The 55,542-nt window shown below is 66.9% G+C and carries 53 protein-coding genes and 1 tRNA gene (1 of these 54 only partly in view); 25 read left to right on the top strand and 29 right to left on the bottom strand.

The genetic code is table 11. From position 1 onward, the window contains the following. Positions 1–146: 146 nt before the first annotated feature. The gene (locus FGS76_RS17570; RefSeq protein ID WP_138773964.1) at positions 147–641 is read left to right on the top strand and encodes a DinB family protein; all 495 of its coding nucleotides are present in this window, start codon (positions 147–149) and stop codon (positions 639–641) included. Between the two features lie 2 nt (positions 642–643). Next, complete coding sequence (locus tag FGS76_RS17575) at positions 644–2,602, top strand: monovalent cation:proton antiporter family protein (protein WP_138773965.1); 1,959 nt, start codon at positions 644–646, stop codon at positions 2,600–2,602. A gap of 51 nt (positions 2,603–2,653) precedes the next feature. Here FGS76_RS17575 and FGS76_RS17580 read toward each other — a convergent pair whose 3' ends face one another. Next, positions 2,654–3,724, bottom strand: coding sequence for an AraC family transcriptional regulator (locus FGS76_RS17580; RefSeq protein ID WP_240692590.1), 1,071 nt, complete (start codon positions 3,722–3,724; stop codon positions 2,654–2,656). Positions 3,725–3,813: 89 nt separating this feature from the next. On the opposite strand from FGS76_RS17580, the gene FGS76_RS17585 reads away from it, so the two are divergent. The 3 genes from FGS76_RS17585 (at position 3,814) to FGS76_RS17595 (ending at position 7,820) form a co-directional block, all read left to right on the top strand. Beyond that, complete coding sequence (locus tag FGS76_RS17585; RefSeq protein WP_138773966.1) at positions 3,814–4,740, top strand: sterol desaturase family protein; 927 nt, start codon at positions 3,814–3,816, stop codon at positions 4,738–4,740. A gap of 189 nt (positions 4,741–4,929) precedes the next feature. Beyond that, the gene (locus FGS76_RS17590) at positions 4,930–6,669 is read left to right on the top strand and encodes an alkaline phosphatase D family protein (protein ID WP_138773967.1); all 1,740 of its coding nucleotides are present in this window, start codon (positions 4,930–4,932) and stop codon (positions 6,667–6,669) included. Next, the gene (locus FGS76_RS17595) at positions 6,666–7,820 is read left to right on the top strand and encodes a metallophosphoesterase (RefSeq protein WP_138773968.1); all 1,155 of its coding nucleotides are present in this window, start codon (positions 6,666–6,668) and stop codon (positions 7,818–7,820) included. The genes FGS76_RS17590 and FGS76_RS17595 overlap by 4 nt, the downstream gene beginning before the upstream one ends. A gap of 18 nt (positions 7,821–7,838) precedes the next feature. Here the strand turns inward: FGS76_RS17595 and FGS76_RS17600 are convergent, their stop codons facing one another. Genes FGS76_RS17600 through FGS76_RS17615 form a run of 4 tightly spaced genes read right to left on the bottom strand, consistent with a single transcriptional unit; the run spans position 7,839 to position 11,263 of the window. Next, positions 7,839–8,579 (bottom strand): TerC family protein, encoded by a 741-nt coding sequence (locus FGS76_RS17600; RefSeq protein ID WP_138773969.1) that lies wholly within the window; start codon positions 8,577–8,579, stop codon positions 7,839–7,841. A gap of 3 nt (positions 8,580–8,582) precedes the next feature. Further along, positions 8,583–10,091: a PH domain-containing protein gene (locus FGS76_RS17605; RefSeq protein ID WP_138773970.1), complete on the bottom strand. Its 1,509-nt coding sequence runs from the start codon at positions 10,089–10,091 to the stop codon at positions 8,583–8,585. Continuing rightward, positions 10,081–10,554, bottom strand: coding sequence for a PH domain-containing protein (locus tag FGS76_RS17610; protein ID WP_138773971.1), 474 nt, complete (start codon positions 10,552–10,554; stop codon positions 10,081–10,083). Before FGS76_RS17610 ends, FGS76_RS17605 begins: the two co-directional genes overlap by 11 nt. Positions 10,555–10,597: 43 nt before the next feature. Then, positions 10,598–11,263 carry a hypothetical protein gene (locus FGS76_RS17615; RefSeq protein ID WP_138773972.1) on the bottom strand — a complete coding sequence of 222 codons (666 nt, stop codon included), beginning with the start codon at positions 11,261–11,263 and terminating at the stop codon, positions 10,598–10,600. 193 nt (positions 11,264–11,456) lie between these two features. On the opposite strand from FGS76_RS17615, the gene acnA reads away from it, so the two are divergent. Next, positions 11,457–14,204, top strand: coding sequence for an aconitate hydratase AcnA (gene acnA / locus FGS76_RS17620; protein WP_138773973.1), 2,748 nt, complete (start codon positions 11,457–11,459; stop codon positions 14,202–14,204). A 321-nt stretch (positions 14,205–14,525) separates the two neighbouring features. After that, positions 14,526–15,044: a hypothetical protein gene (locus FGS76_RS17625; RefSeq protein WP_170214510.1), complete on the top strand. Its 519-nt coding sequence runs from the start codon at positions 14,526–14,528 to the stop codon at positions 15,042–15,044. Here the strand turns inward: FGS76_RS17625 and FGS76_RS17630 are convergent. After that, a complete protein-coding gene (locus FGS76_RS17630; protein ID WP_138773975.1) occupies positions 15,041–15,901 on the bottom strand; it encodes a LysR substrate-binding domain-containing protein in 861 nt (286 codons plus the stop codon). The genes FGS76_RS17625 and FGS76_RS17630 overlap by 4 nt on opposite strands. Positions 15,902–15,994: 93 nt before the next feature. On the opposite strand from FGS76_RS17630, the gene FGS76_RS17635 reads away from it, so the two are divergent. Next, positions 15,995–17,029 (top strand): YeiH family protein, encoded by a 1,035-nt coding sequence (locus FGS76_RS17635; RefSeq protein ID WP_138773976.1) that lies wholly within the window; start codon positions 15,995–15,997, stop codon positions 17,027–17,029. Here the strand turns inward: FGS76_RS17635 and FGS76_RS17640 are convergent. Continuing rightward, positions 17,026–17,316 carry an addiction module antidote protein gene (locus FGS76_RS17640; protein ID WP_138773977.1) on the bottom strand — a complete coding sequence of 97 codons (291 nt, stop codon included), beginning with the start codon at positions 17,314–17,316 and terminating at the stop codon, positions 17,026–17,028. The genes FGS76_RS17635 and FGS76_RS17640 overlap by 4 nt on opposite strands. After that, positions 17,309–17,611, bottom strand: coding sequence for a type II toxin-antitoxin system RelE/ParE family toxin (locus FGS76_RS17645; protein WP_138773978.1), 303 nt, complete (start codon positions 17,609–17,611; stop codon positions 17,309–17,311). The genes FGS76_RS17640 and FGS76_RS17645 overlap by 8 nt, the downstream gene beginning before the upstream one ends. 184 nt (positions 17,612–17,795) lie before the next feature. Between FGS76_RS17645 and FGS76_RS17650 the strand changes: the two genes are divergently transcribed. After that, on the top strand, positions 17,796–18,095 hold the full coding sequence (locus FGS76_RS17650; RefSeq protein ID WP_138773979.1) for a hypothetical protein: 300 nt from the start codon (positions 17,796–17,798) through the stop codon (positions 18,093–18,095). Positions 18,096–18,333: 238 nt separating this feature from the next. On the opposite strand, the gene wrbA is transcribed toward FGS76_RS17650, so the two are convergent. Next, positions 18,334–18,933, bottom strand: coding sequence for an NAD(P)H:quinone oxidoreductase (gene wrbA / locus FGS76_RS17655; protein WP_138773980.1), 600 nt, complete (start codon positions 18,931–18,933; stop codon positions 18,334–18,336). Between the two features lie 100 nt (positions 18,934–19,033). Then, complete coding sequence (locus tag FGS76_RS17660; protein WP_138773981.1) at positions 19,034–20,275, bottom strand: oxygenase MpaB family protein; 1,242 nt, start codon at positions 20,273–20,275, stop codon at positions 19,034–19,036. Between the two features lie 108 nt (positions 20,276–20,383). On the opposite strand from FGS76_RS17660, the gene FGS76_RS17665 reads away from it, so the two are divergent. From FGS76_RS17665 to FGS76_RS17685, 5 genes are all read left to right on the top strand, one after another. Then, on the top strand, positions 20,384–20,998 hold the full coding sequence (locus FGS76_RS17665; RefSeq protein WP_170214511.1) for a TetR/AcrR family transcriptional regulator: 615 nt from the start codon (positions 20,384–20,386) through the stop codon (positions 20,996–20,998). Next, entirely contained in the window at positions 20,995–21,987 is a 993-nt protein-coding gene (locus tag FGS76_RS17670) for a helix-turn-helix transcriptional regulator (protein ID WP_138773982.1), read from the top strand. Before FGS76_RS17665 ends, FGS76_RS17670 begins: the two co-directional genes overlap by 4 nt. A gap of 103 nt (positions 21,988–22,090) precedes the next feature. Next, complete coding sequence (locus FGS76_RS17675) at positions 22,091–22,999, top strand: fatty acid desaturase (protein ID WP_138773983.1); 909 nt, start codon at positions 22,091–22,093, stop codon at positions 22,997–22,999. Then, on the top strand, positions 22,996–23,781 hold the full coding sequence (locus tag FGS76_RS17680; RefSeq protein WP_138773984.1) for an SDR family NAD(P)-dependent oxidoreductase: 786 nt from the start codon (positions 22,996–22,998) through the stop codon (positions 23,779–23,781). Before FGS76_RS17675 ends, FGS76_RS17680 begins: the two co-directional genes overlap by 4 nt. 123 nt (positions 23,782–23,904) lie before the next feature. Continuing rightward, a complete protein-coding gene (locus FGS76_RS17685) occupies positions 23,905–24,648 on the top strand; it encodes an NYN domain-containing protein (RefSeq protein WP_138773985.1) in 744 nt (247 codons plus the stop codon). A gap of 107 nt (positions 24,649–24,755) precedes the next feature. Here the strand turns inward: FGS76_RS17685 and FGS76_RS17690 are convergent, their stop codons facing one another. From FGS76_RS17690 to FGS76_RS17735, 10 genes are all read right to left on the bottom strand, one after another. Beyond that, entirely contained in the window at positions 24,756–26,018 is a 1,263-nt protein-coding gene (locus tag FGS76_RS17690; RefSeq protein WP_138773986.1) for a branched-chain amino acid ABC transporter substrate-binding protein, read from the bottom strand. Positions 26,019–26,177: 159 nt separating this feature from the next. Further along, the gene (locus tag FGS76_RS17695; RefSeq protein WP_138773987.1) at positions 26,178–27,485 is read right to left on the bottom strand and encodes a TRAP transporter large permease; all 1,308 of its coding nucleotides are present in this window, start codon (positions 27,483–27,485) and stop codon (positions 26,178–26,180) included. Continuing rightward, a complete protein-coding gene (locus FGS76_RS17700; RefSeq protein ID WP_138773988.1) occupies positions 27,482–27,976 on the bottom strand; it encodes a TRAP transporter small permease in 495 nt (164 codons plus the stop codon). The genes FGS76_RS17695 and FGS76_RS17700 overlap by 4 nt, the downstream gene beginning before the upstream one ends. After that, positions 27,976–28,965: a TRAP transporter substrate-binding protein gene (locus FGS76_RS17705; protein WP_138773989.1), complete on the bottom strand. Its 990-nt coding sequence runs from the start codon at positions 28,963–28,965 to the stop codon at positions 27,976–27,978. Before FGS76_RS17705 ends, FGS76_RS17700 begins: the two co-directional genes overlap by 1 nt. A 165-nt stretch (positions 28,966–29,130) precedes the next feature. Then, positions 29,131–29,973 carry a TRAP transporter TatT component family protein gene (locus FGS76_RS17710; protein WP_240692591.1) on the bottom strand — a complete coding sequence of 281 codons (843 nt, stop codon included), beginning with the start codon at positions 29,971–29,973 and terminating at the stop codon, positions 29,131–29,133. A 120-nt stretch (positions 29,974–30,093) separates the two neighbouring features. Next, positions 30,094–30,936 (bottom strand): rhomboid family intramembrane serine protease, encoded by an 843-nt coding sequence (locus FGS76_RS17715; RefSeq protein ID WP_138773990.1) that lies wholly within the window; start codon positions 30,934–30,936, stop codon positions 30,094–30,096. Positions 30,937–31,056: 120 nt separating this feature from the next. Then, on the bottom strand, positions 31,057–32,031 hold the full coding sequence (locus tag FGS76_RS17720; RefSeq protein ID WP_240692592.1) for an aminopeptidase: 975 nt from the start codon (positions 32,029–32,031) through the stop codon (positions 31,057–31,059). Positions 32,032–32,107: 76 nt separating this feature from the next. Further along, positions 32,108–32,674, bottom strand: a complete 567-nt coding sequence (gene efpL / locus FGS76_RS17725) for an elongation factor P-like protein EfpL (protein ID WP_138773991.1) — start codon at positions 32,672–32,674, stop codon at positions 32,108–32,110. A gap of 122 nt (positions 32,675–32,796) precedes the next feature. Beyond that, positions 32,797–33,564 carry a lysophospholipid acyltransferase family protein gene (locus FGS76_RS17730; RefSeq protein WP_138773992.1) on the bottom strand — a complete coding sequence of 256 codons (768 nt, stop codon included), beginning with the start codon at positions 33,562–33,564 and terminating at the stop codon, positions 32,797–32,799. Next, complete coding sequence (locus FGS76_RS17735; protein WP_138773993.1) at positions 33,561–34,379, bottom strand: GNAT family N-acetyltransferase; 819 nt, start codon at positions 34,377–34,379, stop codon at positions 33,561–33,563. Before FGS76_RS17735 ends, FGS76_RS17730 begins: the two co-directional genes overlap by 4 nt. Before the next feature lie 137 nt (positions 34,380–34,516). Between FGS76_RS17735 and FGS76_RS17740 the strand changes: the two genes are divergently transcribed. Next, positions 34,517–34,834 carry a CDGSH iron-sulfur domain-containing protein gene (locus tag FGS76_RS17740; protein WP_138773994.1) on the top strand — a complete coding sequence of 106 codons (318 nt, stop codon included), beginning with the start codon at positions 34,517–34,519 and terminating at the stop codon, positions 34,832–34,834. Between the two features lie 25 nt (positions 34,835–34,859). Here FGS76_RS17740 and FGS76_RS17745 read toward each other — a convergent pair whose 3' ends face one another. Continuing rightward, a complete protein-coding gene (locus tag FGS76_RS17745) occupies positions 34,860–35,606 on the bottom strand; it encodes a dienelactone hydrolase family protein (RefSeq protein ID WP_138773995.1) in 747 nt (248 codons plus the stop codon). Between the two features lie 192 nt (positions 35,607–35,798). Further along, entirely contained in the window at positions 35,799–38,462 is a 2,664-nt protein-coding gene (gene ppc, locus FGS76_RS17750) for a phosphoenolpyruvate carboxylase (RefSeq protein WP_138773996.1), read from the bottom strand. Positions 38,463–38,660: 198 nt separating this feature from the next. On the opposite strand from ppc, the gene FGS76_RS17755 reads away from it, so the two are divergent. Continuing rightward, positions 38,661–39,617 carry a GGDEF domain-containing protein gene (locus FGS76_RS17755; RefSeq protein ID WP_138773997.1) on the top strand — a complete coding sequence of 319 codons (957 nt, stop codon included), beginning with the start codon at positions 38,661–38,663 and terminating at the stop codon, positions 39,615–39,617. Positions 39,618–39,732: 115 nt separating this feature from the next. Further along, entirely contained in the window at positions 39,733–41,415 is a 1,683-nt protein-coding gene (locus tag FGS76_RS17760; RefSeq protein WP_138773998.1) for a trypsin-like serine protease, read from the top strand. Between the two features lie 66 nt (positions 41,416–41,481). Here FGS76_RS17760 and FGS76_RS17765 read toward each other — a convergent pair whose 3' ends face one another. Further along, positions 41,482–43,140 (bottom strand): FAD-dependent monooxygenase, encoded by a 1,659-nt coding sequence (locus tag FGS76_RS17765; protein ID WP_138773999.1) that lies wholly within the window; start codon positions 43,138–43,140, stop codon positions 41,482–41,484. 147 nt (positions 43,141–43,287) lie between these two features. On the opposite strand from FGS76_RS17765, the gene dinB reads away from it, so the two are divergent. Both dinB and ppnN read left to right on the top strand, forming a co-directional pair. Beyond that, a complete protein-coding gene (gene dinB, locus FGS76_RS17770) occupies positions 43,288–44,391 on the top strand; it encodes a DNA polymerase IV (RefSeq protein ID WP_138774000.1) in 1,104 nt (367 codons plus the stop codon). 403 nt (positions 44,392–44,794) lie between these two features. Further along, the gene (gene ppnN, locus FGS76_RS17780; protein ID WP_138774002.1) at positions 44,795–46,159 is read left to right on the top strand and encodes a nucleotide 5'-monophosphate nucleosidase PpnN; all 1,365 of its coding nucleotides are present in this window, start codon (positions 44,795–44,797) and stop codon (positions 46,157–46,159) included. A 79-nt stretch (positions 46,160–46,238) separates the two neighbouring features. On the opposite strand, the gene FGS76_RS17785 is transcribed toward ppnN, so the two are convergent. Beyond that, a complete protein-coding gene (locus FGS76_RS17785) occupies positions 46,239–47,009 on the bottom strand; it encodes a 3-hydroxyacyl-CoA dehydrogenase (protein ID WP_138774003.1) in 771 nt (256 codons plus the stop codon). Positions 47,010–47,241: 232 nt separating this feature from the next. On the opposite strand from FGS76_RS17785, the gene egtB reads away from it, so the two are divergent. The 3 genes from egtB (at position 47,242) to FGS76_RS17800 (ending at position 50,268) form a co-directional block, all read left to right on the top strand. Then, positions 47,242–48,546: an ergothioneine biosynthesis protein EgtB gene (gene egtB, locus FGS76_RS17790; protein WP_138774004.1), complete on the top strand. Its 1,305-nt coding sequence runs from the start codon at positions 47,242–47,244 to the stop codon at positions 48,544–48,546. After that, complete coding sequence (gene egtD, locus FGS76_RS17795) at positions 48,518–49,492, top strand: L-histidine N(alpha)-methyltransferase (RefSeq protein ID WP_240692593.1); 975 nt, start codon at positions 48,518–48,520, stop codon at positions 49,490–49,492. The genes egtB and egtD overlap by 29 nt, the downstream gene beginning before the upstream one ends. Before the next feature lie 242 nt (positions 49,493–49,734). Next, positions 49,735–50,268, top strand: a complete 534-nt coding sequence (locus FGS76_RS17800) for a thioesterase family protein (protein WP_138774005.1) — start codon at positions 49,735–49,737, stop codon at positions 50,266–50,268. A gap of 65 nt (positions 50,269–50,333) precedes the next feature. Here FGS76_RS17800 and FGS76_RS17805 read toward each other — a convergent pair whose 3' ends face one another. Both FGS76_RS17805 and FGS76_RS17810 read right to left on the bottom strand, forming a co-directional pair. After that, the gene (locus tag FGS76_RS17805) at positions 50,334–50,942 is read right to left on the bottom strand and encodes a LysE family translocator (RefSeq protein ID WP_138774006.1); all 609 of its coding nucleotides are present in this window, start codon (positions 50,940–50,942) and stop codon (positions 50,334–50,336) included. A gap of 69 nt (positions 50,943–51,011) precedes the next feature. Further along, a complete protein-coding gene (locus FGS76_RS17810) occupies positions 51,012–51,794 on the bottom strand; it encodes an AraC family transcriptional regulator (RefSeq protein ID WP_138774007.1) in 783 nt (260 codons plus the stop codon). Between the two features lie 98 nt (positions 51,795–51,892). Between FGS76_RS17810 and FGS76_RS17815 the strand changes: the two genes are divergently transcribed. Then, the gene (locus FGS76_RS17815; protein WP_138774008.1) at positions 51,893–52,393 is read left to right on the top strand and encodes a DUF1289 domain-containing protein; all 501 of its coding nucleotides are present in this window, start codon (positions 51,893–51,895) and stop codon (positions 52,391–52,393) included. Between the two features lie 26 nt (positions 52,394–52,419). Here the strand turns inward: FGS76_RS17815 and FGS76_RS17820 are convergent, their stop codons facing one another. Together FGS76_RS17820 and zigA are read right to left on the bottom strand one after the other, a co-directional pair. Continuing rightward, positions 52,420–52,875: a Fur family transcriptional regulator gene (locus FGS76_RS17820; protein ID WP_138774009.1), complete on the bottom strand. Its 456-nt coding sequence runs from the start codon at positions 52,873–52,875 to the stop codon at positions 52,420–52,422. Between the two features lie 112 nt (positions 52,876–52,987). After that, complete coding sequence (gene zigA / locus FGS76_RS17825) at positions 52,988–54,199, bottom strand: zinc metallochaperone GTPase ZigA (protein ID WP_138774010.1); 1,212 nt, start codon at positions 54,197–54,199, stop codon at positions 52,988–52,990. A 157-nt stretch (positions 54,200–54,356) separates the two neighbouring features. On the opposite strand from zigA, the gene FGS76_RS17830 reads away from it, so the two are divergent. Further along, positions 54,357–55,169: an SDR family NAD(P)-dependent oxidoreductase gene (locus FGS76_RS17830; RefSeq protein ID WP_138774011.1), complete on the top strand. Its 813-nt coding sequence runs from the start codon at positions 54,357–54,359 to the stop codon at positions 55,167–55,169. A gap of 6 nt (positions 55,170–55,175) precedes the next feature. On the opposite strand, the gene FGS76_RS17835 is transcribed toward FGS76_RS17830, so the two are convergent. Then, positions 55,176–55,260: transfer RNA gene (locus FGS76_RS17835), tRNA-Leu, on the bottom strand. A gap of 132 nt (positions 55,261–55,392) precedes the next feature. On the opposite strand from FGS76_RS17835, the gene FGS76_RS17840 reads away from it, so the two are divergent. Further along, positions 55,393–55,542 carry the 5' portion of a type II toxin-antitoxin system ParD family antitoxin gene (locus tag FGS76_RS17840; RefSeq protein WP_138774012.1) on the top strand. It continues 138 nt past the right edge of the window, so the window shows 150 of its 288 coding nt (coding positions 1–150); its start codon is at positions 55,393–55,395; its stop codon lies off the right edge, out of view.

A 55,542-nucleotide genomic window follows, 5' to 3' on the forward strand; every position in this document is an offset into this window, starting at 1 on the left:
TAGGAGAGACGGTATCTACAGCGATCCCGAAGGCACCCACGCAGATCCGCACCCCCGATGGAAAGACCGGCCTCTGTTGACCCGCAACATTCGTTTCGGGATGCCGTTGCATTACAGTAGACGCATCACGATAACGGGGACTTTCCATGTGGCGGGATCACTACGCGCATCTGGCGCGCTACAACCATTGGCAGAACGGCCAGATGCTGGCCGCCTGCGCCACCCTCGACGACGATGAGCGCAAGGCGGACCGGGGGCTGTTTTTCCATTCCATCCACGGCACCCTGAACCATCTGCTGCTCACCGACCGCCTGTGGCTGGGCCGCTTCACCGGCCAGCCGTTCCCGGTGCAAAGCCTGGCCCAGGAGTTGTACAGCGACTTCCCCATTCTGAGCCAGGAACGGCAGCGCACCGACCAGGATCTGGCCGACTACGTGGCCACCCTGTCGGAGCCGGCTCTGGACGGCGACCTGGCCTATCTGACCTCCACCGGGTCGCCGCGCACCCTGCCCCTGCGCCTGTGCCTGACCCATCTGTTCAATCATCAGACCCACCACCGTGGCCAGCTCACCGCCGCGCTCGGCCAGTTGGGCCGGGATTTCGGCACCACGGATCTGATTTTCATGCCCGCCGAAGCCTGACCATGCACGATTCCCTGACCCTGGTAGTGATCCTTCTGACCACGGCGGTGTGCGCCGTGGTGGTGTTCCGTCGCCTGCATCTGCCTCCCATCCTCGCCTACCTGGGCGCCGGCGTGCTGGCCGGCCCCGGCGGCTTCGGCTGGGTGGGCGATACCGCCGGCATGCAGCACCTGGCCGAGTTCGGCATCGTCTTTCTGTTGTTCTCGCTGGGTCTGGAGTTTTCCATTCCCCGGCTGCTGGCACTGCGCCGCGTGGTGTTCGGCGCCGGGCCGCTGCAGGTGCTGCTCACCGCCTTGCCGATCATCGGCCTGCTGTGGTGGCTGGCACCGACGCCGGCGGTGGCGCTGATCGGCGGCGCCGCCTTCGCGCTCTCCTCCACCGCCATGGTGATCCGCGACCTGATCACCCGGGGCGCGGTGAACACCGGCTACGGGCGCGCCGCCACCGGCGTGCTGCTGTTCCAGGACCTGGCGGCGGTGATCATGCTGGTGCTGCTGCCGGTGCTGGCCGACCCGGGCGCCGGCAATCCGCTGGCCACCGCCGCCGCCACCCTGGGCAAGGCGGTGGTGCTGTTCGCCGGCATCTATGTGATCGGCAAATGGGTGCTGCCCCGGGCCCTGGAGGAAACCGGCCGCGCCCGCTCCGACGAAGTGTTCGTGATGACCGCCCTGCTGCTGGCGCTGCTGGCCGCCTGGGTCACCCATGCCCTGGGCCTGTCCATGGCGCTGGGCGCCTTCCTGGCCGGCATGATGCTGGGGGAGAGCCATTTCCGGCATCAGATCGAAGCCGATATCCGGCCGTTCCGGGACCTGCTGCTGGGGCTGTTCTTCATGGGCGTGGGGATGCTGGTGTCGCCGGCCCTGTTCCTGGACTACTGGCCCTGGATCCTGGTCGGCGCCAGCCTGCTGCTGGTGCTGAAAATGGCGGTGGTCACCGGGGTGCTGCGGCTGCTCGGCGAGCGCCGGGAAACCGCCCTGCGCAGCGGCATCCTGCTGGCCCAGGGCGGCGAATTCGGCTTCGTGCTGGTGGCCCTGGCGGTCACCCATGGCCTGGTCAGCAATGAACAGGCCGGGGTGCTGGTGTCGATCACCGTGCTGACCATGGCGGTCACCCCGGCGCTGCTGGAACACAGCGGCGGCCTGACCCGCCGCCTGCTGCGGCAATGGGAGCAGGAACCGGACACCCCGGCGGTGGACGAGGCCACCACCGGCCATGTGCTGCTGTGTGGCTACGGCCGGGTGGGCCAGAACCTGATGCGCTATCTGCACCGCTTCCACCACCAGGCGGTGGCCATCGACACCGACCTGGTGCGCATCCAGGAAGCCAGCCAGGCCGGCGAGCATATTCTTTATGGCGACGCCACCCGCAAGGAGATTCTGGAGCGGGCCGGCATCCATCGCGCCAGCCTGCTGGTGGTGACCTTCGACGATCCGCGCCAGGCGGAACGCATTCTGCACACCGCCCACCAACTGTGCCCGGACCTGCGCGTGCTGGTGCGCACCCGGGACGATGCCCACCTGGACGAGCTGCTGGCCGCCGGCGCCGCCGAGGTGGTGCCGGAGGTGCTGGAGGCGTCACTTATGCTGGTGGCCCACGCCCTGATGATGCTGGAGACGCCGTTCGGCAAAGTGCTGGCGATGCTGCGCCAGAGCCGCCGGGAGCGCTACAAGCTGCTGCGCGGCTACTACCACGGCGAGTCGCTGCCCACCGCCGACCGGGCCGGCAACCCCTACCGCCTGTTGCACGCGGTCACCGTGCACGGCCAGGCCGCCGCCATCGGCAAACGCCTGGGTGACCTGGAACTGGCCGGCGGCAAGGTTGAGGTGCAGTCCCTGCGCCGCGAGGACCGCACCCTGCCGCACCCGGACGGCGATACGGTGTTGCTCGACGGCGACATTCTGATTCTCTACGGGGCGCTGGAAGCGGTGGAAGCGGCGGAGGAACAGCTGCTCGGGGGGTAACTTGCATCGCGACTGAAGTCGCTCCTACAGGGTAGCGATGTAGGAGCGACTTCAGTCGCGATAACGCCCCCCCATACCCGCCTCCGAAGCGGCCCTCCGCGCTCGCGCCGGGGTGCGCCCGGTCCACTGGCGGTACGCCCGGCTGAAGGCGCTGTGCTCCGAGTACCCCAACAGCAGGGCGATCTCCCCCAGGGTCAGGGACCGGTCCGCCAGGTACTGGCCGGCCAGCTGTTCCCGGGTGCGGTCCAGCAAGGTGCGCCAGTTGAGCCGCCGCTGTTGCAGCCGCCGTTGCAGGGTGCGCACCGACATATGCAGCCGCGCCGCCACCCGCTTCAGGCTCACCTGCCCGTCCGGCAACAGCGCCACCATGGCCTGCTGCAGGGCGCGGTCGAAGCCGTCGGACTCCGGCAGCGCCCTTAGCAGCGCCCGGGCCTGGCGGTCCAGCAGCGCCCGGGAGCCGGTATCGCTGCGCGGCAGGCTCAGCTCCAGGAAGGCGAGCGGAAACGACACACTGGTGTGCTCGGCGTCAAAGGTCACCGGGCAGCCAAAGAAATCCTGGTAGGCGCGCCGCCCGGCGGCCTCCGGCGCGGCGAACACGAAACTCACCCGGGCCGGCGCCAGCCGCTGTTGCAGCAGGTGGCGCAGAAAGGTGACCAGGGCGGCGATGGCGACACTGTCCGCCAGCGCCCCGGTGGACACCGAGGCCGGCCAGCGCACCGTCATGCGCTCCCGGTCGGCCACCACCTCCACCAGATCGCGGCCATAGAACAGGCTCTCGTAGCGCTGGTAGGCCAGCATCGCCTCGCCCAGGGTCTGGCAGGTCAGGGTCAGGTAGCCCAGCACCCCCACATGGCGGGGCCGCGCCAGGGCGCCGATCTCCAGGCCCGGCGCCGCCCGCCCCGGGCGCAACGCCACCGCCCGGGCCAGCAGTTCCCGCCACAGCGGCAGCGCCACGATGTCCGCCGGCCCACGGCTGTCGAGAATCTCGCGCAGCTCCGGCGCCGGCAGGTTTTCCTTGTCCAGCCAGTCGGTGAGCAACTGCACCCAGGCCCCGGTAACGCGCATGGCCGTGGCCATGGTCTTCCCCTGTTTGACGACGATGGCGTGAATTGTCAAAAACACGGCACCTTTCGTCAATACCGGCGGCGCCGGCCAGGGTCACAATGGTGGCCATCCTCACAGCTACCGCCTGCAACAGGGAGGCCCGGGTCATGGCCCTGATGGAAATGTTCCGCGATGTCTGGCGCGACAGTGGTCTGGACGGGCTCTGGCAGACGCTGGCGCCCTGGCTGGCCCTGGACGAACGGCAGTTGATCTTCGTCGTCGCCACGCCGGTGTTTATCGGCGTGTTCCTGTGGGAGTACCTGAGAATCCGCCATGACCCGGCGCGGGTGGACCCGCGGGAGTCACTGCGCAATTTCCTGCTCGGCGCCGGCTACCAGACCACCGAGCTGCTGTTCGCCGGGCTGTTGTCCTTTCCGGTGTTCGCCTTCGCCTATCACCACCGGCTGCTGGAGATTCCCCTGAACTGGGCCACCGGCGCCCTGCTCTGGGTGCTCACGGATTTCTGTTTCTACTGGTTCCACCGGGGCTCCCACCGGGTGCGCTGGTTGTGGGCCGCCCACGTCACCCACCACTCCTCGGAGCGGATGAACTTCTCCACCGCCATGCGCCAGAACGCCACCAATATCTTCAACGGCGGCTGGCTGGTGTATGTGCCGCTGGCGTGGATCGGCTTTAATCCGGTGTGGATCGGGGTTTGCTATGCCCTGTCCCTGGTCTACCAGTTCTTTATCCACACCACCCTGGTGGGCCGGCTGCACCCGTGGGTGGAATGGGTGTTCAACACCCCCAGCCACCACCGGGTCCATCATGCCCGCAACCCGGACTATATCGACCGCAACTACGGCGGCGTCTTTATCGTCTTCGACCGGCTGTTCGGCACCTTCACCGGCGAGCGGGACGACCAGCCGGTGGAGTACGGCATCACCCGGCCGGTGTACAGCCGCAGCCTGATCGTCAACTGGTGCCACGAGTACCGGGATATGTTCCGCGACATGGCCCGGGGCGGGCCGGCGGGTCAGCGGCTCAAGCATCTGTGGAAGCCGCCGGAGTGGCGCCGGGACCGGCGGCGCTGACCGGTTACAAAACAAAACCAAACAAAACATATACCCCCCACCGCCCCTGAAACGCCCGGCCCACGGGCGTTTGCCGCCGTTGCAAAACAACGCCGGCCATCGCCCGCCCGGGGCGCCACGGGAAACTGTCATATTCGAATCATCGCCGCACCGTAGCTTGCCGCCTGATTTTCCCTATCGAGGCAGGTCATGAAACGACGCGAATTCCTCAGCCGCTCCGCCACCACCGGGCTGTCCCTGGGGGTCCTGTCCGCCTGCGGAGGCGGCGGCTCCAGCAGCCCGGACGGAGGCAAGCCCGGCACCGACAATCCAGGCACCGGCAACCCGGGCCAGCCCGGGCCCACGCCGAACACCCCGGAGATGCCACCCTATGGCGGCCCGGACCCGTTCCAGCACGGCGTCGCCAGCGGCGACCCGCTGGCCAACCAGGTGATTCTCTGGACCCGCCTCACCGCCGCCGGCCTGGACGAAATCCCGGTGATCGTGGAGGTGGCCCGGGACGCGGACTTTGCCACCCTGGTCTATCAAGGGGTGGGCTACGCCCGTTCCCAGAACGATTTCACCGTCAAGCTGGACCCGCTGCTGCCGGACCCGGAAACCACCTATTTTTACCGCTTCCGCAGCCTGGGGTTCACCAGCCCGGTGGGGCGCACCCGCACCGCCCCGGCCCCCGGCGCCCAAGTCGACCATCTGCGCCTGGCGGTGGTGTCCTGCTCCAACCTGCCCTACGGCTGGTTCAACGCCTACGCCCGGGTGGCCCGCCGCGCCGATCTGGACGCGGTGCTGCACCTGGGCGACTACATCTACGAATACGCCCAGGGCGAGTACAACGACCCGGACCTGGCCGGCCCGCGGCCGGTGGACCCGCCCCACGAAATCATCACCCTGGACGACTACCGTCGCCGCTATGCCTGCTATCGCCGGGACCCGGACCTGCAAGAGTGCCACCGCCAGCATCCCTTTATCTGCGTGTGGGACGACCACGAGATCGCCAACGACGCCTGGATGGATGGCGCCGAAAACCATAACGAAGGCGAAGGGGATTTCGCCGACCGCAAGCGGGCGGCGGTGCGCGCCTATTACGAATGGATGCCGATCCGCATGGGCTTCCCGGACCGGGATATGCGCATCTACCGGCGCTTCGACTACGGCGACCTGCTCACCCTGGTGATGCTCGACACCCGCCTGATCGGCCGCGACCAGCAGGTGGACAGCCCCTCCGAGGCCCGCGACCGCAACCGCCAGCTGCTCGGCCAGGACCAGCGCCAATGGCTGTTCGAACAATTGGAATATTCCCGGGGCCGGGGCGCCCGCTGGCATGTGATCGGCCAGCAGGTGATGCTGTCGCCGCTGACCCTGGGCACCCTGCCGGACACGCCCAACTGGGACCTGGGCGGCGGCGCCCAGCTCAACTACGACCAGTGGGACGGCTACCAAACCAGTCGCCGCGCCCTGCTCGGCCGCATCGAAGCCATGGCCCTGGACAACACCGTGGTGCTCACCGGCGACATTCACAGTTCCTGGGCCATGGACGTGAGCGCCGACCCGGGCAACCCCCTGGTCTACAACCGCTTCACCGGCCAGGGTTCCCTGGCGGTGGAGTTCGTGACCCCGGCGGTGACCTCGCCGGCGGCGCCCAGCAAGGCACTCTCCGATCTGGCCCGCGCCGCCCTGGTGCCGCTTAACCCCCATCTGAAATGGGTGGATCTGTTCCACCGTGGCTATCTGGTGCTGGACCTGACCGCCGAGCACTGCAAGGCGGACTGGTTCCACCTCAACACCGTCAGCGAACCGGACGACAGTGAGTTCTTCGCCCGCTCCTACCTGACCCGCGATGGCCAGAACCATGTGGAGCGGGCTTCCCAGCCCAGCGCCCCGAAAACCGCCGCGCCGCCGTTGGCGCCCGCAACGCAAGGAATCAAGCCATGAGCCTGAAACGACGTGACTTCATTCGTAACCTGTTGATCGGCGGCGCCAGCGTACCGGTGCTGAGCGCCTGCGGGGGCGGCGGTGGCGGTGGCGGTGGCGACCAGGCCGCCACGCCCGGCCAGGGCGGCCAGGAAACCGGCAACACCCCGGACACCCCGGAGGCGCCCCGGACCCTGCGTTTTATCGCCGTCGGCGACACCGGCAGCGGCGGCCAGGGCCAGTACCAGGTGGCCGCCGCCATGGAAGCGGTGGTGGCCGAGCGCGGCTGCGACCTGGTGCTGATCACCGGCGACAACATCTATGAAGCCGGCGTCACCGCCGTGGACGACCCCCAGTTTCTGGAGAAATTCGAATACCCCTACCAGAACCTGGACCTGCCGTTCTTTCTCTGCCTGGGCAACCACGATTGCGCCAGCACCGTGTTCGGCGGCGGCTCGGACAACCAGCGCGGCGATTACCAGGTGATGTACCACTACAGCCGCGACCGCTATTCCAATAAGTGGCACATGCCGGCGCGGTTCTACAGCCAGGCCTTCGATACCTCCCGGGACACGCCTTTCCTGGAACTGTTCGTGGTGGATTCCAACCCGCTCACCAGCTTCTATCTGGACCGGGACGAGAACTTCAACTGGGCCAACTACGGCTACCCGCAACAGACCTGGATGAAGCGCGCCGTGGGCAAAAGCCAGGCCCACTGGAAAATCGCCATGACCCATGTGCCCTACCGCTCCAACGGCAAACACGGCAACGCCGGCGACCTGGACGCCCACCTGCGCTGGATGTTCAACAACCCGGACGCGGACGGCCTGCGCTACAAAGCGTTTCTGGAAGAATGCTTCGCCGACCGCGCCGACCTGCTGCTCACCGGCCACGACCATTCCCTGCAATGGCTGCAACCGGCCCAGGCCATGGGCCGCACCGAACTGATGGTGTCCGGCGCCGGCGCCAAGACCGACGACTTCAAGGACGCCAGCCGTAATCCGGTGCGCTACCAGAACGACAGCGAGTACGGTTTTGTCTGGGTGGAACTGAACGAGGACAGCATGACCACGGTGTTCTATCAGGTCTCCCCGGAGGACGGCAGCTTGCGCATCGGCCACCAGGAAACCCGCGCCAAGCCGGTCACCGCCCGGGTTTTGGAACCGGCCTGAGCGGCGGGCCGGTTCACACTACTTGCCAGGCGTGCTGGCGGCCTTGCGCTTGGCCCGCAGGCGCAGGTTGAGCATCTCCACGCCGAAGCTGAACGCCATGGCGAAATAGATGTAGCCCTTGGGAATGTGGAATTCCAGACCGTCGGCCACCAGCGCCGTGCCCACCAGCACCAGGAACGACAGCGCCAGCATCTTCAGGGTCGGGTGCTCGGTGATAAAGCGTCCGATGGCGTTGGCGAACACCATCATGAAGCCCACCGCGATCACCACCGCGATCACCATCACTTCCAGATGGTTGGCCATGCCCACGGCGGTGATCACCGAATCCAGCGAGAACACCACGTCGAGCAGCGCGATCTGAATCAGGATGCCCGCGAACGAAGCCCCGGCCTTGGGCTTGGCCAGTTGCGGCTCGTCATCGGCGTCCTCGATGGAATGGTGGATCTCCAGCACCGACTTGGCGAGCAGGAACAGGCCGCCCAGGATCAGCACCAGATCACGGCCGGAAATGCCCTGATTGAGCACGGTGAACAAATCGGCGGTGAGCTGTGTCAGCCAGGCCAGCGACGCCAGCAACAGCAGCCGCATCACCATGGCCATGGACAGACCGATAAAACGGGCCTTGGGTCGCTGCTTCTCCGGCAGCCGGTCCACCAGGATCGACATGAAAATAATGTTGTCGATGCCCAGCACGATCTCCAGGGCGGTCAGGGTGGCCAGGGCGATCCAGGCCTCCGGCGAGGTGATCCATTCCAGCATGACTTACTCCAATAATGACCCGGCCAGCCGGGCGGCCACGTCACGGTCCAGATAGGCCAGCCGCACCCGGCGCTTCGCCAGGCCACCGCCGGCGGTGTCGATTTCCAACTCGGTCATGCGATAGCGCCGGTCGAAGGGATTGCGGGCCAGGCGCACGGTTTGAATACGATTGCGCGGCACCACCGCCAGCCGGCGCCACAACCAGCCCCGGTGAAACAGCAGCAGGTCCGGGGTCAGGGCCCAGCGGGTATAACGGGCGTAAAGATGGCCATGCAGCAGCGCCACCGGCAGCCCGGCGGGCAGCACCGCCAGCCCCGGCCAGCCCCACCACCAGATTGCCGGCGGCAGGCTCAGCAGCGCCCAGCACCAGAGCCACAGGCGGGTCAGCCGGCGGCGGGTGCGCGCCGACAGGGGCCGCCAGTCCGGGGCGGCCCGGTCCATGCCGGGCAGCGCCCGGTCGATCAGGGCGTCCGCCCGGGCCGGCCGGCAGATCGGTGCCAGCGGTCGGGCGCCGCCGCTCTGGCCCGGTTCGGCGGCGCCGCCGGCCAGATCCACCTGCAGGGTGACGCGCCGGAACAGGCGGTGCATTGGCGTGGCCAGTTGGTGCACCACCTGGATACGGGGCACCCGCAGGGTCACCGTGCGGCGGGTGAACAGGCCATGGCGGGCGCGCAGGTCGTCGCCGTCCTGCTCCAGGGTGTAATCGTGATATTGCACCAGGGCGGTGATCACCGACAGCAGCTTGCCCACCAGCAGCACGCCGACCACGGTGGCCAGCACCAGAACGATCTTGAGCACCAGAGCCAGCTGGCTCACGTAGACCACCCCGGCGTCCAGCAGGGCCGGCCCCAGCAGCCGCTCCAGGGTTTCCACCCCGACCACCTGCAATACGGAGCCGACCACCGCACCCAGCCAGAACAGGTTACGGTTGTCGATCAGTCCCATCAGAATCAATTCGCTGGCCGGCAACCTGAGCAGGGGCGTCGCCCGGTGTTTCGCGTCCTCCACGCCGGCCGGCGGGTCCCCTTCGCTCCCCGGTGCATCGTCCGTATCGGCCACCAGCGCCCGGCGGCGGGCGAACACCGCCTCGCTCAGCGCCCGGGCGCCATCCACCGACAACACCCGGATGGTGGCTTCCGCGCCACCGCCGCTGGAGGTTTCCACCTTAACGTCGGCCACGCCCAGCAGGCGGTGCAGCAGGGTACGTTCGGTATCGATGTTCTCGATGCGCCGGTAGTCGATCTGGCGCAGGTTGCGAAACACCAGCCCTTCGCGGATCAGCAGACCCTCCGGACCGTAATCGTAGCGGTACACCCACTGGTGCCAGAGCCCGGCCAGGGGGCCGAGCAGCAGCAGCGGTATCAGCATCCACAGGGCACCGTCCCATTCCGCGCCCAGGGCGGCGGCGATGCCCAGGGGGATCAAGGCCCCCAGCCCGCCGACCAGATGGAATACCCAGCTCAGTGGATGCAGGCGCCGTTCCGGCACCGGGTGGCCGTTCTCATACCGCATCGCCGTCGCCCTCGCGCAGCAGCCGTTCGCGCAGCGCCAGGGCGGTGTCGTGCTCCAGGCCCGGCAGGGTGGTCACGGTGAAACGGCTGCCGGCGGTGTACAACCGCAGGGTGGCGACGCCGAAGGCACGCTGCAGCGGCCCCTGGCTCACATCGGAATGCTGCACCCGCACCCGGGGCACGGTGATACGGTGGCGCCACAGCAGGCCACGCTCCACGCTCAGGCCGCGCTCATCCAGACAGTAGCGCAGACGCCGGTACCAGACCGCCGGCAACCACCAGCCCAGGGCCGCCAGCACCAGCAACGCCACGACCCCGGCGAGCAACGCCGGCCTGGCCAGGGGACCGCCGGCCAGCAACGGCGCGAACACCGCCCCCAGGCCCAGCGACACCACCGCCACGCCAACCAGCGACTGCACCCGCCACACCGCCACGGTGCCCGGATGCACGGCTTCGAACCCCATGGTGTTCCCCCTGGTCCGCAAAAGGACCATTACAACGGATTCCTCAATCGTGGGACAACTGTTCCTTGCGCAGCTCTTCCATCAGGTCACGGAGGCGGCGGCGCTGACGGCGGCGGGTCAGCCGCTTGCTGTCCCAGGTGTCCGGCACCAGCATGCGGCCCCGGTCGGTATCGCGGACCACGAAGCGCCGTTCCACGCCGATCGGCATATCGTCGGACCCGTAGATCGCCACCACCTGGATGGTCAGCGCTTGCAGCCCCCGTGGATCGCCATCCTCGCCGGCGGGCAGGTCATGGCCCTTGAGCACCCGCTGGATCACCTCCCGGAACGCGCCGATATGCAGAAAGTCGCCGGAATTCAGCGGCCCCTGGCGGGTGCTCTCGCGCAGCGACGGGGCGCGGCGCTGGTCCTGCTCGTCGCCTTGCTGGTAGGCCTGCTCCAGCTCGGTCACGTCTTCCAGGAAAACCCCGTCCCGGGTTTCCAGGCGCGCCAGAATATGCTCCACGAACACCGCCTCGGCGCTCATGTTGCTGATAATGCAGAGCGCGTTCACGTCCCGGTGTTTGCCGCGATTGATAACGATACGCGGGCGTACCTGGCGGCGGTAACTGCTGTACAGCAACTGGGCATAAACCAGCCAGATCAGCAGCGTGCCGAAGCTGATCAGAACGCTGAGCACCTTGCTGTGCTCTTGAATCCATTCATACATGTCTTGTTCTCCTTTTTCAGGGCGGCGCAGCCTAACGCCCCGGGCCCCGGCCTTTTGCGAAATGGTGTAAAACTCGCCGGCCCGGAGCCGTCGTTTCATGTGCCCGCCACAAGGGCGTACTATCATGGGGTAATAGCCCCGAGCGAGCGACACTCGCCCAACGAAGATTTTCGCCTACGTAAGGAGGTGCGCAGTGACACGGATTGGCCAGGACACCCTGAACAGCGCCAAGACCCTGGACGTAAACGGCAAGACCTATCACTACTACGATCTCAATGCCGTCGCAGAACAGGGCTGGGGTGATCTCAGCAAGCTTCCCTTCACCCTCAAGGTGCTTCTCGAAAACCTGCTCCGCCATGAAGATGGCGACACCGTCACCACCGAGGACATCGAGGCCCTGGTGCGCTGGCCCGAGAAGCGCGCCTCCGACCGCGAAATCAACTACCGCCCGGCCCGGGTTCTGATGCAGGACTTCACCGGCGTGCCCGGTGTGGTGGATCTGGCGGCCATGCGCGATGCCATCGCCAAGGCCGGCGGCGACCCGCAACGCATCAACCCGCTGGCTCCGGTGGATCTGGTCATCGACCACTCGGTGATGGTGGACAAGTTCGGCAACGCCCAGGCGTTCGAGCAGAACGTGGAGCGCGAATACGAACGCAACAGGGAACGCTACCAGTTCCTGCGCTGGGGCCAGAAAGCCTTCGACAACTTCCGCGTGGTGCCGCCGGGTACCGGTATCTGTCACCAGGTGAACCTGGAATACCTGGGCCGCGGCGTCTGGTCCAGCGAGTCCGACGGCAAGGCCTTCGCCTACCCGGACACCCTGGTAGGCACCGACTCCCACACCACCATGATCAACGGTCTGGGCGTGCTCGGCTGGGGCGTGGGCGGTATCGAGGCGGAAGCGGCCATGCTCGGCCAGCCGGTGGCGATGCTGATTCCCGAGGTGGTCGGCTTCAAGATGACCGGCAAGCTGCGCGAAGGCGTCACCGCCACCGACCTGGTGCTGACCGTCACCGAGATGCTCCGTGAGCGCGGCGTGGTCGGCAAGTTCGTGGAATTCTACGGTGACGGTCTCGCCGACCTGAGCCTGGCGGACCGGGCCACCATGGGCAACATGTCCCCGGAATTCGGTTCCACCTGCGCGTTCTTCCCCATCGACGAACGCACCATTGAGTACCTGGAACTCACCGGCCGGCCCAAGGACGAAATCGCCCTGGTGGAAGCCTACTGCAAGCAGCAGGGCCTGTGGCGCCATAACGACAGCCCGGAACCGGCCTTCAGCGACGCCCTGGAGTTGGACCTGAGCCAGGTGGTGCCCAGCCTGGCCGGCCCGAAACGGCCCCAGGACCGGGTGCCGCTCACCGGCATCAAACAGACCATCACCGACATCATCACCGAACAGCTGGACAAGGACGACAGCGAAATCGCCAAGCTCGAGGGCGAAGGCGGCCAGACCGCGGTGGGCAACCAGGACCCGGGTTCCGGCGTGGAAGTGACCATGGACGGCGAGACCTTCCAGCTCGACCATGGCGACGTGGTGATCGCCGCCATCACCTCCTGCACCAACACTTCCAACCCCAGCGTGATGCTGGCCGCCGGCCTGGTGGCCAAGAAGGCGGTGGAGAAGGGCCTGACCCGCAAGCCCTGGGTGAAAACCTCCCTGGCACCGGGCTCCAAGGTGGTCACCGACTACCTGGCCAAGGCCGGCCTGCAGGAATATCTGAACAAGATCGGCTACAACCTGGTGGGCTACGGCTGCACCACCTGCATCGGTAACTCCGGCCCGCTGCCCGACGAGATCGACAAGGCCATCGCCGAGGGCGATCTCACCGTGGCCTCGGTGCTGTCCGGCAACCGCAACTTCGAGGGCCGCATTCACCAGAGCGTGCGCACCAACTGGCTGGCCTCGCCGCCTCTGGTGGTGGCCTTCGCCCTGGCCGGCACCGTGCGCATCAACCTGGACAAGGAGCCGATTGGCCACGACCAGGACGGCAACGAGGTTTACCTGAAGGATCTGTGGCCCTCCAGCAAGGAAATCCAGGACGCCCTGGTGGCGGTGGACACGGAGATGTTCAGCAAGGAATACGCCAGCGTGTTCGACGGCGACGAAATCTGGAAAAGCCTGCCGATTCCGGAGTCCAAGACCTACGAGTGGGACGAGCACTCCACCTATATCCAGAACCCGCCGTTCTTCGACGGACTCACCGAGCAAGTGGACGATGTGCAACCGGTGAAGAACGCCCGCATCCTGGCGTTGCTGGGCGACTCCATCACCACCGACCACATCTCGCCGGCCGGCGCCATCAAGGCCGACAGCCCCGCCGGGCATTACCTGCAGGGTCATGACGTGGAGCCCATCGACTTCAACTCCTACGGGTCCCGGCGCGGTAACCACGAAGTGATGATGCGTGGCACCTTCGCCAATATCCGTATCCGCAACGAGATGACGCCGGACATCGAGGGTGGCTACACCAAGCACCTGCCCGGTGGCGAGGAAATGCCGATCTACGGCGCCGCCATGCGCTATCAGCACGACGGCGTGGAAACCGTGGTGGTAGCCGGCAAGGAATACGGCACCGGTTCCAGCCGTGACTGGGCCGCCAAGGGCACCCGCCTGCTGGGGGTGCGCGCGGTGATCGCCGAAAGCTACGAGCGTATTCACCGCTCCAACCTGATCGGCATGGGCGTGCTGCCGCTGCAGTTCCCGGAAGGCACCACCCGCAAAACCCTGAACCTGGACGGCACCGAGGAAGTGGACATCCCCAACCTGGGCAACGACCTGAAACCGAGCCAGGAAATCGAGGTGGTGTTCCGCAAGGAAGGCGGTAAGGAAGAGCGGGTGAACTGCATCAGCCGCCTGGACACCGGCGCCGAGGTCACCTACTTCAAGCACGGTGGCATCCTTCACTACGTGCTGCGTCAGATGATGAAAAGCTGACCGTCACCAGCACCGCACAAGGGGCGCTTCGGCGCCCCTTTTTTATGGTTTATCGCGGCGAACCTTTTTTATTGCATTAAATACAAACCACAATCCTATCCGACAAATTTCTTTGTTTTATTCCGGACTTTTTAAGACGATCAAAAACGTGAGGCACCGCTGCTCTGACTGACAGTATAGAGCAGAGACGGTATTTCACGGGGTCGCTTTGCCTTAATAGCCCTGATTTCATTTATTGCATAAAAGCAATAATAAATGGTCAGGATGGAAGCCGAAGCCATGACGGACCCTGTGAGACGAACGCCCCGCGTACATTCTTTTTTGTATATTTATCGCAATCACGGCGGCGAATTCTGGTGGTGTGCGGTTCCCTACCTGGACCGCCACGGCCGCCGCCACCAGCGCCGCCGCTCGTTCCGCGACCGGCGCTATGGCAGCCGGGTGGCGGCCCTGCAGGAAGCACGGCGCTGGCGCGATGCCGCCCTGGATGATCCGGCGGTGCGCGCCGCCATGGGCGACCGGCGCCCGCTGATGCTGTATGCCGCCGACGACGGCGAACCACCGGAGGACGGGCGCAACCCCTTCGGTCTGGTGGGAGTGACCGTGACCTTCCGCGACAAACCCCTGGGCGGCAATTTTTCGGTGACCGCCAATCGCGGCCGCAAGAAATGGTTTTCCATGCGCCGTTACGGCGGCTACGGGGCCTTCAAAAGAGCGGTGATCCAGCGTTGCCAGTGGGTCGGCGTGCCGGTGCCGGAGGAACAGGAATTGCGTCGCCGCTATGACGATTGGGCGGAGCGCAATCGGGCGCGGCTGCGCCGTTACGGGCTGGAACCCTAGCCCGCCAGAACCTCCAGCAGGGCCCGCTCGCCGGCCCCCGGCGACCGTTGCCGATGACGCAACAGGTACAGCGGCCGGCGGAACCGCTCCCCCGGCCCCGGCAGGCTCACCAGCCGCCCGTCCTCCAGCGCCGCCGAGGCGGCGATCTCACTGACATAGCCGACGCCGGCACCGGCCAGCACCGCCTGCCGCACCGCCTCGCCGGCGCCCAGCTGCAGAATCCGCTCCGGGGCCGGAAAGTCCTGCCCCAGACGGGCCTCGATCACCGCCCGGGTGCCGGAGCCCGGTTCCCGCATCACCCAGGGCCAGCGCGCCGCCGGCTGTCCGGCCAGCCGCGCCGCCAGGGCCGGCGATGCCACCCGCACCAGGGTGTCGTCCCGCCAGGCCTGGGCCTCCAGCAGCCGGTGGGAAACCGGCCCCTCCACCAACGCCAGGTCCGCGTCCAGGGACAGCAGGCGCTCCACCGCCCGGCGCGTGTTGATCACCTCCAGGCGCACCTGGGCCTCGGGATGCCGGTGGCGGAAGGCCGCCAGCAAGGGCGGCAGATAGTAATTGCCCAGGGTGTGGGTGGCGACCAGGGTCACCTCCAGCCGGGTCTCGCGGAACAGCGACTCGCACCGTGCCACCTGGTCCAGCAAGGCCCGGGCCTCCGGCAGCAGCCGCTGCCCGGCCCGGTTCAGGTGCAGCCCACGGCCGATACGGTCGAACAGGCGCTCGCCCAGACGCTCTTCCAACTGGCCCAGGCCCAGGCTCACCGCCGGCTGGGTCAGCGACACCTGGCGCGCGGCGGCGGCCACGCTGCCGGTTTCCGCCACCGCCAGAAACAGGCGCCATTGGCGCAGGGTGGTCTCATTCATAAATTTATTTTAGTTATATCTTTATATTTATTAAATATATTTATTCCCGCCCGGGCGTCACAGTGGCCTTCCTGCCCGACCCCGGAGGCCACCATGACCGCCCTCGCCCTGCCCCGCCGTTCCGATTGGCCGTTCGTCGCCCTGGTATTGGCCTGCGGTGCCGGCGGCCTGGCCCTGGCCCACACGCCCCTGGCCGGTCGGTGGGGGCTGGGTGCCCTGGCCCTGGCGTTGCTGGTCGGTCTGCTGGTGGCCCAGCCCCTGCCGGCGCCCTGGCGGCGGCGCGCCCAGCCCGCCCTGGTGCTGTTCAAGGGGCCGGTGCTGAAAACCGCCATCGTGCTGTATGGCCTGCGCATCCCCATGGACGCGGTGGCCCAGTTGGGACCGGCGGTGCTGGTGCTGGACGCTGTTCAGATCCTGGTCAGTCTGCTGCTGGCCGGCTGGTTGGGGCCGTGGCTGTTCCGCATGCCGCGCAACGCCGCCTTATTGATCGGCGCCGGCAACGGCATCTGTGGAGCGGCGGCGGTACTGGCCGCCGAACCGGTGCTGCGGGGCCGCGACCGGGACGGTGCCATGGCGGTGGCGGCGGTGGTGGTGTTCGGCACCCTGAATATGCTGTTGCTGCCGGTGCTGTTCCACCATTGGCCCACGCTGTTTGGCGATCCGGGCAACTTCGCGCTGTTCACCGGCGCCACCGTCCAGGAGGTGGCCCAGGTGCTGGTGGCCGCCCAGGCCATGTCGCCGGCCCTGGTGGACACCGCCCTGCTGGTGAAGATGGCGCGGGTAATGATGCTGGCGCCGGCGCTGATGCTGCTGGCCCTGGCGGCGCGCGGCGGCAACGGGGCGGGCACCGGCGCGGCCGGCCCCAGGCTGCCGGTGCCGCCCTTCGCGCTCTGGTTCGTGCTGGCGATGGTGGTCAACGGCCTGGGCCTGATACCCGGCGCCCTGCGCCCGGCCCTCACCTCCGTGGACGATGTGCTGCTGACCCTGGCCATGGCCGGCCTGGGTCTGAGCACTCACATGAGCCTGCTGCGTGAGGCCGGCTGGCGGCCGCTGGCCCTGGGGGCGCTGCTGTGGGCGACCGTGCTGATGGTGGCGGGCACGGCGCTGGCCGCCGGCTGGGTAGGCTAACGGCGCCGTTCAACCACGCTGATCTCGACGCCCAGCTCCTTGAGCACCGCCAGCACCGTTTTCAGGGTGGGGTTGCCGCGTTCGCTCAGTGAGCGATAGAGCTGCTCCCGGGAGAGACCGGTTTCCCGGGCCAGCCCGGCCATGCCCCGGGCGCGGGCCACCACGCCCATGGCCCGCGCAATATAACCGGCGTCGTCGGTGGCCAGCGCCTCGTTGATAAAGGCCGCGGCGGCCACCGGGTCCGCCAGTTGCTCCGCTGGATCGAATGGCAAAAAACGCTCAGTCATTTTCACATCTCCAATCGCGCGGAATGCGCTCCGCGCGGGCAATGTCCCGTTGCCGCGACCCTTTGTGACCACCGCAAAGCAACAAAATCAAAGTGTCACCACGCCGGTAAAAATAAACCCGGTACCCGGGCCCATGGTGCAGACGAAGCTCACGCATTTCCGCCCCCACCCACTTGGTGTCCACCGTCAAACCTTCGCTCAGGCGGTGGATCGCCGATACCAGCCGGCCCTTGGCCACCGGATCACGCAAGCGCGCGAGCCAGCGATGGAAGTGCCGGGATTGCATTACTCTCATGCTGTCGTCCTTAAACTACATGAATTTTATAAACTACACAATCACCAAACCCCGATCCTTCAGCTTGGCGTTCACCGGCCGCCGCCGCTATCGGACATCGACCAACGCGGCTGTAAGCCATTGGCTGGTCCCTTTGTCATATCGGGCGGTAGACTGCGGTTTTGATTCGGCGGGAGTGGCAGCGATGCGTTTATCAGGGAACGGCTGGGCGGCGTGGGTGTGCGTGCTGTGGCTGTGCAGCGGGTCCACCGGCGCGGCGCAAAGCGGCGTCCCTTCGCCGACCGCCGAGGCCAGGCCCTCCTCCAGCGAAGTCGATGTGGAGGCGATACGCCGCGAACGGCAGGCCTTGCGGGAACGGGCGGAGACGCTGCGCCAACGGCAGTCCACCAACGACGCGCTGATGGAACAACAGGACGCGCAACTGCGGGCTCTGGAACGTCAACTGGAAGCACTGCGCAAGCGGCAGCAGGACTCCAGGCCATGATCCCCACGCCGAAAGGCTGGGGACCTCGACGTAGGAGCGACTTCAGTCGCGATCACAGTGCCGCCCAGCCGCTCCTACACCATCCTGGAAGGCGCCCACGCGGATCCGCCACCCGCAATTTTCCCGCTAAAGCGCGATAAACCTAAAAAAAACCGCCCGGGGGGCGGGCGGTATAAGGGGTAAGAATCAGCGTGTTCGGTTGTTACAGCAACGTCGATTGTCAGGTTGAGCGCAAATCTCAGAGTTTCACGGTCAGCTTGGCCACCTGCTCGCCCTGGTAACGGGCCAGGGACAATTCCTTGTCACTGGGTTGGCGGCTGCCATCGGGCCCCGCCAGGGTGCCGGCCCCGTAAGGGGAAGCGCCGTGGACTTCACTGACGTCCATCTGCGCCTGGTCCGGGTCGGCGTAGCCCAGGGGCACCAGCACGAAACCGTGGTGAGCCAGAGTCAGCCAGGTGGAAATAATGGTGGTTTCCTTGCCGCCGCCGGTGCCGGTGGAGGTAAAGACGCTGGCCACCTTGCCGGCCAGGGCGCCCTTGGCCCAGAGTCCGCCGGTCTGATCCCAGAAAGTGCGCATCTGGCCGCTCATATTGCCGAAGCGGGTGGGGGTACCCACAATCACCGCATCGTAATCCTTCAGCTCCTCGGGGCTGGCTTCCGGGGCCTGCTGATCGGTCTTGCCACCGGCCGCCTTGAAGGCTTCCTCGGGCATGGTTTCCGGCACCCGCTTGATGGTGACTTCCACGCCATCCACGCCGCGAGCGCCCTCGGCCACGGCGTCCGCCAGTGACTCGATATGTCCATACATGGAGTAGTACAGCACCAGAATCCGTTTCATCGCGTTCTTCCTCTCCATCGTCTGTTTTGAAGTTTGAGACTTTAGCAATAACGACGGCGTGAAGGCAGAACGGTGAACCGCGCGGATTGATCGAATTCTTTTATGGGTCCGGCCGCACCAGCCCGCGCTCCTGGTCTCCGAACAGGTGTCCCAGGGCGGCGTTCTGCAACCGGCGGCCGCGCCGCTGCTGCCAGAGGCGCAGGCCCGGCAGGTACCTCAGCAGCACATGGCCGGCGAAACGGGGCAGCAACGACAGCAGCGGAAACCAGGGGCTCACGCCACCCGGCAGGCCCAGCTGGCGCATCTTTTCCCGGTTCAGAAAATAGCGGGTCACGCTCAGATGACGCCGGTAGGCCCAGCGCCGGCGCAGCCCCGGGAAGTGGCTGAAATGCTGGGACAGGGGCTCCAGGGACAGGGCCCGGCCCAGTTCCTGGCTAGTGTGATCCGGCCGGCTCTGGGTCATCATGGCGTGGTGCAGCAACACGATGCCGTCCCCTTCCCGGCCCACCAGCCAGCGTTCGTCCACGCCCATCAACCAGCCGGCGTATTTCCACAGGTGCATCACCGCCCGGGACTCCCGGGCGGTGACCGGAATACCCATCTTGCGCAGCCCGCCCAGCATCACCACGCAAAAGCCGAGATAGGTGGCGGCCATGTCCACCTGGTTGAGCGGCAGGCCCCAGCGGGCATGGTCCCATTCCGGCCGGCGATCCAGGTTGCGGCGCACCAGGCCATGCACCATGCGCACATGCAGGGTGCCCCGGTAGCCCTCGCCGCCGGGCAACAAACCGCCCTCCTCGGTGCAATCGATCCACCATTTTCCGGTTTCCGCCACCCGCCGGGAGGTGCCCTGGCTGAGCGCGCCGGTGAGCACCAGGGACTGATTGAAGCCGGACAGCAGGTAGCCGCCCATCAGCGCCAGGTCACGGAGCACATAGGGCGCCGTCATGCCGGTGGCCTGAATAAAACGGGCGCCCTCGTCCACCAGGGCCGGGTCCAGCCAGGCCGGCGCCGCCACCTGGTCCATGAACGCCTTGAGCGGCGCCGGACAGTCCGGCACCGCGTCCACCCCGTCGCGCACCGCCTTTTCGAACAGGGGCCGGGCCCGGGCCGAGCCGTACTCGTACATCCAATCGATCAGGGCATCCATGGCCGGGTCGCCGGCCCAAAGATCGTCTACGGCCGCCTGATATTCATCGCGGCTGGGCGCCAGCTCCCGGCCCAGCAGGCGGCGCAGCCAGGCCGGCGTGGGGGTGGCGGTCTTTTCGAACGGCCGGGCCCGGGTGGGCACCGGGGCCGTGGCGGCGGAAGCGGAGGCAGTGGAAGGGGCCGGTGCGTTCATGCTGTGCTCCTGGTAGCGGCTTTCCCGGAGCCCTGGCGCAGGGCTCTTGTCGATCACCGCACGTTAATGCGAATATGTATTCGCATTCAATTCGCGTTTTGAGGTTCCATGCGCAAACAGCCACGGCAAAAGCGTTCCCGGGAAATGGTGAAAGCCCTGGTGGAGGCCACCGGCCTGTGCATCCAGCGCCACGGCCTGGACGACACCACCACCGCGCGCATCGCCGAGCAGGCCGGTGTCAGCGTCGGCTCCCTGTACCAGTATTTCGGCGACAAGGACGCCCTGATCGCCGCCCTGCTGGACCGCCTCGCCGAGGACATCGGCGGCGGCCTGCGGCGGCTGCCGCTGATGGAGGTCGGCGACCTGGGCGAGATGGTGCACCGCTCGATCCTGTTTGGTTTCTCGGTGCTGCGCTCCCGGGACGGGCTCTACCTGGAGCTGGTGCGCAACTGGCACCGGCTGCCCACCAACCGGGTGGTGGACCTGCTGCAGCAGCATTTCATGGAACTGGCGCGGCTGTATTTTCTGCGCCACTACCGGGATTACCCCATCGAGAACCTGGAGGTGCGGGTGTTTATCGTCACCAACAGCGTGCTGTTCACCATGGTGCGCCACGTCAGCCAGGGGGATGTGATCGGCGAGCAGGAGCTGGCCCGGGAACTGACCCTGATGGTGGCCGGCTACCTGGCGCGGCCGCCGGCGCCGGAGGCCCTGGCACCATGAGCCCGGATCTGGCCATTATCTATTGCCGCATGATCGCCCAGACCCTGGACGCGGACGCCACCGGCCAGGCCGCCCTGCTGGAAGGCACCGGCATTGACGCCGCCACCCTGGAAAAGGGCGAGGGCTTTATCGACTGGCCCGGTGCCCGGCGCCTGATCGCCAATGCCCTGGATCTGTCGCCGCGCCCGGGCCTGGGCCTGCGCACCGGCCTGCGCGCCCTGCCCGCCATGCACGGCGCCATGGGCATGGCGGCCATGGCCAGCGCCACCCTGCGCGATGCCATGGTGCTGTTCGCCCGCTTCAACAACACCCGCACGCGGGTGTTCAGTACCCAGCTGGAAGAAGACCAGGACACTATTACCCTGGGGTTGGATTTCGCCTGGCCCCAGGACCAGGCGGTGCGCTTTCTCACCGAGTCGGCGCTGGCCTCCGCTTTTGCCTGCCATGTGGTGCTGCGTGGCCGGCCCATCGAGGATGGCGCGGTGCATTTCAACTACCCGGCACCGGCCCATGGGGACTTCTACCGGGAGGCCTTCGCCGGCATCCGGGTGGTGTTCGATGCCCCCCGGGTGGCGCTGACCCTGCCCGCCCACTACGGCGCCGAGCCGGTGCCCAGCCACGACCGGGACCTGCTGTGGATGGCGGTGCGCCAGTGCGAGGCCCGCCAGGAGGCGCTGCGCCGCCACGGCTCGCTCAGTGACCAGGTGCTGGCGCGGCTGCGCGACGAGCCGGAACCGGACCTGGCGGCGGTGGCCCACGCCCTGCACATCAGCCCGCGCACCCTGATGCGCCGGCTCAAGGCCGAGGGCACCGCCTTCCAGGCCCTGCGCGACCGCACCCGGGCGCAACGGGCCGCCGAGCTGCTGGCCCTGCCCCATTACACGGTGGCGGCGGTGGCCCGGGAGCTGGGCTACACCGACGTGGCCAGCTTCCGGCGCGCTTTCCGGCGCTGGTACGGCACCCAGCCCAGCGACTTCCGGCGCCCCTGAACCGCCGCTGTCACTTTCTATCCCCCTGTTGGCAATTTCCGCGTCTGCCCGCCGGCACCGTTCTGGTAAACACTGTGTGCACGTAACGAGGCGGAGACCCGTGATGCATACCGACGCCCCCCAGAACCTGGGAAAAGAGAATCCGGATAACGAAAGCCGGGAGAAACGAGAGCTGGCCCGGCTGCGGCTGTCCCCCACCCTGGCCTGGCCCACGGTGGTGATCCTGATCGGCAGCGTGGGCACCATCGCCGGCAGCTGGGTACTGACCATGAACCACCTGTGGCCCCTGTGGGTGGGCATGGTGGTCAATGGCGTGGCCGGCTACGCCCTGTTCACCCCGGCCCACGAAGCGATTCACCGCAGCGCCGCGCGCAGCCCGAAAATGAACGACTGGCTACTGGCGGCGGCCACCTTCGTGGCGGTGCCGTTCGGCCGGGGCCGGCTGTTCCGGCTGCTGCATATGCGCCACCACCGTTTCGCCAACGAGGAGAACGACCCGGATCACTGGATGGCCAGCAGCCTGTGGACCATGCCGCTGTGGGGCCTGTGGCCCTATTTCTACTTGGCCTACTTCCTGCGTGACCCGGGCCGGTTACCGGGCCTGAAGGTGTCCGAGGTGATGCGGGAAATCCTGGTGGCCGCCGCCATTATCGCGGCGCTCTGGGTGTGGGCACCGTTCTACATGTTCACCCTGTGGCTGATCCCCACCTATCTGGCGTTCTTTCTGATGTGCCTGGTGTTCATGGTGCTGCCCCACTATCCGCACACCGGCCGTCAGGACCAGAACCCGCACCAGACCGCCCTGATGCGCATGGGCCAGGAATGGTGGCTGACGCCGGTGCTGATGTATCAGAACTACCATTTGATGCACCACCTCTACCCGACCATTCCCTTCTACCGCTACGGCAAGGCCTGGCGGGCCCGGGAGGCCCACCACCGCGCCCATTCAGGGGCGATGATCGTGGGTCCCCTTGATCTGGGCCCGCGCCCGCAAGGAGCCGCAACCCCATGACCGAAACCGTTCTGATCACCGGCGCCGCCGGCGGCATCGGCCAGGAGCTGACCCGGCTGTTCGCCGCCGACGGCTACCGGGTGCTGGCCTTCGATTTGCGCGGCGACGCTCTGGAGACCCTGGGGGCGAACCTGCCCGTGGATTGCGACTACCGGCCGCGGGCCATGGACCTGGCCGAGCCGGACGCCGCCCAGCGGGTGGCGGACTGGCTCGACCGGCAGGAGCTGTCGGTGGACGTGCTGGTCAACAACGTGGGCTTCGGCCTGTTCGGCGAGCACGTGGAGCAGGACGTGGCCCGGGTGGGCAAAATGCTGGCGGTGAACAACCAGCTGCTGGCCCAGCTCTGCCTGCTGATCGGCAAGCGCATGAAAGAGGCCGGCGGCGGCCGCATTCTCAATATCGGCTCCCTGGCCGGCTTCTGCCCGATGACCTACTTCGCCGCCTACAGCGCCAGCAAGGCGTTCGTGATCCAGTTCAGCGCCTCCCTGGGGGAGGAACTGAAACCCCACGGCGTGGCGGTGACCTGCTACTGCCCCACCACCACCCGCACCGGCTTCCTGGACACGGCGCAAAGCCAGCACACCTCTTCCCAGGGCATTACCCGCTTCGTCACCGAGCGGGTGGATGGCCCCGCCGAAGTGGCCCGGGGCGCCTGGCGGGCACTGCGGGACGGCAAGCGCTTCGCCCTGCCCGGCTGGTGGCTGACCCTGCAAAGCATCGCCATCCGCATGTTGCCGCTGCGGCTGATGGCCTGGTTCGTGCGCCGCAAGGCGGAGGCCTGAGCCGGCGGCGGCGGTCGTGTCACATGACCTGCATCACGCCGGGCGCGGCGGCACCGGCGGACCTGATGCAAGTGCCGTGAAAAGGCCCTAGAGTAGGCCGGATTCGAACGCAAGGAACCGGCCATGGCCAACAACAACGATCTGCCCAACCATCTGGCGGTCCTGATCGACGCCGACAATACCCCGCCGGCGATCGTCGAGGGGCTGTTCGAGGAAATCGCCAAGTACGGCACCGCCAGCGTCAAACGCATTTATGGCGACTGGACCAAACCCAATCTGGGCGGCTGGAAGAAGGTGCTGCTGGATCACTCCATCCAGCCGGTGCAGCAGTTCGCCTACACCACCGGCAAGAACGCCACCGACAGCTCGCTGATCATCGACGCCATGGACCTGCTCTATACCCGGGACCTGGACGGCTTCTGCCTGGTCAGCAGCGACAGCGATTTCACCCGCCTTGCGGCGCGCCTGCGCGAAGCCGGGCTCACCGTGTACGGCTTTGGCGAACAGAAAACGCCCAAGCCCCTGGTGGCGGCCTGCGACAAGTTCATCTACACGGAAATCCTGCGCGACGACCAGAACGATGCCGACACCGGCAAAGCGGGCAAGGCCGCCAAGGAGCGCACCGCCGGCAACAAGCCGCCGATCGAGTTCATCAGCCGGGTCATCGACGACATCTCCGGGGAGGACAACTTCGCCCACCTGGGCGTGCTGGGGCAGAACCTGAACAAGCGCCGGCCGGAGTTCGATACCCGTCTTTATGGCTTCAAGAAATTGAGCGACCTGCTGGCCGCCCAGAAGAAATATTTCGAGCTGAGGAAAGGTGAGAATGGCGGGTTGTGGGTGCGTAACAAAAGTGAGCAGGGTTGATCGCGGCTGAAGATCGCGGCTGAAGCCGCTCCTACAAACATTCTATTTACCCTGTAGGAGCGGCCGGGCGGCGTTCCGCTTTAGCCGCGATGCACACCCAACCCCTATCAATCCCGCGACGGGCGACGCATTTTGCAGGTGGTCGGCATGGCCACTTTCTCGGCGGGAATCTGCGCCACCTTGGCGAAGTTGAAGTCGGTGCCTTCGGCGCCGTAGGGCATGTTGTCCTTCATCACCGACAGCACCATGGGCTGCTGAATCTGGTGGTCCTCTTTACGCATGGTGTAAGTGCCCGTGTCCATGTCCACGGACATTCCTTCCATGGCGAAGGCCAGATCCACCGGGTCCACGCTGCCGGTCTGGTCGGCGGCTTTCTTGAGCATTTCCATCATCGTGGTCAGGCGCGGGTAGAACAGGAAATAATCCCAGTCGGTTTGCGCGTACATGTCTTTCTGGCGCTGGCCGATTTCCGGGTCCTCGGTATCGCCGTAGTACCCATAGATCTGGTAAATCTGATCCACGCCACGGTCGCCCACCTGGGTCACGGTACCCGGGCTACCCGCGTAGTAGGTAAGGAACGGCGCATCGATACCGAAGTCCGCCAGGTTCTTGGCCAGCAGCACCATGTCCTGGCCCCAGTTACCGCTGATAATGGCGTCGGCGCCGGAAGCCTTGATCTTGGAGGCGTAGGGGGTGAAATCCTTGACCTTGGCCAGCGGGTGGAAGTCATTGCCGACGATTTCGATGTCCGGGCGCTTTTCCTTGAGCATTTCCCGGGCCATGGACGACACCGAATGGCCGAAGCTGTAATCCTGGTTGATCAGATACACCTTCTTGATGTCTTTCTGATCCTTGATCCAGTTGGTCAGGGCGTTCATTTTCATGTCCGAGCCGGCATCGAAACGGAAATGCCAGAACGAGCAACGTTCATTGGTCAGCACCGGGTCCACCGCGCCGTGATTCAGGTACAGCATTTCCTCGCCGGGATTGCGGCGATTGTGCTTATCGATGGCGGCGATCAAGGCGGAGCCCACCGATGAGCCGTTGCCCTGCACGATATAGCGAATGCCGTCATCCGCCGCCTTTTGCAGCTGCACCAGGCTTTCCTGGGGGCTGACCTTATTGTCCAGCCCGACGATGCGGAACGGATGGCCGTCCATGCCACCTTCCGCGTTGAGGCGCTCCGCCTCGAACTTCATATGCGCCACCAGGGGCAGGCCCACGCCGGCCATGGGGCCGGTGAGAGGATCGATGATGGCGATGGTGACCGGGTCCTTATCGGCGGGGGCCGCCTGAATCGGAGCGCTGAACAAAAAAGAAAGGAGTACGGTGATGGCCGTGGTTTTCCACGGATTTTTCTTCACGAACATGGTTCTCTCCCGGATTGTTTTATTATTAATCGAAACCACATACCTCCGAGTATGTGCACAGGGGAAAGGCCGTGTCCAGTCACGGTGATTTCGGTGATGGGGGAGGATCGCGAATAGGATGTTTGTAGGAGCGGCTTCAGCCGCGATTAAGCGGTTGGCCTAACGCACCAACCAAAGACTGAGCGAAGGAATATAAGTGATCGCCAGCAGCGCCACGATCAGCACCAGCATGAACGGGATGGTGGCCGCGAACAGCTCGGTGATGGATTTACGGAACCGGTAACTGGCGATAAACAGGTTCATGCCCACCGGCGGGGTGATATAGCCGATCTGCATGTTGGCTACGAAGATGATGCCCAGATGCACCGGGTCGATGCCGTAGCGCAGCGCCACCGGCAGAATCAGCGGCACCATGATCACCAGGGCGGCGAAGATATCCAGCATGGCGCCCAGCACCAGCAGCAGAATATTGAGCAAAATCAGAAAGGCGATTTTGCCGTGCACATGGGTCTGGATGAACTGGAACAGCCGCTCCGGCACCTCGGCATACACCAGGTAATCGGCGAATGCCTGGGCCACCGCCAGGATCAGCAGAATGCCGCCCACCATCACCATGGCTTCCCGGGTAATGCCCGGCAGCCGGCGCAGGGGAATCTCCCGGTACAGCCAGACCTCCACGATCAGCACGTAGAGCGCGGTCACCGCCGCCGCCTCGCTGACCACCAGCACGCCGGAGAACACCCCGCCCAGCACCACCAGCGGCAGCGGCAGTTCCCAGCGAGCGTCCCACAGGGCGGCACGCAGTTCCCGGCCGCTGAACGCCTGGCGGGGCACCGCGGTGGCGCCCTCGGCGCCGCCGGCCCGGGTCGCCCACAGGCAATACAGGTACAGCAGCACCACCATCAGCAGCGCCGGGCCCACGCCGGCCAGATACAGGTCGACGATCTCCACCGGCGGCATGGCCAGTTGCTGGGACAGTTGCTGGGCGATGATGCCGTAGATCAGCAGCGGCACCGAGGGCACCAGCAGCAGCCCGAGACTGCCGGAGGACGTGACCAGACCGAGACTGAACCGTTGCGGGTAGCCGGCCTTCACCAGCGCCGGCAGCAACAGCGCCCCCAGGGCCACGATGGTCACCCCGGAGCCGCCGGTGAGCGCGGTGAAGAAGGCGCAGGCGGTCAGCGCCACGAACGCCATGCCGCCGGGCATCCAGCCGAAGGCCGCCTGGCTGAGGCGCATCAGCCGGTCGGCGGTGCGGGATTCGCTGAGCAGGAAGCCGGCGAAGGTGAACAGCGGCAGCGCCATCAGCACCACCGAATCCGCCAGTTGGTAGATATCGATGTGCAGCACCGCCAGCGGCGAGCCCAGGGCGTGGAAGCCCAGCGCCGCCGCGCCCAGCAACACCGCGAACAGCGGCGCGCCCAGCAGTGCCAACAGAATCAGCACGATCACGCCGATCATGATCATACGGTGGGCTCCCGCATGCGCGGCCGCTGGCCCACCAGGCCCAGGCCGAACAGAATCAGATAACGCAGGCCGATCACCGAGAAGCCCAGGGGGATCACCGCCTGCAACAACCAGCTGGGGATGCCGGCGAAGGCGGCGCCGCCGAACTGGCGCTCCTCGATCACGAAGCCCAGGCCGTACCAGGCGGTGAGCAGGCAGATGCCGGCGGTGAACAGGTCCACCAGGCCGGTGATCCAGGGCAACAGACGCTCGGGCAGGAAATTGGCGGCCAGGTCGATGCGGATGTGCTCATCCTTGCGGGAGGCGATCATCGCCCCCAGCAGGCCGATCCACAGCACCGCGTTGCGCAGCAGCGGGTCCGCCCATACCAGGCTGGTGCCGGCCAGGTTGCGCAGCAGGATCTGCGCCACCGCCAGCCCCACCATCATCAGCACCACCAGAACGATCAGGCCGTCCTCGAAGCGGTGAATCCAGCCCAGCAGACGGCGCATCAGGAACCGTTGTTCCGGTACGCCTCGAGGATCGCATGCAAGCGGTCGAGCATGCCCTGGGTGAGCTGACCATCCTTGACCAGTTGCTGGGTGGCCTTGTCGGCGTAGCGCTTCCACTCGGCGCGCTGTTCATCGCTGGGGTGCACCAGTTCCAGGCCCTGGTTCTGGACCGCCTGGAAGGCGTCCTTGTTCTGCGCGCGGCTGTCCGCGTCGATCTTCTCGAAGGCCGCATCCAGCACCCGGCGCACCACCTTCTGGTCGGCCTCGGAGAGGCGGTCGAAGTACCGCTTCTCGATGGCCAGCAAACCGTAGGTGTAAAGCAGCGGCAGGTCGGTGATGTACTTGACCCGGGAGTACCACTGCAGGGTCAGCGCCGCCACCGGCGGCGCCGCGAAGGCGTCGATGGCGCCGGTCTGCAGGGAGGTGAGCACACCGCCGATATTGAGCACGATGGGTGACAGATCCAGGGTGGCGGCGGCGTTGGCGGAGGCGCTGTCGCCGGACGGCAGCCACAGCTTCTGGGCGCGCAGATCGTCCAGGCTGCGTACCGGCTGGCCGGACATGATGTAGGCGAAGCCGCCATCCACCAGGCCGAAGCTGACCCAGCCGTTGTCTTCCAGGCCCTGCTTGATCAGCGGGTCCAGCTTCTCCCGGGCGGCGTCCACCTCGGCGTAATTGTTGAAGGTCAGCGGCACATTGAGGATCTGGCTGTCCCGGTAGTAGCGGGCGAAGGCGCCGCCCTGGGCCATCTGCCCGTGCAGCTGGCCGACGCGGATTTTGCGCTGCACCGCCTGGTCATCGCCCATCACGCCGCCGGGGTAGATCTTCAGCGACACCCGACCATCGGTGTCCTGCTCGATGGTTTCCCCGGCCTGCTTGAGCGCCTTGACCACGGCGGTGCCGTCCGGGTACAGGGTGGAGATCTTCAGGGTGGTGGCAAGGGCCAGCATCGGCATCAGTGCCAGCAGGGCCACGGCGGTTCTCAGCATCGTTGTCTCCAGCGGGTTTTTCATCGTCTGCGCCAATCCTTATCGCGGCTGAAGCCGCTCCTACGGCGTTTTGCCACCCCCCGTGGGAGCGGCAGCGTTTTGCCGCCCTCCCCCGTAGGAGCGCCAGCGTTTTGCCGCCCCCCGTAGGAGCGGCTTCAGCCGCGATCAGAAGTACTCGTCGGCACTGTCCAGCAGCCGGCGCGCCTCGCGCTTGGCGTAGGCATTCTGCAAGGTGAGGTCGGCAACGTCCACGTCGGCATCCAGCACCGCCCGCAGTTGGGTGTCGTGCAGCTGCCGGTCGAACACCAACCGGGCGTAATGGCGGGCGTACAGCACCCGGGCCAGCAGGTTGTCGCCATCGGACAGTTCGATGGCGCGCAGGAAATCGGCGCGGGCGGCGTCCGGCTGGCCGCCCAGGCTGGCCGGCAGCAGGCTGTTGAGCACACCCAGGTACATGTACGCCTGACCGTACTGATAGCCCTCGTCCAGGGCCACCACCCGTTCCATCAGCAAACGCACCCGGGACAGTTCCGCCACCGCGTTCCAGTCGTCGGAATGGGTCTGGATATAACCGGCCCAGGCGCTGCCCAGGGTGAACAGTACCGGCACGTCGTCCTGGTCGGCGTCGGCCAGCAGCGCTTCAAAGGCCGGCACGTCCATCTTGCGGGCCTGGCAGTATTGACGTTGATGCACGCAGGCGGCGCGCAGGGCGTAACCCAGGGCCTTGTCATTGAGCCGCGCGGCGCGCGCCGGGTCGTCCACGAACAGGCCGGCGTAGGCGCCATAGAGGTCGGCGCCGGTGAGCAGCAGGGATTCCCGCTCCGGCCAGTTAACGATCAAGCCGTCGATCATCAGCAGGTAGCTGGGCAGGCCGGCTTCCACGGTGGCCAGGTCGCCGTTCTGGCGCACCCCCTTGCCGAGACTGTCGCCCACCCGGGCCAGGCCGCAGCCCTGCAGAATCAGCGCCAGGCCGATCATGGCCACGAGGGCCCCTGTTCGTTGCTTCAAACTTCTCTCCATCGGTTGGCGCCATCCGTTAGCGCCCTTAATCGCGGCTGAAGCCGCTCCTACATAGAGGCGGCGCGGCTGCAAAGCCCCCGTAGGAGCGGCTTCAGCCGCGATCCCGCTTCAGCCGCGATGGTAGCCCATGCGCCGGTACAAGCCGACCAGAACGCCGATCACCGCGCCGCTCAACAGACCGGTGAGATGGGCGGTGTTGGCGACGATGCCGGACAGACCCACGTAACAGATCACCAGCCAGACCAGCATCAATAGCACAATCTCCCGGCGCAATTGATACCCCGCCGCCGGGTTGACCTTGCCATACAGCCACAGATATCCGAGCAGACCATAAACCACGCCGGACAAACCGCCAAAGCGCGGGCCGGTGTCCAGGTACTGGGCGTAGTTGGAAACCGCCGCCACCACCAGCGTCAGCCACAGCAATTGAAAGCTGGACTGAAAGCGCTCGATCAGGCGCCCCAGATCACACCACCACAGCAGGTTGAAGATGATATGAAGCACGGAAAAGTGCAGCAGCATCGGCGTCAGCAGCCGCCAGGGCTGGGCCATCAGTGTCTGGGGCTGGTCCGGGAACATCAGCGCCTGATAAACCACCGGGCCGATCACATAGGGCGACAGGAAAATCAGCACGCAGGCGATCAGCCCGGTGCGCGTCACCGGCCCCAGGCTGGCGAACCAGCCACCGCCGAGGAACACCTTCTCCCGGGGCAGGCCGGTGACCGGCTCGCTGGCCCGCCAGGCGTCCTCCTGCCACTTGCCGGCGTTGGGCTCGGCGAGAAATTCCCGGGCCAGTTCCCGGGCCTCGTCGTGGCGGGCCGGGTCGGCCAGGAACAGCCGGTACTGCCCGCCCTGCTCCTGGTCCAGCCGGGTTTCAATGCCCCGGCGGGCAAGCAGATCGGCCAGCCGTTTCGCCATGGCGGCGTTGTTGATGCGTACCAGTTCCAGCATGTGTTTCCTCGTTGTGGCTCCCCGGGCCGGGATCGCGGCTAAAGCCGCTCCTACACGGCTTCTACACCGCTGTGCGCGATGCCAAGGCCGAACGACGCAGCAGCGGCCGGGCCGCGATCCTCACTCAAGATCATCCGCCAGCGCTTCCACCCGCTCCCAGAAACAGGGCCATTGCCCGCCGCAGCTTAGCAGCATTTTCCGGAAGTTCCCCACCAGGCCGTAATAGTCATGGACCCCGTTGAGCCGGGCGTTGTTCAGGTTGCCCTGGAAAAAGCCGGCGTAGGCGGACAACCCGGGCACCTGCCCGGCGCGCTCCTGGAAGGCCCGCCGCAGGGCCTGGATGCGCGCCGCTTTTTCGGCGGCCATGGCATCCGGGTCCAGATCGCTGGCGTAGAGGGCGGCAAGCTGGTCACGGGCGTCGTCCACCAGGGCCAGGAACGCATCCCGGGCGCGGTCGCGCTGCTGCCATTGGTCCAGGTCCACGGTCAGATCGTGGTGGGCCAGATAGCGCAGGGTGCCCTCCCGGGCCACCATGGTGGCCAGCGACTCATTGAAACGGGTGTGGTCACGGATATAGAGCCGCCGGTGCACCAGCTCGTGCAGAATCAGCTCCACCAGCGCCGGGCCGGAGCGGTCGATCATCGGCGTGGTCAGCGGGTCCTGGAACCAGCCCAGGGTGGAATAGGCGATGGCACCGCCCACGTCCGTGTCCCAGCCTTCGGCGGCCAGTTTGTCGGCCTCGTCGCGGGCCGCCTGCTGGTGGAAGTAGCCCCGGTAGCTCAGGCAGCCCAGCAACGGGTAGCACCAGGTCTTGGGCGTCAGCGAAAAGCGCGGCGCCGCCTGCACGTTCCAGACCACCGCGTCCCGTTCCAGCGGCACATAGGTGCGGTACACATCACGGGCCGGCAGCGCCAGCTCCCGGTCGGCGAACTCCAGCACGTCATCGGCCAGCAACAGTTGCCGCCGCACCGCCGCCGGGGTGTCCGGATCGGCCAGCACCCGCTCCACCGGCTGACGCTGGTGCATCAGGCTGAAATGGCCCTTGATGGCCTGGCCGTAATAGCCGACCTGGCAGCCGGACAAAAGCAGCCACAAGCCACAGGCCGCAAGCTTCAAGCCCGTTCCGGGCCCACGGCGCGGTTGCAGCCTGTGGCTTGAAGCTTGCAGCTGATCATGCACGGGACATGAATTTCCGTTCCGTGGTGTTGATCTTCACCTTCTCGCCTTCCTGCAGATACTCCGGCACCTGCACCACCAGGCCGGTTTCCAGGGTGGCCGGTTTGGTGCGGGCGCTGGCCGAGGCGGCTTTCATGGCCGGGGTGGTTTCGGTGATGGTGAGCACCACCGAGGCGGGCAGTTCCAGGCCGATCACCGCCTCCCCCACCCGCAGCGCCAGCACCCCGTCACCCTGCTCGGTGATAAACGACAGTTCGTCGGCGATGTCGTCGCCCTTGATCGGGTACTGGGAGAAGTCCTCGTCGTCCATGAACACGTAGTCGTCGCCGTCCACATAGGAGAAATGCACCGGCCGGCGCTGCAACGACACCGTGGTCACCTCCTCGTCGCCTTTGTAGCGCTCCTCGAACTTGGAGCCGCCGCCCACCTGATGGGCGCGCACCCGGTACAGGGTGGCGGCGCCCCGGGCGGACGGGGATTGCACATCGATCTGGCGGATCACGAACAAACCGCCGTTGTGCTCGATCACATCGGATTTTTTCAAGTCGCTGGCACGGGTCACGAACCATCCTCATGACGGGAAAAGGGGCGGTCATATTACCGTAGGATCGGCGGCAGCCGCGACTGGTCACGACGGGGTGGCGGCGGGCGCCGCTCGCCGGGGGAAGGTGGGCCGGGAACGGCTCAGGCCAGGGCGGCGATGATCTGCTCCCGGGCGGCCCGGGCCCGTTCCCGGACGGCGGCGGCGGGCACCGGGGCGCCGAAGGTCAGGTCCACCAGAATCCGCTCACGGCCCATCAGGCGCCACAGATGGTGGTGGAATTCGTCGTCATTGATAAACGCCAGCTCGGTATCCACCCGCCCTTCCGCGTCCCGGTAGCGCACCGCCACGGTCTGCACGGCGGCGTCCTCGGCGGCGGCGAACAGGGGTGAGAAAAACCGGCCCACGGCGGTGCCGTCACTGGTGGTGCCTTCCGGAAACACCAGAATGCTGCGCCCCAGCTCCAGATGGTCGCGGATCTCGCCGGCCTTGCGCCCGGACTCGCCGCCACCCCGGCGGATAAACAGGGTGCCCACCGCCCGCGCCAGCCAGCCGATCACCGGCCAGTCCGCCACTTCCGCCTTGGACAGAAAATGGCAGGGCCGGGCGGCGGCGATCACCGGGATGTCCAGCCAGGACACATGGTTGGCCACCAGAAACACCGGGCCGCCACGCAGCGCCCCGTGCACCCGCAGCTCCACCCCGAGAATGCGCAGCAACCGCAGGCACCAGCGCTGCTTGGCACGCAGCACCCGGGCCCGGTGGGGGTCCCGGGCGGCGCGCAGCCACAGCGCTTCCAGCACCCCGGCCAGCAGATGCAGCGCCACCCGCGAGGCCCGCCACAGGCGCCGCGCCGTGGCCCGATTGGCGCCGGCCCCTTGAGCCTGCGCGGACAGGTTCGGTTCGTTCATACCGCCGCCACCGCCTCCGCCGGCTGCAGGAAATGCTGCACATAACGGGCCGGCAGGCGATCCACCTCCATCAGAATAAAATAGTCCAGACAGTTGAAGTCCGGGTCCCAGCAAGGCTCGCCACAGACCCGGGCGCCCATGCGCAGATAGGCCTTGAGCAGCGGCGGCATTTTCACGCCGCGCTCTTCCAGCGCATCGCCGGGCATGATCTCCAGCCGGCAGCGGGGGGTCACCCGCAGGGCCGCCGGCGCCAGATGCGCCTCGCGGATGCGCCGGTCGATGGCCGCCACGTTATAGCCCTCGCCCAGCGCCACGCTGGCGCAACCGATCAGATAGCGCACATCATTTTCAAGCATATAGCGGGCCAGACGGGCCCAGAGTACCGTGATCACCGCGCCGCCGCGATGCTCCGGGTGGATGCAGGTACGGCCGATTTCCGCCATGCGGCCGTTCAGCCGTTGCACCAGCGGCAGATGAAACTCACCGGCGGAATAGAAACCACCGGTGCGCGCCAGCCGCTCGCCGGGCAGCACCCGGGTGTAGCCCACCAGCTCACCGGAGCGGTTGTCGCGCACCACCAGGTGGAGGCAGTGCCGGTCGAAGCGGTCCCGGTCGAGCCCGAACGGGGCATGGAAGCTGGCCCCGTATTCCTCGGAAAAAATCCGGTAGCGCAACCGTTGCACCTTGAGAATCTCCCGCCGTGAGCGGGTGAAATAGGCGCTGAACCGGGCGCCGCCCTCCAGGTCCCGTTCCCGGGACCGGACCAGAAACGGCGGGCGCAGGGCTTTGATTCTTCCAGCGGCTTGCGCAAGCATAACGAGCTCCAGGCTGATTTTTCCGCCAGTCTGGAAGCCCGCCATTGCGGTCCCGTGACACCCATATGACCATCCGGCGACAACCGGGCCCGGGCACCGCCGGCGGCGGACACGGGCACCAGCAAGGAACAGCGACCATGCGTGACCAAAAACCGGCGCCGCCCCGTTATCCCCAGCCGGTCAGGATGCAGCCCGGCGAGACCCGCCACTGGTGCCGCTGCGGGCACAGCGACACGACGCCGTTCTGCACCGACGAACACTGCCCGGCGCCGGACCGGCTGGCCTACACCGCCGCCAAGGAAGAGATCGTGCTGTTCTGTGGCTGCGGCGCCACCAGCCGGCCACCGCACTGCGACGGTGCCCACAAGGGCCTGCGTGGCAAGAAACGCGGCCGCGAAGGGAAAACGGACAATGGCAAAGCGGCCTGGTGGCGGCGCTGGTGGGGCGGCGCCTGACCGGCGCCGGCCAGGCTCGAAGGGGTCAGGCCGAGAGCTGTTCCGATAGGGTGTTTTTGAAAAACGCCAGCACCCGCTGCCAGCTGTCCTCGGCGGCGTCCGGCTGATAGCGGGCCCGCAGCGGACTGTAGTCCGCCAGCTTCTTGAAGTAGAAGGTCTGGTGGTCGTTCATGTAGGAGTGGCCGGCGTCCGGGTAGGTTTTCACGTCGTGGGGCACGCCCAGGTCGGTGAGGTGGCGCTCCAGGCGCTCCCCGTGGCCGCCGTAGATCAGGTCTTTTTTGCCCCAGCCGCCCACCACCGGACAAATGCCGGTGAGCGCCCCGGCGCTGCGCGGCACGCCGCCATAGAACGGCGCCACCACCCGCAGGCCACCGCGGGCGGCGAACAGCAGCGCGAAGCGGCCGCCCATGCAGAAGCCCATCATCGCCACCGACCGCACCGGCTCCTCGTCCTGCTCCAGCACCCAGCGGCGGCAGGCCTCCAGGTGTTCGAACGCGGCGCCATGGCCGCGCTCATGGTCGCGCAGGGTGCGCGCCATGCACAGGGCGCGTACCCCGGGGCGGTCGTAGAGGTCCGGCGCCAGCACCGGATAACCATTGTCCGCCAGCCGTTCGGCGATGCGCGCCTGGTCGTCGGTGAAGCCGAAGATGTCGTGGATCACGATCACCGCCGCGTTCAGGCCATTGTTGCGGGCCGGCCGGTACCAGCGCGCGCGCATGCGGTGGCCCTCCGGCAGGGTGACGTGGGTGTTGTGGGCGATGGCGGCGGTCATGGTGGCTCCTTGCGCGGGTTGTTTTCCCCGAGAGTAGCGCCGTTTCCGCCGCAAGCCAGACGGTGCGCGCCGATTGGCCCGAACGGCGGATCGCGGCTGAAGCCGCTCCTACCATCACTGCGAACGACTTATCGCGGCTGAAGCCGCTCCTACAATGGATGACTGTAGGAGCGGCTTCAGCCGCGATCCGCGTCAGCCGGTGTTGCGCATGCCGGCGGCGATGCCGGCGATGGTCACCATCAGGGCGCTTTCCAGCACATCGTCGCTGTCACGGTCACGCAGGCGCGCCATCAACTCCGCCTGCAGCAGGTGCAGCGGGTCGGTGTAGGGATCGCGCACCCGGATCGACCAGCTCATCACCGGGTTGTTGACCAGCAGGTCCTCGCGGCCGGTGAGCCGGTGCAGGGCGTCGACGCTGGCGGCCAGCCGCTGGCGCAGGGTGTCGCCCAGGCGTTTCAGGTCCGCGTCCCCGGTAAGCCGTTCCTCATACCAGGCGGCCACCCGGGGGTCGGCCTTGGCGAGCACCATTTCCAGCATGTCGATAACGCCCTGGAAGAACGGCCACTGCTCGGCCATGGCACGCACCGTGGCGGTGTCCTCCGGGCTGTCCAGGGCCGTTTCCAGGGCGGCGCCGGTGCCCAGCCAGGCGGGCAACATCAGGCGGATCTGGGTCCAGGCGAACACCCAGGGAATGGCGCGCAGGGTTTCCACCCCGCCGCCGGGTTTGCGGCGCGCCGGGCGGCTGCCCAGGGCCAGCCGGCTGAGTTCGGTTTCCGGGGTGACGGTGCGCAGGTAGCCCACCAGCGCGGGATCGTCCCGCACCACCTGCCGGTAGCCGCGCACCGATACGTCGGTGAGCTTCTGCATCTGCCGGCGCCAGGCATCCTGGGGCTCCCCCGGGGGCAACAAGGTGGCTTCCAGGGTGGCGGCCACGTACTGCTCCAGATTGTAGGCGGCCACCGAGGGGCGGCCGTATTTGAAGCGGATCACCTCGCCCTGCTCGGTGACGCGGATACGGCCCGCCACCGAGCCGGGCGGCTGCGACAGCAACGCCATGCGGGTGGGCGAACCACCCCGGGAAATGGAGCCGCCACGGCCGTGGAACAGGGTCAGGGGCACACCCTGGTCGCGGAACAGGCCGGTGAGTTTTTCCTGGGCGCTGAACTGGGCCCAGGCGGCGCCCAGAAAGCCGGCGTCCTTGGCCGAGTCGGAATAGCCGATCATCACTTCCTGGCCGTCCACCACCCGGTGTTTGTAGAGCGGAATGGCGAGCAACGCGGCCATGGTGTCGCCGGCGTTGTTCAGGTCGTCCAGGGTTTCGAACAGGGGCACCACGCGCATCGGGTGGCGCACGCCGGCGATCTTTTGCAGCAGCATCACCGCCAGCACGTCCGACGGCCCCCGGGCCATGGAGATCACGTAGGCGCCCAGGCCTTCCGGGCCCTGCTCGGCGATCACCTTGCAGGTTTCCAGCACCTCGCGCACGTCGCCGTCGCACAGGTCGGAGCGGTAGAAAGCCTCGTCCACCAGCGGCCGGCGGCTTTCCAGTTCCCGCAGCAGAAAGGCCTGCTTCTGGTCCTCGTCCCAGTCGCCGTAGCCGCCCAGGCCCAGATAGCGGGTAATGGCGTCCAGCGCGGCGGTGTGCCGGGTGGATTCCTGGCGCACGTCCAGGCACAGCAAGGTAATGCCGAAGCAGTTGAGCCGGCGCAGAGTGTCCTTCAGTTCGCCGTCGGCGATGGCCGCCAGGCCCACTTCCCGCAGGGAGCGGTCGAGCAGCAGCAGTTCGTCGAGCAGTTGGCGGCCTTCGGTGAAGCCCTCGCCGTCCGGTACCGGACGCCCTTCCACCAGGGCCTCCATGCGTCGGCGGGTGATCTTGAGGCGGTCACGCACATCGCGCAGCACCACCCGGTAGGGTTCGTGGCTGGGGCCGGTGCGCGCCAGCAGTTCGTCGCTGGCCCGGTGCATGGACAGGTCGGCGAGCAGGTTCTCCACGTCGCGCAGGTACAGGTCGGCGGCCATCCAGCGGGCCAGCAGCAGCACCTCGCGGGTGACGCTGGCGGTGACGTTGGGGTTGCCGTCCCGGTCGCCGCCCATCCAGGAGGCGAAACGAATCGGTACCCAGGCGGAGGACGGCGTGTCCAGGCCGGCCAGGGCCAGCTCCGCCTCGATGTCGCGCATGACCCGGGGCACCGCCCGCCACAACGACTGCTCGATCACCGCGAAGCCCCATTTGGCCTCGTCCACCGGGGTGGGCCGTTCGCGGCGGATTTCGTCGGTGCTCCAGGCGGACAGGATCAGTTCGCGCAGACGCTGGCGCAGGCCGTGCTCTTCCTCGGTGGTCAGGTCCGGGCGGTCGCGCTCGGCCAGCAGGTCGGCCATCTGATCGTACTTGCGGATCAGGGTGCGGCGGGTCACCTCGGTGGGGTGGGCGGTGAGCACCAACTCCACGGACAGCGGCGTCAGGGTCTCGCGGATGCGCTCCGCGGGCACGCCCTGTTGGTTCAGTTCCGCCAGCACCTGGCGCAGGCCCTGGTCGGTGTCCGGGTCGCCGGGGTAGCGTTCGTGGCGGCGGTGCAGCCGTTCCCGGTGGTGCTGCTCGGCGATGTTCGCCAGATTCAGGAACTGGCTGAAGGCGCGCGCCACTTCCAGCAGGGTGGCGTCGTCCAGGGGGCCGAGCAGTTCGCGCAGCCGCGCCAGCTCCACCTCGCCCTGGGAGCGGCTTTCCACCGCCGCCTGGCGAATCGTTTCCACGGTGTCGTAGAGCCGCTCGCCGGCCTGCTCGCGCAGCACCGCGCCCAGTTCCTCACCCAGCAGACGCACGTCCTCGCGCAGCGGCGCGTGTTGGTCCTGATCCATATCACTTCCCATTAATCCGTGCTCCCGGCCATCATTCTTTGCTCCCAGATGGTGCATGCTAATGCATTCCATCCTGCTCCAGCGTCCCGGACTGGACCGTGAAGCGCTTTTTTACAACAAACGTCCAGCCGGTATCTTTATTCCATACCGGGGGTGAAGCAACATAGCGCGCAGCAAACCAAGGAACCGTCGAGCACCATGGAAACCTCCAGCCGCATGTCCACGGAGCAGGGCGTGATCATCCTGCAATACGTCGCAAGAGCCCTGTTCGCGGTCCTGGCGGTGCTTTACTTCAACCATTCGGCGACCTTCTTTTTCAAACTGCCGACGGTGACCCCCTGGGTGCTGGCGGGCACCTACCTGGGCCTGCAATTGCTGTTCCTGGTGGCGCGCATCCCCCATGCCACCCTGCTCGCTTCGCTGCTGGATCTGGCGATTCTCGGCATCGTCATTCTGATCGACGCCGGCCAGCCGCCGCCGACCATGGCGCTGCTGTTCCTGGCGGTGCTCAGCAATGGCCTGCTGCATGGCCTGAAGCGTTTCCTGGTGATGCTGGCCGCCGCCGAGGTGGTGCTGGCGATCGTCATGCCGATCCGTATCAGCTACGGCGAGGCCGGCGACCCGTTCGACCCGGCCGCCTCCGCCAGCCTGTTCCTGCTCGCCGCGCTCACCGTCTGCATGCTCTATTTCGGTCTGATGATCTGGCGCAATCAGGAGCTGGCCCGGCAGTCCATGGAGAACGCCTGGCGCGATCCGCAGACCGGCTTTATCAGCCGCGCCGCCCTGACCAGCACCGCCGGCTGGCTGATCCCCCTGCACGACCGCCTGTCGTCGCCGATGACCCTGGCCCTGGTCCACGATGAGGACCTCAACGCCCTGGCGGAAATCGTCGGCCAGCGCCTGCGCCGCAGCGACATCGTGGCCCGCTACGACGAGGACCACCTGGCGCTGCTGCTGCCCTGCACCACCGCCGGTGCCGCCGAGAGCGTGCTGGCCGATCTGCGCGGCGACTGCCCGCGACTGCGCGCGGCGGTGATGACCCTGCACAGCGCCAACGCCGCCCTGGAACAGGCCCTGCATCACCTGCAAACCGCCATGCCCCGCACCCGCAGCGACGACACCCACTGGCTGGCCCACGCCTCGCCACTGGGCTGAGCGCCGCCGGGCGTCCCGCGACCTGGCACTTAACCAAAGCGTAACTATTTTCCTCACACGATACTGCACCGGGCGCGGTATTCTGGCGGCCATACCAAGATGTGGGGGAGAGTGCATGAAACCGTATTGGATCGCGCTGTGCGGCGCCCTGTGTTTGCCGGCCTGGGGCCAACAGGCGGCGCCACGCATTATCGGCGGCGACAACGCCCAGCAGGGGCGCTGGCCGTGGATGGCCCAGGTCGACGTGGCGTTCCGGGTGAGCCAGGAATTCGGCCTGTGCGGTGGCTCTCAGCTGACCCCCAACTGGGTGGTCACCGCCGGCCACTGCGTGGTCACCGGGGACGACCAGCGGGTGGAGGCCTCCGACATCCAGATCCGGCTGGGCAGCGTGTTTCTCGACAGCGGCAACACCTACCCCGGCACCGCCCTGTACGTGCCGAACGGCTTCCGGCGCACCCAGGGCCGGGAATTCGATAACGACATCGCCCTGGTGCGCATCAACGGCCCGGCCATGAGTCAGCGCCCCAGCCTGATCGGCAGCACCCAGTTCCAGGAGCTGCAGAGCCGGTCCGCCGCCGAGCGCGACGAGGCGCTCACCGCCCTGGGCTGGGGCGTCACCCAGCCCGGCGGCAACACCCCGGCCAACCGCCTGCAGCAGGTCCAGCTGGACTACGTGCCCACCGCCACCTGCCTGAACCAATGGGGCAGCGGCAACTTCAACACCGCCACCATGGTGTGCGCCGATGAACTGAACCCCCTGGACGGCCAGCAGCAGGACACCTGCATCGGCGACAGCGGCGGCCCGCTGTTCATCGGCCAGGACAGCGCCCCCTACGTGGTTGGCCTGACCAGCTACGGCCAGGTCAACTGCGCCGACGAGCTGCCCTCGGTGTACACCAATCTGAGCAGCCAGATCGGCTTCGTGGAATCCGCCACCGCCCAAGCCAGCGACCCGCTGGTGGACCTGGCCCTGGAGAACACCGGCGAGCGGCTGTACGCGGCGGCGGCGGGCACCGTTTCCCGCACCCTGACCCTGGCCAACCGCAGCCAGAGCAACAACGTCACCGGCGCCGCCATCGCGGTGGGCGGCGACAACGATCTGAACGTGACGCTGGGCGGGCAAAGCTGCAACCTGCTGAACAACCCCTGCTACAACTCCTCCGCCACCCTGGGCACCGCCCTGATCAACCGCACCGAGCAGGTGGCGCTGACCGCCAGCTACGACGGCCTGGCCACCCCGGCCCAGGCCACCCTGGTCCTGAACGCCGGCGCCGACCAGGAGGAATACCGGGTCAAGAACAACCGCCACGAGCTGACGCTGATTTTCTCCGACCAGGCGGACCTGGCGGTGGCAGCCCGCATCACCGCGTCCAGCCGCGACGGCAACGGCCAGGGCGTGGCCGAGGTGGAGGTGACGGTGCGCAACCTGAGCACCGTCAGTGGCGCCGACGCCAGCCAGGTCACGGTGACGCCGTCGCTGCCGTCCGGCACCATCCTCCAGGACAGTTCGGTGCCCTGCGAAACGGTGTGCCAGGTGGGCAACCTGGCCGCCGAGGAGAGCACCTCTTTCACCCTGACGCTGGTCACCGGCACGCTCCAGGAAGGCAACCTGGGCCTGAGCGTGAATGCCAATGGCGGCGACTTCCCCACCGACAATAACGACGCCACCCTGCCGCTCACCTACACCGCCTCCGCCAGCGGCGGCGCGTCAGGAGGCGGCGGTGGTGGCGGCGGCGGTGCCCTGGGATGGATGGGGATGTTGCTGGCCTTGCTGGTGGCGGCTCGCTATCGCGGCTGAAGCCGCTCCTACATGGCCGGTAAGTGATGGTGATGTAGGAGCGGCTTCAGCCGCGATAAAGCGCGCTCAGGCGCCGCGCAGCATGCGCTCCAGATAGGCGAACAGATAATCCGCGTCGGTGAGCGGCGCCCGGTAGGCCAGATGGCCATCCGGGCGCATCAGCCACAGTCGGCTGGCGGCACCGAAGGCGGCCTCGAAAGCACCCTGCTCGTCCCGCCACAGATGCACCGCCCGGGCCATGGCGCCCTGGGCCGGGTCCAGTTCCAGGTCGCCCCGGCTGATCACCGTGACCCGCAATTCGTTCAGATACTCGTCGGGCAGCCGCGACAGCAGCGCATGCAGAATCACCCGTACCCGGGCATCCGGCTCCTCGCCGAGCTGCACCAGCAAATGATGGAGCGGCTGACGCAGCAGCGCCTGCACCCGGCGCTCGCCGCCGTCGCGCTGGGACACCAGGGTGGCGTCCGGCACCCGGTCACCGGGCAGCGGCCCCTGGTGGCGCCAGCCCATTTCCGCGTCCGGGCCGGCGTCCACCAGCGGCGAATAGCGGTAATGCACGTCCAGCTGGCTGGCGCGGCGCACCAGCCGGCGGCTCATGCGCGGCCGGCCACCGGCCAGCTTGATCAATGAATCCCGGGCGCCGCGCAGCACCCGGGCGCGCACCAGCGAGGCCCGCGACAGGGCGTCCACCCCGCGCAGCATTTCCTCGGCCACCGGCCGCCGCTCCTGCTGGTAGCTGTCCAGCAGCTTGCCGCCGCCGTGGCCACGGCAGAACAGCACCAGCTTCCAGGCCAGATTGAAGGCATCGCCGATGCCGGTGTTCATGCCCTGGGCGCCCAGCGGGCTCTGCACATGGCAGGCGTCGCCGGCCAGCAGAATGCGGTTGCGCCGGTAGTGGCTGACCAGACGCCGCTGAATGGTGAAACGGCTCATCCAGCGGGCGCTCTCCGGCAGCGGCACCTGGTCACCCAGGGCCGCGCGCAGCCGTGCCTGGAAGTCTTCCAGACGGGGCGGGCGGTCCTCGTCTTCCGGGTCGCCGTTCTCGCTGATCACCAGCCGCCAGCCTTCCGGCATGGGGATCGCCGCCAGGTTGCCCTCCGCCAGCATAAAGCCGTGGAAAGCGTCGTCGTCCAGCTGCGGCGGCGCCCAGTCCACGTCGGCGAGCAGAAAATGCTCACGGTAATCGTGGCCCTCGAACGGCAGCCCGAGCAGCTCGCGCACCCGGGAATGGGCGCCGTCGGCGCCCACCAGTATCTGGGTACCGAGCACCTCGTCCCGGTCCCGGTAACGCACCACGGCGGTGACACCGGAGCCGTCCTGGCTGGCTTCCAGTAATTCCGCGCCGCGCCACAGGTCACCGCCCAGGCGCCGGTAGCGCTGTTCCAGCAAGGCTTCCAGGCGCGGCTGCGGGCAGCACAGTAGCTCCGGGAACGGCGACGCCAGTTCGCTGAAGTCCAGATCGGCCAGCGGACCCTTTTCGCCGTGCACCCGGATCCGCGACAGCGGCCGCGACTCGGCGCGCACCGCCGCCAGCACGCCCATGGCGTCAAAGATCTCCAGGGTACGGGCATGCAGGCCCAGGGCCCGGGAGTACGGCAGCGGTTCCGGCAGCTTGTCGATCACCCGGCAGGGCACCCCGGCACGCAGCAGGTTGATGCCCAGGGTCAGACCGGTGGGGCCGGCGCCGACGATCAATACCTTGGGGGCGGAGGATCCCGTGTTCATTACCATGCTGCTACCATCATCCTTCCGCCCCGGGGAGTGCTATCCTGGCGCCATGAAGCCTGGTCCCATGAAAAGCCGTCATTCTCGATGGACTCCTTACATCCACTGTCGCCACGTTAACCGTGGCCGCGATTTTTCCACTGTACTGTGAGCCGCAAAATCATCCACGTGGATTGTGATTGTTTCTACGCCGCCGTGGAGGTGCGCGACGACCCGCGCCTGCGCGGTCGTCCGGTGGCGGTGGGCGGCGACCCCAACCGGCGCGGCGTGATCGCCACCTGCAACTATCCGGCCCGGGACTTCGGCGTGCGCTCGGCGATGGCCTCGTCCCAGGCCCTGCGGCTGTGCCCGGAGCTGGTGATTCTGCGCCCGGATTTCGATAAATACCGCCGGGTGTCCGGGCAAATCCAGGATATTTTTCGCACCTTTACCAACATTATCGAGCCCCTCTCCCTGGACGAAGCGTTTCTGGATGTGTCGGAGAGCCCGCTGCACGCCAACAGCGCCACCCGCATCGCCGAGGCGATCCGCCAGAAGGTGCGCGCCAGCCTGAACATCACCGTGTCCGCCGGGGTGGCGCCCAACAAGTTCCTGGCCAAGGTGGCCAGCGACTGGAACAAACCGGACGGGCTGTTCGTGATTCCCCCGGACCGGGTGGAGGCGTTCGTCGCCACCCTGCCGGTCAAGCGCATCTCCGGCGTGGGCCGGGTCACCGAGGATAAGCTGGCGGCGCTGGGCGTGCATACCTGTGGCGACCTGCAGCGCCTGGGCCGCCTGGAACTGGCCCATCATTTCGGCAGTTTCGGTGAGCGGCTTTACCACCTGGCCCGGGGCGAGGACGACCGGCCGGTGCAAACCAGCCGGCGGCGCAAGTCAGTGAGTGTGGAGAAAACCTACCACGAGGACAAACGCACGCTGGCCGACTGGCTGCGTGAACTGGACGATCTGCTGGAACGGCTGGAACAGCGCATTGCCCGGCTGGATGCCCACTACATCATCCAGGGGCTGACGGTGAAGGTGCGCTACAACGACTTTCGCATCGTCAGCGCCGATCAGGGTGGGGACCGGCTGGAGCGGGCTCCCTTCGAGCGGCTGCTGAGCCAGCTGTGGGAGCGGCACCCGGCCCCGGCCAGGCTGTTGGGCGTGGGGGTGCGCCTCAAGGACCTGAAGGAACCGCTCCAGGCCGATCTGTTTCCGGAGGAGCGGGCGCGGGCCCTGCGTGATCGGCGCGGGCCAGGCACTGGTGCATGATCTCGCGGCCGCGCCGGGCCACCGGCTCCATCTGGGTATTCAGGTAGTCCTCCAGCACCCGCACGCTCTCATCGCGCCGGGTAACCGCGTCCGGGCCGGGGTGCACGGTCAGTTCGCGCACCGCGTCGTCGAGTTGATTGAGATACTTGAGCAACATGCCAAACTCCGGGGCTTTTCGGCCGATGGCGCCTTCACGCCGAGGGCCTCATAGTGGCCCAAATCAGCACGGTTTGGCATCCGGCGAACGGAGGAGTGGCGATGAAATCCTGTAAAAACTGATTTCCGTCAAACCGCCGGTGGTCTGATCAAGGCTGCAGCGGCACCCCGCCCGGCCACGACCGACTCCTGTATCCTGTATCCTTCACCCTGTAACGCCACAACCGCCGTTCGAAATAGGACAGTTATGACCGCCACCGTCTCCACCATCGTCGCCCCGGAAGGCAGCCTGGAAGTGCTCAGCCAGCAGGAGGTGGAACGCCTGCGCGATACCTCCGCCAAGGGTCTGCATGATCTGCTGCGGCGCTGCGCCCTGGCAGTGCTGAACGCCGGCACCCCCACCGACGACAGCCGCCAGGTGCTGGAAACCTACAAGGACTTTGAAATCCAGGTAATCCAGGAAGACCGGGGCCTGATGCTCAAGCTGGACAATGCCCCCGCCGGCGCCTTCGTCGATGGCCGCATGATCCGCGGCATCCGCGAGCACCTGTCAGCGGTGCTGCGCGACATCGTCTACGTGGCCAACGAAATCGAGCACGGCGGGCGCTTCGATCTGGACAGCACCGAGGGCATCTCCAACGCGGTGTTCCATATCCTGCGCAACGCCGGCACCCTGCACGCCGGCGAGCGGCCCAACCTGGTGGTGTGCTGGGGCGGCCATTCGATTTCCCGGGAGGAGTACGATTACTCCAAGAGCGTGGGCTACCAGCTCGGCCTGCGCGGCCTGGACATCTGCACCGGCTGCGGCCCCGGCGCCATGAAGGGCCCGATGAAGGGCGCCCATGTGGCCCACGCCAAGCAACGTAACCGCAAGGGCCGCTATCTGGGCATCTCGGAGCCGGGCATCATCGCCGCCGAGGCACCCAACCCGATCGTCAACGAACTGGTGATCATGCCGGACATCGAGAAGCGCCTGGAGGCGTTTCTGCGCATCGCCCACAGCATCATCGTGTTCCCCGGCGGCGTTGGCACCACCGAGGAAATCCTCTACCTGCTGGGCGTGCTGCTGCACCCGGACAACAAGGACATTCCGCTGCCGGTGATCTTCACCGGCCCGGCCCACAGCGCCGAGTACTTCCGCCAGATCGACACCTTTATCCGCTATGCCCTGGGCGACGACGCCGCCAAGCGCTACCGGATCATCGTCGACGACCCGGAGGCGGTGGCCCTGGCGGTCCGTGACGGGGTGCGCAAGCTCACCGAATACCGCCGCGAGCACGACGACGCCTTCTACTACAACTGGCGGCTGTCGGTGCCGGTGGACTTCCAGCGCCCCTTCCACCCCAGCCACGAGGCCATGGCCGCCCTGGCCCTGCACAAGCAACTGCCGGTGTTCGACCTGGCGGCCAACCTGCGCCGGGCGTTCTCCGGCATCGTCGCCGGCAACGTCAAGGAAACCGGCATCCAGGCCATCGAGGAACACGGCCCCTACCGGCTCAGCGCCGAACCGGGCCTGATGGCCCAACTGGACGTGCTGCTGCAATCGTTCGTGGCACAAAGCCGCATGAAGCTGCCCGGCAGCCACTACGAGCCTTGTTACGTGTTGGAGTGATCGTGATCGCGGCTGAAGCCGCTCCTACCGTCAATACACCCACACTGTAGGAGCGACTTTAGTCGCGATCACCGGCCGCTCAACGCGGCTGCATACGAATCCCGCCATCCAACCGGATGGTTTCGCCGTTAAGGAAGGTGTTCTCCGCCATATGGCAGACCAGGGCGGCGTATTCCGGCGGGTCGCCCAGGCGTTTCGGGAACTGGGTCATTTCGATCAGCGGCATCTTCACCTTGTCCGGGGCGGCGTTCATCAGCGGGGTGTTGAAGATGCCCGGGGCGATGGTGTTCACGCGGATGCCGAACTGGGCCAGGTCCCGGGCCATGGGCAGGGTCATGCCCACCACGCCGCCCTTGGTGGCGGCGTAGGCCACCTGGCCCACCTGGCCGTCGAAGGCGGCCACCGAGGCGGTGTTGACGATCACGCCACGCTCGTTGTCCTCACCGGGTTCGTTCTCGGCCATCACCGCCGCCGCCAGTCGCGCCACATTGAAGGTGCCGATCAGGTTGATCTGAACCACCATATTGAACACGCCCAGGTCGTGGGGCTGGTTGTCCCGGCCCACGGTCTTCATGGCGGAGCCCACGCCGGCGCAGTTGACGCAAAGATGGATGGCGCCGAACTTGTCCTTGGTGGCGTCGATGGCGGCCTTCACCGAGGCTTCGTCGGTCACGTCGGTGGCCACGAAGGCGGCGGCGTCGCCCAGCTCGGCGGCGGCCCGGGCGCCTTTGTCCTCGTCACGGTCCAGGATCATCACCTTGCCGCCCTTGGCGACCAGCGCTTGCGCGGTGGCCAGGCCCAGGCCGGAGGCGGCCCCGGTGATCACGGCGACTTTACCTTCAATGTTCATACTGACTCCCTATGTTGTGGATCGCGGCTGAAGCGGAGCGCCGACCGGCTTGCTCCGGGGTATCGCGGCTGAAGCCGCTGCTACGGTGCACCGCAGGAGCGGCTTCAGCCGCGATCAAAGTTAAAATCACGCAAAAAAGTACTATAGCGAAGGTCAAGCCGCCCGACATTGTTGCTTCCGCTCAACGGTGTGCGCATTCTGGTTACCATCCGCTATCAGCAAGGGGATTGCCATGAGTCAGCCTGACAGCCAGCCTCAAGGCCCCGGCCTCGGCGAACGGCTGGCCGACACCCGGCGTTTCAGTGAAACCCTGTGCGAGCCGCTGGGGGTCGAGGACATGGGCCTGCAGGCCTGTCCGGAGGTAAGCCCGCCACGCTGGCATCTGGCGCACACCACCTGGTTTTTCGAGACCTTTATCCTCAAGCCCCGGGTCGCCGGCTACCGCCCCTTCGACGAACGCTTCGAGTACCTGTTCAACAGCTATTACAACGGCGTCGGCGCCCAGTACCCGCGCCCGCAGCGGCATCTGCTGTCGCGGCCGGACACCGACACCGTGCGGCGCTGGCGCGCCCGGGTGGACGAGGCCCTGCAGACCCTGCTGGCCAGCGACGACGACCCGCGATTACAGGCCCTGGTGGCGCTGGGCATCGAACACGAACAGCAGCACCAGGAGCTGCTGCTCACCGATATCAAGCACAGTTTCTCCTACAACCCGCTGTGGCCGGTGTACCGGCCCCGGGATGACGACGGCGCCACGGCGGCGGAATTCCGCTGGCTGGATTACCCCGGCGGCCTGGTGGAAATCGGCGCCGCTGACGATGCCCCCTTCTGCTTCGACAATGAAACCCCGCGCCACCGGCAATGGCTGGAACCCTTTGCCCTGGCCAACCGGCCCAGCACCTGCGCCGAATACCTGGCGTTCATTGATGACGGCGGCTACCGGCGCCCGGAGCTGTGGCTGTCCGACGGCTGGGACTGGGTGCGCGCCAGCGGCGCCACGGCGCCGCTGTACTGGTTTCTGGAGGACGGCGCACCGGAGTACTACACCCTGGCCGGGCGCCGCCCGATCCAGCTGCACGAACCGGTGGCCCACCTCAATTACTACGAGGCGGACGCCTTTGCCCGCTGGTGCGGCAAGCGTCTGCCCACCGAGGCGGAATGGGAACACGCCGCCGCCCGGCGGCCGGTGGCCGGCGGCTTCGTGGGCAACGGCCGCTTCCATCCCTCGGTGGCGGTGGATGGCGATGATCGGGACGCGCCCCTGCAACTGTTCGGCGACGTTTGGGAATGGACCGGCAGCGCCTATCTGCCCTACCCGGGTTTCGCGCCGGCGGCCGGCGCCGTGGGCGAATACAACGGCAAGTTCATGAGCAACCAGATGGTGCTGCGCGGCGGCTCCTGCGCCAGCCACCGGGACCACCTGCGCGCCAGCTATCGCAATTTCTTTTACCCCCATCTGCGCTGGCAGTTCAGCGGCGTTCGTCTGGCCCAGAGCATGGAGGCACCCCGTGGCCCGTCCGCAACGACTCTTGCCTAACCTGACCTTTCTGGATTTACAGCCGCCCATGATCGACGCCGCCCGGGAGGTGGCCACCTCCCTGTCGGCGCCCCGGCCCACCCTGGACCCCAAGTACTTTTACGACCAACGCGGCTCCGCCCTGTTCGACGCCATCACCCGCACCCCGGAGTACTACCCCACCCGCACAGAGGCGTCCCTGTTGGCGGACCACGCCGACGCCATGGCCGCGGAGCTGGGGTCGGACCTGGTGATCGCCGAGCCCGGCGCCGGCGGCTGCGAGAAGGTGCGCATTCTGCTGGACCGCTGGCGGCCCAGCGGCTACATGCCCCTGGAAATTTCCCGGGAATGTTTGCTCGGCGCCACCCGGGAACTGGCGCCGCGCTACCCGGCGGTGCACTTCAGCGCGGTGTGCGCGGACTATTCCCAGGCGCTCAGCTTCCCGGTGGATGACGGCGGCCGCCGCCGGCTGGTGTTCTTTCCCGGTTCCACCATCGGCAACTTCGAGCCGGCGGCCCGGGGGGACTTTCTGCTCGGCCTGCGCGGCCTGGCCGGCGGCCAGGGCTACCTGCTGATCGGCGCCGACCTGCAGAAGGACCCGGCACGGCTCAATGCCGCCTACAACGATGCCGCCGGTCACACCGCCGCCTTCAATCTGAACGCCCTGCACCATCTGAACCAGCGGCTGGGCTGTGGCTTCGACCCGGACGCCTTCGCCCACCGGGCGTTCTACAACGAAACCCTGCACCGCATCGAAATGCATCTGGAGTGCCGCCGGGATCAGGCCATTACCGTGGCCGACCAGCGCATCGAACTGCCGGAAGGCACCCGAATCCACACCGAGAATTCCTACAAGTTCACCGTGGAGGGATTTTCCCGGGAACTGGTGGAGGCCGGCTTCTCGCCGGTGGCCAGCTGGGTGGACGACGAGGGCCTGTTCAGCGTTCATCTGGCCCGCGTGGCCTGACGTGGCCCTGTAGGAGCGGCTTCAGCGGCGATCTTCAGCCGCGATCAAACGCCGGGCTATCGCGGCTGAAGCCGCTCCTACGGGGGGCACGGAGGGGGCGGGCCAAAGGCGCGGGCGCGGGGCGGTTGGCCGCGGAGGTGAGCGGTTCCGCCGCACGGCGTGGCCGGTGGCGGCGTATCCTGTATCCTGAAAAATCTGTATCGAGCCGGCGCTGCCGGCGCCCGGGGAAGGAACGACCATTCATGCTGGAACTGATCAGCGCGGCACGCCGCCGCAAACGCCCGCCCACCCATGACCTGTTCGATGTGATCGCACTGGATTTCCGGGTGGGCCTGCTGGATATCGACCTGAATCTGCAGCTCAACACCGGCAAGTACGTGAAAATCATGGACCGCTGCCGGCTGGAACACGCGGTGGTCACCGGGCTGCTGCACCGTACCGTCACCGCCCGGGCCAGCACCGTGGTGGCCAATACCGAGATCGCCTATATCCGCGAGCTGCGCCCCTACCAGCGTTTCCAGGTGCACACCCGGCTGCTGGGCTGGGACGACAAGTACACCTATTACGACCAGCGCTTCGAATCCCAGCGCAAGCTGCACACCCATGCCCTGCACCGGCTTGCCCATATGTATGGGGGCAAGCCGATCAGCCCGCCGGCGTTCCAGGAAATGACCGGGCTGAATCTGACGTCCCCGCCGCTGCCGGACTATGTGCGCGACTGGAAGACCCTGCTGCAGAACAAGCGGCGTCTCACCGAGCGCGATGTTGATTCCTAGCGCGGATCGCGGCTGAAGCCGCTCCTACGGGGCGGGGTAGGAGCGGCTTCAGCCGCGATGTCCGCCTAGGCCAGCACCACCCCGAACGCCAGGGCGATCAACAGCAGACCGGCGGCGCGCTCCACCCAGGGGCCGTGGCGGGCCAGACCCGGCGCCCGCCCCCGGGCCACCAGCAGGCGCGCCACCAGCAGATCCCAAAGCAGCACCACCAGGAACATCCACAGCCCATAGAGAGCCTGCACGCCGGTGGGTGTGGCCCGCGCCGCCAGCAGCGAGAACAGCCCCATATAGAACAGCCCGTTCTTGGGGTTGAGCAGCGCCGACCCCAGCCCGGCGAGAAAACCGGCGCGGCCGTGCAAGGTGGCGGCGGTGCCGGCGTCTCCGGCGGGCGCCCGGGACGCGGCCCGCCAGAACCGTATCCCCAGGTAGAACAGCCAGGCGGCACCCGCCCACTGCACCACCCGGAACAGCGGCCCGTCCGGGTCCAGCAGGGCGAAACCGCCCACCGCCAGGGCGATAAAGACACCGTTGCCCAGGGCCACCCCGACACACACCGCCGCCGCCGTCCGCCAGCCGGACACCAGGGCGCTGCGCGCGATCAGAATGAAATCCGGGCCGGGGCTCAACAGGGCCAGAAAGTGGGCGCCGGCCACGGGAATAAACGAATCCAGCATGGGCCTCTCCTGCGGGGGAAGCGCGCATCCTAGCCCGGGCCGCCGGCGGCGGATTGAAGAAAAGTGCGCTCAGCGCGGGCGCCGGTAGAACCCCGGCGTCATCGCCACCCGCTCCTTGAAGGCCCGCTGGAAGTGACTCTGATCGGCGAAGCCCAGGTCATGGGCCACCCGGGTCAGGTCGGCGCCCTGGCGCAGCAAGGCGCGGGCCCGGTCGATGCGCCGGTCCAGCCGGTAGGCGTGGGGGGTCATGCCGGTGGCGCCCTGGAAACGGCGGATCAACTGGTAGCGGCTCAACCCCAGCCGCGCCGCCAGGGCCGGCAAGGACGGTGCCTCCGCCAGGGGCTCCGCCAACCAGCGGCGCACCGGCTCCAGCTCCGGCGCCGCCGGCGGCGGGCCCACTACAGGATCGCCCCGCCAGTCGCCCCGGCTCAGAAAGGCGGCCAGGGCCGCCGCCTTGTGCCGCGCCGAGCGGCCCGAAAACAGGCAATCGTTGAGGCGCTGGAAGCGCTCATAGGCGTCCGGGTCCTCGCCCACCTGCACCGCCGTGGGCAGGGGGCCCGCCCAGCGCCGCATCCAGGCCACGTCCACATACAGCATCTGATAGCCCCAGGCCCGCCCGGGCAGGGGATTGCAGGAGTGCGGCAGCCAGGCGGGAATGCTGATCAGGCTGCCCGGCGTCAGAATACGGCCGGCGCCGGGACAGCGGAAATCGCTGTGGCCCCGGTCCACCACGCCGATGGACCAGGTGGAATGGCTGTGCGGGCGATAGCAGGCCAGGCTGTCGCTGGCCCGCCGGCTCTCCACGAACGGCAGCTGAGGGTCACGCCACAGGCGGGAGGTGGACGGCGGCATGACGCCTCCAATCAATAACAAGGACGCCATTTTACCCCGGCCGCCCGGGCGGCACGATACCGTCGACCGCCCACCGCTTCACCGTTACAATCCGCCCCATGAGTAAATCCCGCATCGGCACCCCCTGCATCGGCGTCTGTTCCACGGTCTTCGGCGATACCGTCTGCCGTGGCTGCCGCCGCTTCAGCCATGAAGTGGTGGACTGGAACGCCTATTCCGAGGAACAGAAACGGCTGGTCTGGCGGCGCCTGGACCAGTTGCTGACGCTGGTGGTGAGTAATTACTTCCAGGTGGTGGACGCCGGCGCCCTGGCCGCGCAGATGGACTATCAGAACCTGCGTTACCAGACCCAGCTGTCGCCGGAGGGTTGGGTGCCGGAGCTGCTCAAGGCCGCCGGTCGGCAGCGCATCGATTACGCGGTGTTCGGGTTGCGCGCCCTGCCCGACGCCGAGGGGCAGGCGCCCCGGGAACTGTACGACCGCATCAGCAAGGAATGCCACGCCCTCAACCAGGCCCACTACGACCGTTCGTTTGGCCGGCCGGTGGGCATCACCGGGGAGCTGGTGCGCCATGCGGCGCGGGAAAAGGGGTTGTTTTAGGGGCTGGATCGCGACTTCAGTCGCGATCAACCACAACGCTCACAACGACCGTGCATCTCCAACGGCTGGGCGTCGGCCCGGAACCCTTCCCGGTCCAGACTGCGGCTCAACTGCCGGCGCAGCGGGCTGTCCATGGGCGCCTCGCGCACCACGCCGCATTCATCGCAAACCAGAAACAGGGTGCCGGCCTCATGGCCGTGGTCACAGGCCAGATGGTCGCAGGCCAGGTAACGGTTGGTGGAGGCCAGCCGATGGGCGAGCCCGGCGGACACCAGGAAATCCAGTGCCCGGTAGATGGTGGGCGGCTTGGCGCCGGGCTGGTGCTCACGCTGCAGCTCATCCAGCAGATCATAGGCGCTGACCGGCGCATCATGGCCCAGCAGCAACCCCATGACCTGGCGCCGCTGGGCGGTCAGCCGCAGGCCCTGGGCCTCGCAGCGCCGTTGCGCGATGTCCAGCTGTGCTTCCCGGTTGTCCGCCATCTTTGCTCCCGCCGCGCCCGTATCAGGATGGATAGCGCCGGGCGGGCCCCCGGCGCGACGTTATATTATCCGGTCATCGGCGCCGCTTGAACAGGGCTGTCATCCGCCGGTCTCATCCGGCCTCCGCCCAACCCCAGTCCGGAAAGGGGTCGTCCAGGGTGCGCCAGTGGTCCGGCCCGGCCAGGGTCTCCGCCTCGCTGAGCAGGCAGGCATCCAGCGCCGCCCGGGTGATCGCCGGGTCCATGTTCTGGCCGATGAACACCAGTTCCTGGCGCATATCGCCGAACGGCTCCACCCATTTTTCGCGGATAAAGGCCAACGTTTCCGGGTCCTCCGGCCAGCGGGCTTCCGGCACCGCCTTCCAGAACAACCCCGCCACGCCATGGTGGGCGATGCCGCCGGCCTGGCTCCAGGTGCCGGCCAGCTGCGGCCGCGAGGCCAGCCAGAAATAGCCCTTGGAGCGCAGCAGCTTGCCGTTGTCCCACTGGCGATGCAGAAAATCGTGAAAGCGGCGCGGATGGAACGGCCGCCGGGCGGTATAGGTGAAGCTGGAAATACCGTATTCCTCGGTCTCCGGCGTATGCTCACCGCGCATTTCCTTGAGCCAGCCCGGCGCCAGGCTGGCGCGCTCGAAATCGAAACGGCCGGTGTCCAGCACCTTGTCCAGCGGCACCGCGCCCTGGCTGATCGGCACGATCTCCGCCTCTGGATTGAGCGCGCGCAGCATGCCGATCACCGAGCGCCGTTGTGCCTCGTCGATCAGATCGGTCTTGCTCACCAGCAGCACATCGCAGAACTCGATCTGGTCCACCAGCAGGTCCGCCACGTTGCGCTCGTCTTCCTCGCCCAGGCTCTCGCCGGTGTCACGCAGCTCGGCGGCGCGCTGGTAATCGGTGGCGAAATTGGCGCCGTCCACCACCGTCACCAGGGTGTCCAGCCGCGCCACCGACGACAGGCTCTCGCCGCTTTCGTCCTCGAAAGTGAAGGTCTCCGCCACCGGCAGCGGCTCGGAAATGCCGGTGGACTCGATCACCAGGTAATCGAACCGGCCCTCGGCGGCCAACCGTCGCACCTCCAGCAGCAGATCCTCGCGCAGGGTGCAGCAAATGCAGCCGTTGCTCATCTCCACCAGCTTTTCCTCGGACCGGTTCAGGCTCACCTGCTGGTTCACCAGGCTGGCGTCGATGTTGATTTCACTCATGTCGTTAACGATCACCGCCACCCGGCGGCCGTCACGATTATTGAGAATGTGGTTCAGCACCGTGGTCTTGCCGGCGCCAAGAAAGCCGGACAGCACGGTCACCGGCAGGCGGTTATCGGTCATGGGGAATCTCTCGGGCAAAGCACTTGGGGCTGCATATGTTATAACGTAACAATAAAAAGACAAGGGACAGCCAACACTCACATCGCCAACCCGGTCATTTTCTTTGCCCACCGCGCCGGTCAACATGGTCGCCTGCACCCCATCACGGAGACCCTCCATGAGCTTCAACGGCAAAACCATCGTGCTGACCGGCGCCTCCAGCGGCATTGGCGAGGAAGCCGCCCGGCAACTGGCGCGCCGGGGCGCCCGGCTGTGTCTGGTGGCCCGCCGCGAAGAGGAACTGGCCCGGGTGCAGGCCGACATCCACGCCGACGGCGGCCGCGCCTGGATCTACCCCACCGACCTGACCCACCCGGACAGCATCGACACCGCCCTGGACGCTCTGCTCGCCGAACACCCCAGGGTGGACGCCCTGGTCAACAATGCCGCCCACTCCATCCGCCGCCCGATCCTGGACGCGCTGGACCGCATCCACGACTACGAGCGCACCATGCAGCTCAACTACTTCGGCGCCCTGCGCATGACCATGGGGCTGATCCCGCGCTTTCTGGAGCAAGGCCACGGCCATGTGGTCAACGCCTCCACCCTGTCCGCCCAGGTGCCGATCCCGCTGTTCTCGGCCTATCTGGCCAGCAAGGCCGCGCTGGAATCCTACTCCCGTTCGCTGAACGCGGAACTGGGCCACAAGGGCATCCGCGCCACCGTGGTCTATTTCCCGATGGTGCGCACGCCCATGTCCAGCCGCACCTCGATCTACAAGCACATGCGCATGATGAAGGTGGAAGACGCCGCCGGCTGGCTGCTCAAGGCGCTGCGCGACCAACCGGCGCGGGTGGGCAGCCCCCTGGGCACGGTGGGCAGCCTGGTACTGGCGGCCATGCCCGGCCCGGCGGTGAAATACACACAGCCGTTGTTCCGGCGCATGGATAAGCGCCTCAAGGCGAAGCTGAAAGGAAACCGGGAGGGATAAAACGAATGGTGCGCCAGGAGGGACTTGAACCCCCACACCTTGCGGCATCAGGACCTAAACCTGACGTGTCTACCAATTCCACCACTGGCGCAGGCGCGACATTGTAGCAGCCGGCCGGGGGAATACCACTGATGAGGCCGGCGTGGAGCGGCGCGGCCCGCCATTGGCAGTTTATGCCAACGGCACTATTCTTGTGATCGTCATTTACCAAGGAGCGCCCACCGTGCCAACGCGCAATGTGGTTCTCAGTGATCATCAACATGAGCTGGTGGAAAAACTGGTCCGGTCGGGCCGGTATCAGAATGCCAGCGAAGTGTTGAGGGAAGGCCTGCGCATGGTCGAACTGCGCGAGCAACAGGAAGCGGCCAGACTG

The organism is Alloalcanivorax gelatiniphagus, from assembly GCF_005938655.1.
Classification (GTDB): domain Bacteria; phylum Pseudomonadota; class Gammaproteobacteria; order Pseudomonadales; family Alcanivoracaceae; genus Alloalcanivorax; species Alloalcanivorax gelatiniphagus.

What these genes read in the sequence shown, in the direction of transcription:
- FGS76_RS17570 (WP_138773964.1), top strand. Translation starts at nt 147, where the DNA reads ATGTGGCGGGATCACTACGCGCATCTGGCGCGCTACAACCATTGGCAG.
- FGS76_RS17575 (WP_138773965.1), top strand. Translation starts at nt 644, where the DNA reads ATGCACGATTCCCTGACCCTGGTAGTGATCCTTCTGACCACGGCGGTG.
- FGS76_RS17585 (WP_138773966.1), top strand. Translation starts at nt 3,814, where the DNA reads ATGGCCCTGATGGAAATGTTCCGCGATGTCTGGCGCGACAGTGGTCTG.
- FGS76_RS17590 (WP_138773967.1), top strand. Translation starts at nt 4,930, where the DNA reads ATGAAACGACGCGAATTCCTCAGCCGCTCCGCCACCACCGGGCTGTCC.
- FGS76_RS17595 (WP_138773968.1), top strand. Translation starts at nt 6,666, where the DNA reads ATGAGCCTGAAACGACGTGACTTCATTCGTAACCTGTTGATCGGCGGC.
- FGS76_RS17600 (WP_138773969.1), bottom strand. Translation starts at nt 8,579, where the DNA reads ATGCTGGAATGGATCACCTCGCCGGAGGCCTGGATCGCCCTGGCCACC.
- FGS76_RS17605 (WP_138773970.1), bottom strand. Translation starts at nt 10,091, where the DNA reads ATGCGGTATGAGAACGGCCACCCGGTGCCGGAACGGCGCCTGCATCCA.
- FGS76_RS17610 (WP_138773971.1), bottom strand. Translation starts at nt 10,554, where the DNA reads ATGGGGTTCGAAGCCGTGCATCCGGGCACCGTGGCGGTGTGGCGGGTG.
- FGS76_RS17615 (WP_138773972.1), bottom strand. Translation starts at nt 11,263, where the DNA reads ATGTATGAATGGATTCAAGAGCACAGCAAGGTGCTCAGCGTTCTGATC.
- FGS76_RS17630 (WP_138773975.1), bottom strand. Translation starts at nt 15,901, where the DNA reads ATGAATGAGACCACCCTGCGCCAATGGCGCCTGTTTCTGGCGGTGGCG.
- FGS76_RS17635 (WP_138773976.1), top strand. Translation starts at nt 15,995, where the DNA reads ATGACCGCCCTCGCCCTGCCCCGCCGTTCCGATTGGCCGTTCGTCGCC.
- FGS76_RS17640 (WP_138773977.1), bottom strand. Translation starts at nt 17,316, where the DNA reads ATGACTGAGCGTTTTTTGCCATTCGATCCAGCGGAGCAACTGGCGGAC.
- FGS76_RS17645 (WP_138773978.1), bottom strand. Translation starts at nt 17,611, where the DNA reads ATGAGAGTAATGCAATCCCGGCACTTCCATCGCTGGCTCGCGCGCTTG.
- FGS76_RS17650 (WP_138773979.1), top strand. Translation starts at nt 17,796, where the DNA reads ATGCGTTTATCAGGGAACGGCTGGGCGGCGTGGGTGTGCGTGCTGTGG.
- wrbA (WP_138773980.1), bottom strand. Translation starts at nt 18,933, where the DNA reads ATGAAACGGATTCTGGTGCTGTACTACTCCATGTATGGACATATCGAG.
- FGS76_RS17660 (WP_138773981.1), bottom strand. Translation starts at nt 20,275, where the DNA reads ATGAACGCACCGGCCCCTTCCACTGCCTCCGCTTCCGCCGCCACGGCC.
- FGS76_RS17665 (WP_170214511.1), top strand. Translation starts at nt 20,384, where the DNA reads ATGCGCAAACAGCCACGGCAAAAGCGTTCCCGGGAAATGGTGAAAGCC.
- FGS76_RS17670 (WP_138773982.1), top strand. Translation starts at nt 20,995, where the DNA reads ATGAGCCCGGATCTGGCCATTATCTATTGCCGCATGATCGCCCAGACC.
- FGS76_RS17675 (WP_138773983.1), top strand. Translation starts at nt 22,091, where the DNA reads ATGCATACCGACGCCCCCCAGAACCTGGGAAAAGAGAATCCGGATAAC.
- FGS76_RS17680 (WP_138773984.1), top strand. Translation starts at nt 22,996, where the DNA reads ATGACCGAAACCGTTCTGATCACCGGCGCCGCCGGCGGCATCGGCCAG.
- FGS76_RS17685 (WP_138773985.1), top strand. Translation starts at nt 23,905, where the DNA reads ATGGCCAACAACAACGATCTGCCCAACCATCTGGCGGTCCTGATCGAC.
- FGS76_RS17690 (WP_138773986.1), bottom strand. Translation starts at nt 26,018, where the DNA reads ATGTTCGTGAAGAAAAATCCGTGGAAAACCACGGCCATCACCGTACTC.
- FGS76_RS17695 (WP_138773987.1), bottom strand. Translation starts at nt 27,485, where the DNA reads ATGATCATGATCGGCGTGATCGTGCTGATTCTGTTGGCACTGCTGGGC.
- FGS76_RS17700 (WP_138773988.1), bottom strand. Translation starts at nt 27,976, where the DNA reads ATGCGCCGTCTGCTGGGCTGGATTCACCGCTTCGAGGACGGCCTGATC.
- FGS76_RS17705 (WP_138773989.1), bottom strand. Translation starts at nt 28,965, where the DNA reads ATGCTGAGAACCGCCGTGGCCCTGCTGGCACTGATGCCGATGCTGGCC.
- FGS76_RS17715 (WP_138773990.1), bottom strand. Translation starts at nt 30,936, where the DNA reads ATGCTGGAACTGGTACGCATCAACAACGCCGCCATGGCGAAACGGCTG.
- FGS76_RS17730 (WP_138773992.1), bottom strand. Translation starts at nt 33,564, where the DNA reads ATGAACGAACCGAACCTGTCCGCGCAGGCTCAAGGGGCCGGCGCCAAT.
- FGS76_RS17735 (WP_138773993.1), bottom strand. Translation starts at nt 34,379, where the DNA reads ATGCTTGCGCAAGCCGCTGGAAGAATCAAAGCCCTGCGCCCGCCGTTT.
- FGS76_RS17740 (WP_138773994.1), top strand. Translation starts at nt 34,517, where the DNA reads ATGCGTGACCAAAAACCGGCGCCGCCCCGTTATCCCCAGCCGGTCAGG.
- FGS76_RS17745 (WP_138773995.1), bottom strand. Translation starts at nt 35,606, where the DNA reads ATGACCGCCGCCATCGCCCACAACACCCACGTCACCCTGCCGGAGGGC.
- ppc (WP_138773996.1), bottom strand. Translation starts at nt 38,462, where the DNA reads ATGGATCAGGACCAACACGCGCCGCTGCGCGAGGACGTGCGTCTGCTG.
- FGS76_RS17755 (WP_138773997.1), top strand. Translation starts at nt 38,661, where the DNA reads ATGGAAACCTCCAGCCGCATGTCCACGGAGCAGGGCGTGATCATCCTG.
- FGS76_RS17760 (WP_138773998.1), top strand. Translation starts at nt 39,733, where the DNA reads ATGAAACCGTATTGGATCGCGCTGTGCGGCGCCCTGTGTTTGCCGGCC.
- FGS76_RS17765 (WP_138773999.1), bottom strand. Translation starts at nt 43,140, where the DNA reads ATGAACACGGGATCCTCCGCCCCCAAGGTATTGATCGTCGGCGCCGGC.
- ppnN (WP_138774002.1), top strand. Translation starts at nt 44,795, where the DNA reads ATGACCGCCACCGTCTCCACCATCGTCGCCCCGGAAGGCAGCCTGGAA.
- FGS76_RS17785 (WP_138774003.1), bottom strand. Translation starts at nt 47,009, where the DNA reads ATGAACATTGAAGGTAAAGTCGCCGTGATCACCGGGGCCGCCTCCGGC.
- egtB (WP_138774004.1), top strand. Translation starts at nt 47,242, where the DNA reads ATGAGTCAGCCTGACAGCCAGCCTCAAGGCCCCGGCCTCGGCGAACGG.
- FGS76_RS17800 (WP_138774005.1), top strand. Translation starts at nt 49,735, where the DNA reads ATGCTGGAACTGATCAGCGCGGCACGCCGCCGCAAACGCCCGCCCACC.
- FGS76_RS17805 (WP_138774006.1), bottom strand. Translation starts at nt 50,942, where the DNA reads ATGCTGGATTCGTTTATTCCCGTGGCCGGCGCCCACTTTCTGGCCCTG.
- FGS76_RS17810 (WP_138774007.1), bottom strand. Translation starts at nt 51,794, where the DNA reads ATGCCGCCGTCCACCTCCCGCCTGTGGCGTGACCCTCAGCTGCCGTTC.
- FGS76_RS17815 (WP_138774008.1), top strand. Translation starts at nt 51,893, where the DNA reads ATGAGTAAATCCCGCATCGGCACCCCCTGCATCGGCGTCTGTTCCACG.
- FGS76_RS17820 (WP_138774009.1), bottom strand. Translation starts at nt 52,875, where the DNA reads ATGGCGGACAACCGGGAAGCACAGCTGGACATCGCGCAACGGCGCTGC.
- zigA (WP_138774010.1), bottom strand. Translation starts at nt 54,199, where the DNA reads ATGACCGATAACCGCCTGCCGGTGACCGTGCTGTCCGGCTTTCTTGGC.
- FGS76_RS17830 (WP_138774011.1), top strand. Translation starts at nt 54,357, where the DNA reads ATGAGCTTCAACGGCAAAACCATCGTGCTGACCGGCGCCTCCAGCGGC.